55 protein-coding genes (1 of these 55 cut by a window edge) are annotated in these 54,622 nt (G+C 64.2%); 30 read left to right on the plus strand and 25 right to left on the minus strand.

The genetic code is table 11. The features are described 5' to 3' along the window. The 3 genes from GRB80_RS05710 to GRB80_RS05720 form a co-directional block, all read left to right on the plus strand. Positions 1-354: aldehyde dehydrogenase family protein (locus GRB80_RS05710; protein ID WP_161422843.1), on the plus strand; the 354-nt coding region annotated here is incomplete at its 5' end. A 154-nt stretch (positions 355-508) separates the two neighbouring features. Next, positions 509-1,900 carry an FAD-dependent oxidoreductase gene (locus tag GRB80_RS05715; protein ID WP_161422844.1) on the plus strand — a complete coding sequence of 464 codons (1,392 nt, stop codon included), beginning with the start codon at positions 509-511 and terminating at the stop codon, positions 1,898-1,900. A gap of 101 nt (positions 1,901-2,001) precedes the next feature. Next, positions 2,002-2,904 (plus strand): EamA family transporter, encoded by a 903-nt coding sequence (locus tag GRB80_RS05720; protein ID WP_161422845.1) that lies wholly within the window; start codon positions 2,002-2,004, stop codon positions 2,902-2,904. A 98-nt stretch (positions 2,905-3,002) separates the two neighbouring features. Here the strand turns inward: GRB80_RS05720 and GRB80_RS05725 are convergent, their stop codons facing one another. The 3 genes from GRB80_RS05725 to ribA all read right to left on the minus strand — a co-directional run bounded on the left by GRB80_RS05725 (position 3,003) and on the right by ribA (position 5,459). After that, positions 3,003-3,554 (minus strand): cysteine hydrolase family protein, encoded by a 552-nt coding sequence (locus tag GRB80_RS05725; RefSeq protein WP_161422846.1) that lies wholly within the window; start codon positions 3,552-3,554, stop codon positions 3,003-3,005. Positions 3,555-3,692: 138 nt separating this feature from the next. Beyond that, a complete protein-coding gene (locus tag GRB80_RS05730; RefSeq protein ID WP_161422847.1) occupies positions 3,693-4,679 on the minus strand; it encodes a GlxA family transcriptional regulator in 987 nt (328 codons plus the stop codon). 144 nt (positions 4,680-4,823) lie between these two features. Further along, positions 4,824-5,459, minus strand: a complete 636-nt coding sequence (ribA, locus tag GRB80_RS05735) for a GTP cyclohydrolase II (RefSeq protein ID WP_161422848.1) — start codon at positions 5,457-5,459, stop codon at positions 4,824-4,826. A 138-nt stretch (positions 5,460-5,597) separates the two neighbouring features. Between ribA and hemE the strand changes: the two genes are divergently transcribed. After that, positions 5,598-6,674, plus strand: coding sequence for a uroporphyrinogen decarboxylase (gene hemE, locus GRB80_RS05740; protein ID WP_132041784.1), 1,077 nt, complete (start codon positions 5,598-5,600; stop codon positions 6,672-6,674). Then, positions 6,667-7,059, plus strand: coding sequence for a VanZ family protein (locus GRB80_RS05745; RefSeq protein WP_161422849.1), 393 nt, complete (start codon positions 6,667-6,669; stop codon positions 7,057-7,059). Before hemE ends, GRB80_RS05745 begins: the two co-directional genes overlap by 8 nt. 44 nt (positions 7,060-7,103) lie before the next feature. Here GRB80_RS05745 and GRB80_RS05750 read toward each other — a convergent pair whose 3' ends face one another. Then, positions 7,104-7,589, minus strand: coding sequence for a hypothetical protein (locus GRB80_RS05750; protein WP_161422850.1), 486 nt, complete (start codon positions 7,587-7,589; stop codon positions 7,104-7,106). A gap of 200 nt (positions 7,590-7,789) precedes the next feature. Here GRB80_RS05750 and GRB80_RS05755 point away from each other — a divergent pair, with 200 nt between their 5' ends. Continuing rightward, positions 7,790-8,218: a host attachment protein gene (locus GRB80_RS05755; RefSeq protein ID WP_161422851.1), complete on the plus strand. Its 429-nt coding sequence runs from the start codon at positions 7,790-7,792 to the stop codon at positions 8,216-8,218. A 69-nt stretch (positions 8,219-8,287) separates the two neighbouring features. Here the strand turns inward: GRB80_RS05755 and GRB80_RS05760 are convergent, their stop codons facing one another. Beyond that, positions 8,288-9,214, minus strand: coding sequence for a LysR family transcriptional regulator (locus tag GRB80_RS05760; protein ID WP_161422852.1), 927 nt, complete (start codon positions 9,212-9,214; stop codon positions 8,288-8,290). Positions 9,215-9,357: 143 nt separating this feature from the next. Between GRB80_RS05760 and GRB80_RS05765 the strand changes: the two genes are divergently transcribed. After that, positions 9,358-10,134 (plus strand): ferredoxin--NADP reductase, encoded by a 777-nt coding sequence (locus tag GRB80_RS05765; RefSeq protein ID WP_161422853.1) that lies wholly within the window; start codon positions 9,358-9,360, stop codon positions 10,132-10,134. 156 nt (positions 10,135-10,290) lie between these two features. On the opposite strand, the gene glnK is transcribed toward GRB80_RS05765, so the two are convergent. The 3 genes from glnK to GRB80_RS05780 all read right to left on the minus strand — a co-directional run bounded on the left by glnK (position 10,291) and on the right by GRB80_RS05780 (position 12,440). Continuing rightward, positions 10,291-10,629, minus strand: coding sequence for a P-II family nitrogen regulator (glnK, locus tag GRB80_RS05770; RefSeq protein WP_023004277.1), 339 nt, complete (start codon positions 10,627-10,629; stop codon positions 10,291-10,293). 143 nt (positions 10,630-10,772) lie between these two features. Further along, positions 10,773-12,023: an ammonium transporter gene (locus GRB80_RS05775; protein WP_161422854.1), complete on the minus strand. Its 1,251-nt coding sequence runs from the start codon at positions 12,021-12,023 to the stop codon at positions 10,773-10,775. Positions 12,024-12,101: 78 nt separating this feature from the next. After that, positions 12,102-12,440 carry a P-II family nitrogen regulator gene (locus tag GRB80_RS05780; protein WP_132041777.1) on the minus strand — a complete coding sequence of 113 codons (339 nt, stop codon included), beginning with the start codon at positions 12,438-12,440 and terminating at the stop codon, positions 12,102-12,104. 269 nt (positions 12,441-12,709) lie between these two features. Here GRB80_RS05780 and GRB80_RS05785 point away from each other — a divergent pair, with 269 nt between their 5' ends. Together GRB80_RS05785 and GRB80_RS05790 are read left to right on the plus strand one after the other, a co-directional pair. Then, positions 12,710-13,069, plus strand: a complete 360-nt coding sequence (locus GRB80_RS05785; RefSeq protein WP_161422855.1) for an accessory factor UbiK family protein — start codon at positions 12,710-12,712, stop codon at positions 13,067-13,069. 71 nt (positions 13,070-13,140) lie between these two features. Continuing rightward, entirely contained in the window at positions 13,141-14,643 is a 1,503-nt protein-coding gene (locus tag GRB80_RS05790) for a YifB family Mg chelatase-like AAA ATPase (RefSeq protein ID WP_132041775.1), read from the plus strand. 1 nt (position 14,644) lies between these two features. On the opposite strand, the gene GRB80_RS05795 is transcribed toward GRB80_RS05790, so the two are convergent. Both GRB80_RS05795 and GRB80_RS05800 read right to left on the minus strand, forming a co-directional pair. Beyond that, on the minus strand, positions 14,645-15,133 hold the full coding sequence (locus GRB80_RS05795) for a hypothetical protein (protein ID WP_161422856.1): 489 nt from the start codon (positions 15,131-15,133) through the stop codon (positions 14,645-14,647). After that, on the minus strand, positions 15,130-16,113 hold the full coding sequence (locus tag GRB80_RS05800) for an alpha/beta hydrolase (RefSeq protein ID WP_161422857.1): 984 nt from the start codon (positions 16,111-16,113) through the stop codon (positions 15,130-15,132). Before GRB80_RS05800 ends, GRB80_RS05795 begins: the two co-directional genes overlap by 4 nt. 232 nt (positions 16,114-16,345) lie before the next feature. On the opposite strand from GRB80_RS05800, the gene GRB80_RS05805 reads away from it, so the two are divergent. Further along, positions 16,346-18,520, plus strand: coding sequence for a malate synthase G (locus tag GRB80_RS05805; RefSeq protein WP_161422858.1), 2,175 nt, complete (start codon positions 16,346-16,348; stop codon positions 18,518-18,520). 181 nt (positions 18,521-18,701) lie between these two features. Beyond that, positions 18,702-19,115: a PaaI family thioesterase gene (locus GRB80_RS05810; RefSeq protein ID WP_132041771.1), complete on the plus strand. Its 414-nt coding sequence runs from the start codon at positions 18,702-18,704 to the stop codon at positions 19,113-19,115. Positions 19,116-19,121: 6 nt separating this feature from the next. Here GRB80_RS05810 and GRB80_RS05815 read toward each other — a convergent pair whose 3' ends face one another. After that, positions 19,122-19,505 (minus strand): DUF423 domain-containing protein, encoded by a 384-nt coding sequence (locus GRB80_RS05815; protein ID WP_161422859.1) that lies wholly within the window; start codon positions 19,503-19,505, stop codon positions 19,122-19,124. A gap of 138 nt (positions 19,506-19,643) precedes the next feature. Here GRB80_RS05815 and trmB point away from each other — a divergent pair, with 138 nt between their 5' ends. The 4 genes from trmB (at position 19,644) to GRB80_RS05835 (ending at position 24,168) form a co-directional block, all read left to right on the plus strand. Then, a complete protein-coding gene (gene trmB, locus GRB80_RS05820; protein ID WP_132041769.1) occupies positions 19,644-20,384 on the plus strand; it encodes a tRNA (guanosine(46)-N7)-methyltransferase TrmB in 741 nt (246 codons plus the stop codon). A gap of 314 nt (positions 20,385-20,698) precedes the next feature. Further along, a complete protein-coding gene (ubiT, locus tag GRB80_RS05825) occupies positions 20,699-21,193 on the plus strand; it encodes a ubiquinone anaerobic biosynthesis accessory factor UbiT (protein ID WP_161422860.1) in 495 nt (164 codons plus the stop codon). A gap of 38 nt (positions 21,194-21,231) precedes the next feature. Next, a complete protein-coding gene (locus GRB80_RS05830) occupies positions 21,232-23,343 on the plus strand; it encodes an adenosylcobalamin-dependent ribonucleoside-diphosphate reductase (RefSeq protein WP_161422861.1) in 2,112 nt (703 codons plus the stop codon). A 54-nt stretch (positions 23,344-23,397) separates the two neighbouring features. After that, positions 23,398-24,168, plus strand: coding sequence for a ribonucleoside-diphosphate reductase (locus GRB80_RS05835; protein WP_161422862.1), 771 nt, complete (start codon positions 23,398-23,400; stop codon positions 24,166-24,168). Positions 24,169-24,258: 90 nt separating this feature from the next. Here the strand turns inward: GRB80_RS05835 and GRB80_RS05840 are convergent, their stop codons facing one another. The 5 genes from GRB80_RS05840 to ytfE all read right to left on the minus strand — a co-directional run bounded on the left by GRB80_RS05840 (position 24,259) and on the right by ytfE (position 28,340). Next, the gene (locus GRB80_RS05840; RefSeq protein WP_161422863.1) at positions 24,259-24,999 is read right to left on the minus strand and encodes an anaerobic ribonucleoside-triphosphate reductase activating protein; all 741 of its coding nucleotides are present in this window, start codon (positions 24,997-24,999) and stop codon (positions 24,259-24,261) included. 5 nt (positions 25,000-25,004) lie between these two features. Continuing rightward, positions 25,005-25,928 carry a U32 family peptidase gene (locus tag GRB80_RS05845; RefSeq protein WP_161422864.1) on the minus strand — a complete coding sequence of 308 codons (924 nt, stop codon included), beginning with the start codon at positions 25,926-25,928 and terminating at the stop codon, positions 25,005-25,007. Between the two features lie 9 nt (positions 25,929-25,937). Then, positions 25,938-26,933 carry a ubiquinone anaerobic biosynthesis protein UbiU gene (ubiU, locus tag GRB80_RS05850; protein ID WP_161422865.1) on the minus strand — a complete coding sequence of 332 codons (996 nt, stop codon included), beginning with the start codon at positions 26,931-26,933 and terminating at the stop codon, positions 25,938-25,940. A gap of 68 nt (positions 26,934-27,001) precedes the next feature. Further along, the gene (locus GRB80_RS05855) at positions 27,002-27,622 is read right to left on the minus strand and encodes a hemerythrin domain-containing protein (protein WP_161422866.1); all 621 of its coding nucleotides are present in this window, start codon (positions 27,620-27,622) and stop codon (positions 27,002-27,004) included. A 61-nt stretch (positions 27,623-27,683) separates the two neighbouring features. Further along, on the minus strand, positions 27,684-28,340 hold the full coding sequence (gene ytfE / locus GRB80_RS05860; protein ID WP_161422867.1) for an iron-sulfur cluster repair protein YtfE: 657 nt from the start codon (positions 28,338-28,340) through the stop codon (positions 27,684-27,686). 181 nt (positions 28,341-28,521) lie between these two features. Here ytfE and norR point away from each other — a divergent pair, with 181 nt between their 5' ends. Then, entirely contained in the window at positions 28,522-30,048 is a 1,527-nt protein-coding gene (gene norR, locus GRB80_RS05865) for a nitric oxide reductase transcriptional regulator NorR (protein ID WP_161422868.1), read from the plus strand. Positions 30,049-30,051: 3 nt separating this feature from the next. On the opposite strand, the gene GRB80_RS05870 is transcribed toward norR, so the two are convergent. From GRB80_RS05870 to GRB80_RS05885, 4 genes are read right to left on the minus strand one after another with little or no spacing between them, the layout of a single operon-like run. Further along, entirely contained in the window at positions 30,052-32,268 is a 2,217-nt protein-coding gene (locus GRB80_RS05870; protein WP_309663575.1) for a heavy metal translocating P-type ATPase, read from the minus strand. Continuing rightward, the gene (locus GRB80_RS05875) at positions 32,265-32,849 is read right to left on the minus strand and encodes a c-type cytochrome (protein ID WP_161422869.1); all 585 of its coding nucleotides are present in this window, start codon (positions 32,847-32,849) and stop codon (positions 32,265-32,267) included. Before GRB80_RS05875 ends, GRB80_RS05870 begins: the two co-directional genes overlap by 4 nt. Then, on the minus strand, positions 32,846-33,466 hold the full coding sequence (locus GRB80_RS05880) for a cbb3-type cytochrome c oxidase subunit II (RefSeq protein ID WP_161422870.1): 621 nt from the start codon (positions 33,464-33,466) through the stop codon (positions 32,846-32,848). The genes GRB80_RS05875 and GRB80_RS05880 overlap by 4 nt, the downstream gene beginning before the upstream one ends. Next, a complete protein-coding gene (locus tag GRB80_RS05885; RefSeq protein ID WP_161422871.1) occupies positions 33,463-35,097 on the minus strand; it encodes a cbb3-type cytochrome c oxidase subunit I in 1,635 nt (544 codons plus the stop codon). The genes GRB80_RS05880 and GRB80_RS05885 overlap by 4 nt, the downstream gene beginning before the upstream one ends. 176 nt (positions 35,098-35,273) lie before the next feature. Between GRB80_RS05885 and GRB80_RS05890 the strand changes: the two genes are divergently transcribed. Further along, positions 35,274-36,113 (plus strand): LysR family transcriptional regulator, encoded by an 840-nt coding sequence (locus tag GRB80_RS05890; RefSeq protein WP_161422872.1) that lies wholly within the window; start codon positions 35,274-35,276, stop codon positions 36,111-36,113. A gap of 114 nt (positions 36,114-36,227) precedes the next feature. Here GRB80_RS05890 and GRB80_RS05895 read toward each other — a convergent pair whose 3' ends face one another. Beyond that, a complete protein-coding gene (locus tag GRB80_RS05895; RefSeq protein ID WP_161422873.1) occupies positions 36,228-37,424 on the minus strand; it encodes a trans-sulfuration enzyme family protein in 1,197 nt (398 codons plus the stop codon). Positions 37,425-37,642: 218 nt separating this feature from the next. Here GRB80_RS05895 and GRB80_RS05900 point away from each other — a divergent pair, with 218 nt between their 5' ends. The 5 genes from GRB80_RS05900 (at position 37,643) to GRB80_RS05920 (ending at position 43,961) form a co-directional block, all read left to right on the plus strand. Next, a complete protein-coding gene (locus tag GRB80_RS05900) occupies positions 37,643-38,260 on the plus strand; it encodes a TetR/AcrR family transcriptional regulator (RefSeq protein WP_161422874.1) in 618 nt (205 codons plus the stop codon). Further along, on the plus strand, positions 38,257-39,639 hold the full coding sequence (locus tag GRB80_RS05905) for an efflux RND transporter periplasmic adaptor subunit (RefSeq protein WP_161422875.1): 1,383 nt from the start codon (positions 38,257-38,259) through the stop codon (positions 39,637-39,639). The genes GRB80_RS05900 and GRB80_RS05905 overlap by 4 nt, the downstream gene beginning before the upstream one ends. Beyond that, positions 39,636-42,749 (plus strand): efflux RND transporter permease subunit, encoded by a 3,114-nt coding sequence (locus GRB80_RS05910; RefSeq protein WP_161422876.1) that lies wholly within the window; start codon positions 39,636-39,638, stop codon positions 42,747-42,749. Before GRB80_RS05905 ends, GRB80_RS05910 begins: the two co-directional genes overlap by 4 nt. A 130-nt stretch (positions 42,750-42,879) precedes the next feature. Then, positions 42,880-43,227: a hexameric tyrosine-coordinated heme protein gene (locus tag GRB80_RS05915; protein WP_202597169.1), complete on the plus strand. Its 348-nt coding sequence runs from the start codon at positions 42,880-42,882 to the stop codon at positions 43,225-43,227. 26 nt (positions 43,228-43,253) lie between these two features. Continuing rightward, positions 43,254-43,961 carry a succinate dehydrogenase iron-sulfur subunit gene (locus GRB80_RS05920; protein WP_132041751.1) on the plus strand — a complete coding sequence of 236 codons (708 nt, stop codon included), beginning with the start codon at positions 43,254-43,256 and terminating at the stop codon, positions 43,959-43,961. A gap of 100 nt (positions 43,962-44,061) precedes the next feature. Here GRB80_RS05920 and hmpA read toward each other — a convergent pair whose 3' ends face one another. Then, positions 44,062-45,231: an NO-inducible flavohemoprotein gene (gene hmpA / locus GRB80_RS05925; RefSeq protein WP_132041750.1), complete on the minus strand. Its 1,170-nt coding sequence runs from the start codon at positions 45,229-45,231 to the stop codon at positions 44,062-44,064. 119 nt (positions 45,232-45,350) lie between these two features. Then, entirely contained in the window at positions 45,351-45,917 is a 567-nt protein-coding gene (locus tag GRB80_RS05930) for a YIP1 family protein (protein ID WP_161422877.1), read from the minus strand. Positions 45,918-46,037: 120 nt separating this feature from the next. On the opposite strand from GRB80_RS05930, the gene GRB80_RS05935 reads away from it, so the two are divergent. Together GRB80_RS05935 and GRB80_RS05940 are read left to right on the plus strand one after the other, a co-directional pair. Then, positions 46,038-46,451 carry a MarR family winged helix-turn-helix transcriptional regulator gene (locus GRB80_RS05935; RefSeq protein WP_132041748.1) on the plus strand — a complete coding sequence of 138 codons (414 nt, stop codon included), beginning with the start codon at positions 46,038-46,040 and terminating at the stop codon, positions 46,449-46,451. Positions 46,452-46,542: 91 nt separating this feature from the next. Continuing rightward, entirely contained in the window at positions 46,543-47,700 is a 1,158-nt protein-coding gene (locus tag GRB80_RS05940; RefSeq protein WP_161422878.1) for a cytochrome P450, read from the plus strand. 163 nt (positions 47,701-47,863) lie between these two features. Here GRB80_RS05940 and GRB80_RS05945 read toward each other — a convergent pair whose 3' ends face one another. Continuing rightward, positions 47,864-49,072, minus strand: a complete 1,209-nt coding sequence (locus GRB80_RS05945) for a cytochrome D1 domain-containing protein (RefSeq protein WP_272922879.1) — start codon at positions 49,070-49,072, stop codon at positions 47,864-47,866. Positions 49,073-49,079: 7 nt separating this feature from the next. Then, positions 49,080-49,421, minus strand: a complete 342-nt coding sequence (locus GRB80_RS05950) for a c-type cytochrome (protein WP_161422879.1) — start codon at positions 49,419-49,421, stop codon at positions 49,080-49,082. 343 nt (positions 49,422-49,764) lie between these two features. Between GRB80_RS05950 and GRB80_RS05955 the strand changes: the two genes are divergently transcribed. The 6 genes in view from GRB80_RS05955 to nirJ are tightly spaced (at most 55 nt apart) and all read left to right on the plus strand, a layout consistent with a single transcriptional unit that may run on beyond the window. Beyond that, complete coding sequence (locus tag GRB80_RS05955; protein ID WP_132041745.1) at positions 49,765-51,495, plus strand: nitrite reductase; 1,731 nt, start codon at positions 49,765-49,767, stop codon at positions 51,493-51,495. A gap of 55 nt (positions 51,496-51,550) precedes the next feature. Beyond that, the gene (locus GRB80_RS05960) at positions 51,551-52,066 is read left to right on the plus strand and encodes an Lrp/AsnC family transcriptional regulator (protein WP_161422880.1); all 516 of its coding nucleotides are present in this window, start codon (positions 51,551-51,553) and stop codon (positions 52,064-52,066) included. Then, positions 52,063-52,605, plus strand: a complete 543-nt coding sequence (gene ahbB / locus GRB80_RS05965; RefSeq protein WP_161422881.1) for a siroheme decarboxylase subunit beta — start codon at positions 52,063-52,065, stop codon at positions 52,603-52,605. The genes GRB80_RS05960 and ahbB (GRB80_RS05965) overlap by 4 nt, the downstream gene beginning before the upstream one ends. Continuing rightward, positions 52,602-53,060 (plus strand): Lrp/AsnC family transcriptional regulator, encoded by a 459-nt coding sequence (locus GRB80_RS05970; RefSeq protein ID WP_202597170.1) that lies wholly within the window; start codon positions 52,602-52,604, stop codon positions 53,058-53,060. Before ahbB (GRB80_RS05965) ends, GRB80_RS05970 begins: the two co-directional genes overlap by 4 nt. Next, a complete protein-coding gene (ahbB, locus tag GRB80_RS05975; RefSeq protein ID WP_161422882.1) occupies positions 53,035-53,619 on the plus strand; it encodes a siroheme decarboxylase subunit beta in 585 nt (194 codons plus the stop codon). The genes GRB80_RS05970 and ahbB (GRB80_RS05975) overlap by 26 nt, the downstream gene beginning before the upstream one ends. Positions 53,620-53,670: 51 nt before the next feature. Beyond that, a protein-coding gene (gene nirJ, locus GRB80_RS05980; protein ID WP_161422883.1) for a heme d1 biosynthesis radical SAM protein NirJ crosses the window boundary here: on the plus strand, positions 53,671-54,622 show its 5' portion. 281 nt of this gene lie beyond the right edge of the window; only the first 952 of its 1,233 coding nucleotides appear in the window; its start codon is at positions 53,671-53,673; the stop codon falls past the right edge of the window.

Genomic DNA, 54,622 nt, shown 5'->3' on the forward strand with positions numbered 1-54,622 from the left:
CTCAAGGGCCACAACAAGATGCGCGTCTTCCAGGAGGAGATCTTCGGGCCGGTGGTGGCGGTGACCACCTTCAAGGACGAGGAGGAGGCGCTGGCGATCGCCAACGATACCGAGTTCGGCCTTGGCGCCGGCGTCTGGAGTCGCGACATCAATGTGGCCTTCCGCATGGGGCGTGGCATCCAGGCCGGTCGCGTATGGACCAACTGCTACCACCAGTATCCGGCGCATGCCGCCTTCGGCGGCTACAAGAAGTCCGGTGTCGGTCGCGAGACCCACAAGGTGGCCCTCGAGCACTACCAGCAGACCAAGAACCTGCTGGTCAGCTACGACATCAATCCAATGGGCTTCTTCTAAGCCTTAACTTTTCTATATAAAAGCGATGATAATTGAATAAAAGTTTAGTGGGAAAGCTCAGTTATCATCGCATATTTCAATGTCAGTTATCTTGTGTTTGATCTGGTCTTTCAATTTTTTATGTCTTGATGATAAGTTATGCGGAGGGGCTTAAATGCGACCATATTGGATAAAGAAAGCTTTAGGTGAAGAAGAGGTTTTAGAGTGTCCTCCGCTAGAGAATGATGTTGAGGCTGATGTGTGTATTGTTGGTGGAGGGTACACTGGTCTATGGACGGCCATAATGATTAAAGAGCAGTCGCCAGATGTTAATGTGGTGATTGTTGAAGCCGATGTTTGTGGTGCTGGTGCTAGTGGGCGAAATGGTGGCTGTGCACTCACATGGTCTGCAAAATACTTTACTCTTGAAAAGCTGTTTGGAGAAGAAGAAGCTGTACGTCTGGTGAAAGAATCAGAAGAAAGTATTTATTCAATAGGAAGATTTTGTAAGAAATATGAAGTCGATGCTGATTTTTTGCTGGACGGGACTCTTTATACGGCAACCAATTCATCTCAGATAGGGGCTAATGACAGTGTGATCTCTGCTCTCGAGAATCAGGGAATAAACTCATTTCGCAAGCTTTCGTTTTCTGATGTTAAAAGGATGTCCGGGTCGGATAAAAATATAGAAGCATGGTACTCACCCGTTGCTGCGACTGTACAGCCAGGAAAGCTTGTCCGAGGGATGCGAAAAGTTGCCATTGAGTTAGGCGTTAAAATATATGAAAACACGCCCATGCTGAAGCTGGAAGAGGCTATGCCAGCCAAGATTGCAACACCTAATGGAAATGTAACGGCCGATAAAGTAGTTTTGGGGATTAACGCGTGGATGGCGCGTTTATTTCCCCGCTTCGAGCGCACGATCGCTATTGTCTCTAGTGATATGATTATTACTGAACCCTGCCCAGAAGTCTTGGAGAAGATTGGGTTAACGAGTGGGGTGAGTGTCCTTGATTCAAGGACATTTGTTCACTATTACCACAGGACACCAGATGGGAGGGTTATGCTAGGAAAGGGGGGGAATACTTTTTCTTATGGAGGGAAAATCTCCCCAGTGTTCGATAAACCCTCTCCCTATAGGAACTTGCTTCATAAAAGTCTTGTAAGTTTTTTTCCTGAGTTAAGTGGTGTGGAAATTGAGGCGACTTGGAATGGTGCTTCAGATCGTTCAGTAACTGGATTGCCATTTTTTGGAAAACTGAATAATAGCAGTAATGTTTTTTATGGGTTTGGATATTCTGGAAATGGAGTTGGCCCATGCCATATGGGTGGTCAAATTCTTTCATCTTTAGTTTTAGATCTTGATAATGATTGGGTGAAATCACCACTTGTTAGAGGGCCTTTAGGTTACTTCCCGCCAGAACCATTCCGTTATTTTGGTTCATTGATGATCAGAAATGCAATTAGGCGTAAAGAATACGCGGAAGACGTAGAGAAAAAGCCAAAATTCTATGATATACGATTATCAAAGCTTGCTGCGGCAGCTGGTAAGTCGGATAAAAGTTAAAAAGCTATTTATTAGAATAGGGGGCTTGGAGCCCCTTTTTTATATTTGGGAGGTTGGCTTTTTGATTTCTCATGTGAGGTCTCTTTTTCAAGGAGTGTAAGATGTCTTTAACTGCAATTCTTATTGTTGTTATTTCCGCTGCACTTCATGCTGGGTGGAACGCTGTAGGAAAGTTTTATCAAGCCTCTGGTACTGCTTTTATATTCTCTGCAACCATGGCTGCTTCAGTGTTGCTTACACCCTATGTTATATGGTTTGGAGCAAGATTTCCTGTAGGAGAAATTTCCATCCAGTTTTGGTGGATTTTGGTTGTTAGTGGACTGTGCCAAATGGTGTACTTAACAGGTCTTGTGTTCGCTTATAAAAATGCAGATGTGGGCATTGTCTATCCTTTGGCGCGAGGCTTTCCAGTTTTACTGGTTGGAGCTGTGATATTTCTTATGGGCTATTCTGTAAGCAGTAACCAGTGGTTAGGGTTTTTTATATTATTTATTGGCTGCATTTTTCTTCCTGTGACCAGTTTAAAGGAGTTAAGGTTTAGAGACTATTTACAGCCAGGGATCCTTTGGGCTAGTTTTTCAGCACTTGGCACAGCAGGATATTCAGTTCTCGATAAAGAAGCTTTGAATGTTTTAACCCATGCTATGGGTCTATATGTTTCGAATGAGTATTCTGCTATTTACTATTTGGCATTGCAGTATTGGGCCATGTCAGTTCCGATTGCTTTATGGATAATTTACACTCGTCAATACAGACAATTTGAAACAGCCTGGTCAATAAAGTGCGTCGCTTCAATAACTGGAATCATGATGTCAACTACCTATGGGCTTGTGCTAGTAGCAATGAGCTTTACTGAAAACGTTAGCTTGGTTGTTGCTCTCCGGCAAGTCAGTATTATATTTGGAGTTGTAATAGGTGTTTTTTGGCTAGGGGAGAAGTTTTATATTCCTAGGTTTTTTGGTGCTTCATTGATTATAGCTGGGCTAGTAATTGCGCTAACTTGATTTTCTGAGAAGTCGCAAGCCCCCTGGTTTTATTTTGCTATGATGGCTTAAGAGGGCTTGCAAGTTATTGGATTTAAGGCAGAGAGTGTTAGGGCTAACTATTTCGTACCCAAGTATGATTCCGTTGAAGTCACGGTGCCATAGCCGAACTCAAATGCTGCCATCATTGCCGCTTGCACCTGTGTCGCAGGTACAGTCACGCCGTTGAAATCTAGGTCCAGCGTTGTGCAAGCATCGTGCAGCACTGTGACTGGATAACCCATATCAACTGCAGCACGAACGCAGGCATCGACACACATGTGGCTCATGGCCCCCACAATAACTAGCTCTTCAACACCGTGAGCATCAAGCTGCTGCTTGAGGTCTGTGCCGCGAAATGCGTTGATGTGGTTTTTGACGATGATCGTTTCATTATCGGCTGGAAGCAGCTGGGGCTGAAATTCTACGCCCTCAGTGCCAGGTATGAATACTGGTGCCTCACCATTGGAAAACTCATGTCGGACGTGAATGATAGGAATGTTCTTTTTTCTAGCATCGACAAGAACCTTGGTTGCGTTGTCCGCTATTGTTTCGATGTTATTCAGGGGAAGCTTACCAGTTGGAAGGTACTCTTTTTGCAAGTCAATGATGATCAAGCCAAGGTTTTTCAATTTTCATCTCCATCGATGGGCCGTGAGATATTATGTTTGTCTATATGTGGCATGAGGGGAAGTGTCGGAAATGACAATTTTGGTGTCAATAATGCCACCAAGTAAATTAAAGCTTTTTTGGCTCAGCCTTTACTTTTGTTACGTACCTTGAGATTTTGCGCTAAAACGTTGTCGATATGCACTAGGTGACAAGCCTACAATGCGTGTAAAAATTTTACGGAATGCACCAGTGTCTTTATAACCGACCTGCCACGCTATTTGTTCAATAGTTGTGCTTTCGAATTGTAATAATTCCCGGGCTTGGCCTATCCGTAGCTGTTGGCAGTACTCTGTCGTTGTCATGCCTGTGGCCTTTCGGAAACGGCGCATGAAGGTGCGCTCTTCCAAGCCTGCCCGTGCTGCCAAGGAGGGTAATACCACGCTCTTGGCTTGGGTTGCCTGTAGCCAGTGTTGCACTTTGAGTATCGCACTATCTCCATGGGTCAAACGAGGCGAAAAGGCGCTATAGTAGCGCTGCTCCCGACCGGGAGGGTCTACAACTAACATACGCGACATCTCGACCATTACAGTTGGACCCAGTAAGCGATCCACCAGCTTTAACCCTAAGTCTGTCCAAGCCATAAGGCCACCAGCAGTAATGACGTCCCCGTCATCAATAAGTAACTGGTCGGCGTCTACATGTATATTGGTGTGGCGAAGCTGAAGTAAATCGGCATAAGTCCAGTGGGTTGTCATTCTGCGGCCGGCCATTATACCTGTTGCGGCTAGCGGGAAGGCACCGGCGCATACGGACCCCAGTATGACTCCGTCTGCATGTCGTTGGTGAAGCCACTTCGAAAGAGCCGAAGCTTTATCCTGTTCGAGAGGTTCGTTTAGGGTGGGGGGCAAAATTAACGCTGATAGCAAGGAGGGTACGCTTGGGGCGCTATTAAAAATGCATACAGGTGGAGTATCTGCAACACGTTGATGCCAATGTGTGACCCGCAATGGGGGGGCGGCGTTCTGAAGACGTGATGATGCCATGCGACTAGCGACACAAAAGAGGTCGGTCAGGCCTAACACAGCTGCTTGTTGCGCTCCAGGATATAGCACTAAACCTATTTCGAGCGTCTGCGCTTTATCCATTTAACTCAACGCCCCCTTTCGAAGAAGATAACGGCATTTTCTTTTTCTGGGTTGTATAAAGCCAAACTCGCAGAAGTGAATTAATAATGACTTAGTCCTCCACATCCTCAAGGCACTTATAGTAACTTCGAGGATGGAGTAGTGTCATGGTTTCTGCTTGTTACTGGTCTCCTCGACCGGGGTAAAGTCGCCCAGCACCATCATGTGCCCCAGCTTGCCGGCCTTGGTGGAGAGGTAGTGCTCGTTGTGGGGGTTGAGGCCGGTGGTAAGCGGCACCCGCTCCGCGACGTTGATGCCGGCACGGCTCAGGGCGTCTACCTTGCGCGGGTTGTTGGTCATCAGGCGCAGGGCGGCGATGCCCAGGTGCTCGAGCATCGGTACACAGAGGTCGTAGCGGCGCAGGTCGGCGGCGAAGCCCAGCCGCTCGTTGGCTTCCACGGTATCGGCCCCCTGATCCTGAAGGTGATAGGCACGGATCTTGTTGAGCAACCCGATGCCTCGCCCCTCCTGGCGCAGGTAGAACAGTACCCCGCGCCCCTCCTCGGCGATCCGCTTGAGCGCTTCCTGCAGCTGGTAGCCGCAGTCGCAGCGCATCGAGAAGAGCGCGTCCCCGGTCAGGCACTCCGAGTGCACCCGGCCCAGCACCGGCTCGCCATCGGCCACGTCACCCAGTGTCAGGGCGATATGATCCTTGCCGGTGGCCTCGTCTTCGAAACCGTGCATGGTGAAGGTCGCCCAGGGGGTGGGCAGCCGGGAGGCGGCGATAAAGCGAATCGTCACGGGTTACCTCGTTATCAGGCCGCGGGCGGCGCCGCTGGAGTAGGACGCCATTCTATCAGGAAGGCGAGCGAGGCTCACGACCGGAGCGCAGGGATCGGGTACAATGCAGAATACATTTCATCGTGGATGACCTTCTGCATGGAACTCAAGAACGATCGCTTTCTGCGCGCCCTGGCGCGTCAGCCGGTGGACCGTACTCCGGTCTGGATGATGCGTCAGGCAGGCCGCTACCTACCGGAGTACCGCGCCGCCCGCGCCGACGCCGGCAGCTTCATGGATCTGTGTCGCAATCAGGACCTGGCCTGTGAGGTCACCCTGCAGCCGCTGGAGCGCTTCCCGCTGGATGCCGCGATCCTCTTCTCGGACATTCTCACGATTCCCGATGCCATGGGGCTGGGGCTCTACTTCGAGACGGGCGAGGGGCCCAAGTTCCGCAAGCCGATACGCACCGCCGAAGAGGTGGCGGCGCTCAGCGCGCCCGACGCCGAGCGCGATCTCGACTACGTGATGCGGGCGGTCTCCACCATCCGTCGCGAGCTGAACGGGCGGGTACCGCTGATCGGCTTCTCCGGCAGTCCCTGGACGCTGGCGACCTATATGGTCGAAGGCAGCTCCAGCAAGGACTTCCGCCACGTCAAGACCATGCTCTATGACACGCCCAGCGTGATGCATGATCTGCTCGACACCCTGGCCACGGCCGTGACCGACTACCTCAACGCCCAGATCCGCGCGGGTGCACAGGCGGTGCAGATCTTCGATACCTGGGGGGGTGTCCTCACCACGCCGGCCTATCTGGAGTTTTCGCTGCGCTACATGGAGCAGATCGTCGCCGGTCTGATCCGTGAGCATGAGGGGCGTCGCGTGCCGGTGATCCTGTTTACCAAGAACGGCGGCCACTGGCTCGAGGAGATCGTGCAGGCCGGTTCCGATGCGGTGGGTCTGGACTGGAGCACCGAACTCTCCAGCGCCCGCGCTCGGGTGGGCGACAAGGTGGCCCTGCAGGGCAATCTCGACCCCAACGTGCTGTTCGCTCGCCCGTCGGCGATTCGTGCCGAAGTCGGCCGTATCCTGGAGAGCTACGGTGAAGGTCCCGGGCATGTCTTCAATCTTGGGCACGGTATCAGCCAGTTCACCAACCCGGATAACGTCACCGCCTTCATGGAGGCGTTGCACGACCTGAGCCCGGCCTATCACCGCAATATCTCCCATGGCTGAATGGGCAGGGTTGGCTGGCCTGAGACGACTGCACGACCGGCGCCGCCTATGGGCGGCGCTGGCCGTTGTGGCGGCGCTGATTATCGTCATCGGTAGTCTGACCCCGGGCAACGAGATGCCAAGGCAGTTACCCTGGGACAAGCTCAATCACTTCATCGGCTATGCCGGTCTGGCGGGGCTGCTCGGCCTTGCCGGCGTGCGTCTGCCGATCACCCTGCTGCTCGTCGTCGGCTTCGGAGGCATTATCGAGTTCGCCCAGCTTCTGGTGTCGGGGCGTAGCGGTGGCGACTGGGCTGATATTCTCGCCAATGGTCTCGGTGCCGCCACGGCCGTGCTGCTGCTGGCCGGCCTGCGCTGGCTGCTGTGCATCGCACGGCCAGATTGATGAGACAGTAAAGAGATGTTGGTCGAATTCGACGGGTCGCAGGCTCAGCGATGCGGTGTTCCGCCTGGGGGCTCGTCATAAGGGGTGTCGGTGGAGTCCTGGGTGGGCTTGCGGCCGCTGCGGGAGCGTAGCGGCTCGGCGGGCCGGGTTACCCGGGGGCTGCCTACCGCGTCGTCCGTGGCGGTCAGGGGACGCGCCTCGCTGGTCCAGGCGGACTGAGGATCATGCACCGCCGGGCGTCGCTCCCAGGAGCGGGTGATGACCGGGCCGGCCCGGAGCTGGCCGGCCAGATGGTGGGGCAGCAGCGAGAGCTCGGCCACCAGGCGCAGCAGCATGGCGGCCAGCAGCCACAGGCCGGCGCCCATTGCCAGGACGGGCCAGTTTTCCTGCCAGGTGGTGGTGGCCAGCCAAGGGGTGCGGGGGGCAAGCCACAGCCCTGCACCAATGACGAGACCGCCCTGCAGCAGCAGATGACAGGTGAGCAGGGTGCCGCGGGATAGCGGGCGGCGGGGAAACAGTAGCTGACGCATCGAGGCCTCCCGGGCCACATCGTGGCGATAGGTGCCGGCATCCTGCCGGTCAGTGGAAATGCTACCCCAGAACAGACGCCGCTGCAGTTGTCGCCATTTACCGTCGGTGCGGGTTGACCCGCATCAAGGCGCTTGCCATTGTTGATCCATAGCGGTCGGCGTGGCGCCGGCCGTCGTTCCACCGGTATCAAGGAGTGACTATGACAACTTATATCGTGGTGGCGGATGCGGCGCGGGCACGAATCTTCACCCGTGACGCGCTCAAGCTGGTCGAGCAGGAGAGCCTGGTGCATGCGGCGAACCGGCTGCATGAAGGAGACCTGGTCACGGATCGCGGTGCCGACGTGCATGAGTCGACGTCGACCAGTTCGCGCTCTTCCGGTGGTGAGAGCGCGGCGCGCACCCATGAAGAGCAGGTGTTCGCCAAGCAGGTCGCCGAACGTCTCTACCGAGCTCGCGTCGACAATAGCCTGGAGAAGTTGATTCTGGTGGCTCCGGGCCGCTTCCTCGGGCAACTACGTGACAAGCTCGACGCTCCCACCACGAAGTTGGTGATTCACTCCCTGACCAAGGATCTCACCAAGGCGAACCTGGAGGATATTCAGGAAGCGGTCAGCGACCTGCGTTGACTCTCGAGTGACCCAGGTGTATTCATCGGGCCCGGCACTGCCGGGCCCGATGTTGTTGAAATGCAGCGTTCAGGGCACCTTCGGCAGGTCAATCTGGTCGCTGCGGGTGGCGCCCTCGGTCATCTGTCGGCATAGCTTGAGAAACTCACGCATGCCGGAGGCGAGATACTTGTGGCGGTGCCAGATAAAGGTGAACTGACGGCTAAGGTCCAGCTCGGGCGTGGCGATGGGCACCAGGCTGCCGCGCCGGAAGGCATCACGCAGTGCGAGCCGGGAGACACAGCCGATGCCCAGGCCTGACTCCACCGCGCGCTTGATCCCCTCGGTGTGCTCAAGTTCCAGCAGCACATTGAAGCGACTGCGCCGATGACGGGCCGCCTGCTCCAGGGTCAGACGCGTCCCCGACCCCTCTTCGCGCATGATCCAGGCCTCGTGCAGTAGTCGCCCCAGCTCCACCTCTCCGGCCATTGCGAGAGGGTGACGGGGCGAACAGAACACCACCAGTTCATCCTCCACCCAGGGCTGGGAGATCACGTCCTCCTCTTCGCACTGGCCCTCGATTAGGCCCAGGTCCAACCGATGGTGGCGCACGCTATCGACGATGGTGCGGGTGTTGCGCACCGCCAGGCGGACCCGACTACCGGGATGGCGTTGCATGAAATCACTGATCAGCAGGGTGGCCAGGTAGTTGCCGATGGTCAGGGTGGCACCAACATCGAGCACACCAATGCCCTGCTGACCATGGAGCAGCTCCTCGACCTCCTCGGCGCGATCCAGCAGCGCTACCGCCTTGGGCAGCAGCTGAAAGCCCAGGGCGTTGAGGCGCAGGCGCTTACCGTGGCGATCCAGCAACTGGCAGTCGAATTGCTTTTCCAGCTCGGCGAGGGCGCTGCTGGCAGCAGACTGGGAGAGCGCCAGGGCACGAGCCGCTCGGGACACGCTCTCGTGCTGGGCCACCGCGACGAAGACCTCCAGCTGGCGCAGAGTAAAACGCATGGGCAAGCTCCGATGGTCTATATCAATATTGCAAATAAAGGTTATCCATACAATCCATTTAACAGATAACGCCTCCTGCCTTAGAATTCAAACCAAATCTTTATCAATCTTTTATTCTTTTTTGGAATACTAAAGGAGGCGGTATGAGCAAGTTTGCCCTCGAAGAGGTTCTCAGCGTCCATCACTGGAACGATACCCTGTTCAGCTTTCGCACCACCCGCGAGCGCAGTTTGCGTTTCAAGAATGGTCAGTTCGTGATGATTGGGCTGGAAGTGAGCGGCAAACCCCTGATGCGCGCCTACTCCATCGCCAGCCCCAATTATGAGGATCATCTGGAGTTCTTCAGCATCAAGGTGCCCGATGGCCCCCTTACCTCGCGACTCCAGCATCTCGCCGTGGGCGACCAGATCATGGTGAGCCGCAAGCCCACCGGCACCCTGGTCACCGATGACCTGCTGCCCGGACGCAATCTCTACCTGCTCTCCACCGGCACCGGCCTGGCTCCGTTCATGAGCCTGATCCAGGACCCGGAGGTCTACGAACGCTTCGAGAAGGTGGTGCTGGTGCATGGCGTGCGCTACGTCAGCGAGCTGGCCTATGCCGACTTTATCCAGCAGGAGCTGCCGGCTCATGAATATCTGGGTGAGGAGATCAGCGAAAAGCTTGTCTACTATCCGACGGTGACCCGTGAAACGTTCCATACCATGGGCCGGCTGACCGATCATATCCGCAGTGGCAAGCTCGCCGAGGATACCGGCCTGCCGGCACTGGATCCCAAGCAGGATCGCGCCATGATCTGCGGCAGCCCCTCGATGCTGGAGAGCACCAGCGAACTGCTCGACGAGCTGGGCTTCAAGATCTCACCGCGCATGGGGGAGCCCGGTGACTACGTGATCGAGCGGGCGTTTGTCGAAAAGTGACCCGCCTCGCCGGGAGCTTAAACTCTAAGCCGTAAGCTATAAGAGAACCCCATCTGGCAGGTGCCAGATGGGGTTCTTTATATCTGCCCGAAGGTCAACGTCATGCTTACGGCTTACGGCTTACGGCTTACGGCTTACGGTTTACGGCTTACGGCTTTAAACGGCATCCTTGCCGGTTTCGCCGGTGCGGATCCGGATCACCTGCTCCAGCGGTGTCACGAAGATCTTGCCGTCACCGATCTTGCCGGTATTCGCCACGCTGGTGATGGCGTCGATCACCTTCTCGGCCATCTCGTCATCCACGGCGACCTCGAGCTTGACCTTGGGCAGGAAGTCCACCACGTACTCGGCGCCACGGTAGAGTTCGGTATGACCCTTCTGACGGCCGAAGCCCTTCACCTCGGTGACGGTGATGCCCTGTACGCCGATCTCCGAGAGGGACTCCCTGACGTCATCGAGCTTGAAGGGTTTGATGATGGCGGTCACCAGTTTCATGATTGGTTCCTCGTCGGTTCCTGGGCGGACGTGCCGCCGTCGATAGGCGGGTTGCTTCTAGGATACACGCCGCCGGCGGGGAAGAAAAAAAGCCCCCATTCGGGGGCAAGTGGAGCACGCCTGCTCACTTCGGTGCATGGCCTTCACTGCTTGGCCACGCTGAACTCGGGGTAGGCCTCCATGCCGCATTCGGCCAGGTCGACACCCGCATACTCCTCCTCCTCGCTGACCCGGATGCCGATCAGCGCCTTGAGGAGGCTCCAGACCCCCAGGCTGGTCAGGAAGACCCAGGCGAAGATCCCGACGATGCCGAGCAGCTGGGCGCCGATGCTGGCCCCGCCATTGCTGAGCGGCACCGCCAGCAGGCCCCAGATGCCGACCACCCCATGCACCGAGATGGCACCGACCGGGTCATCTATCTTCAGCTTGTCGAGGGCCACGATGGCGGCGATCACGATGGCCCCACCCACGGCGCCGATCAGGGCGGCGCCCGGTGCGGTGGGAGCCAGCGGTTCGGCAGTGATGGCCACCAGGCCGGCCAGGGCACCATTGAGGGTCATGGTCAGGTCGGCCTTGCGGAACCATAGCTTGGCCACGATCAGGGCGGCGATGACCCCGCCGGCAGCGGCGGCGTTGGTGTTGACCAGCACCTGGGCGACGTTGTTGGCGGAGGCCACGTCGGAGATCTTCAGCTCCGAGCCACCGTTGAAGCCGAACCAGCCCATCCACAGGATGAAGGTACCCAGGGTGGCCAGCGGCAGGTTGGCGCCGGGAATGGCGTAGACGCTGCCGTCCCTGCCGTACTTGCCCTTGCGCGGGCCGAGCACCAGAACACCGGCCAGGGCCGCCGCCGCACCGGCCATATGCACGATGCCGGAGCCGGCGTAGTCGGAGAAGCCGGCGGCGGAGAGCCAGCCACCGCCCCAGGTCCAGTAGCCCGAGACCGGATAGATCAGGCCGGTCATCACCACGGCGAAGGCCAGGAAGGCCCATAGCTTCATGCGCTCGGCCACGGCGCCGGAGACGATCGACATGGCGGTGGCCACGAATACCACCTGGAAGAAATAGTCGGCGCGCATGGCGTAGTAGGGGGCGTCATCGCCGCCGGCTAGCACGGCATCCACGCCGTTCTCACTGCCCAGCAGTCCACCGATGCTGGGAAGAATGCCGCCATCGGGGCTTGCGTACATGATGTGATAGCCCACCAGCAGATACAGGGTGCAGGCGATGGCAAACAGGGCGATGTTCTTGGTAAGGATCTCGGCGGTGTTCTTGGCGCGCACAAGACCCGCCTCGAGCATGGCGAAACCGGCGGCCATCCACATCACCAACACGCCGCAGATCAGGAAGTAGAAGGTATCGAGCGCATAGCTCAGTTCGATCAGGTCACTCATGGGGCTTTCTCCAGACAGTTAAGCCGCAGGCGCCTCCAGGCAGGTAAGTGGCAGGCGACTTCAGGTGGGTCGCGGCGATCAGACGGCATCGGTGCCGCGTTCGCCGGTGCGGATGCGGATCACCTCCTCGAGGGCGGTGACGAACACCTTGCCGTCGCCGATCTTGCCGCTGCCGGCGGCGGTACAGATGGCGTCGAGCACGTCCTCCAGACGCTCGTCTTCCACGGCGATCTCGAGCTTCACCTTGGGCAGGAAGTCGACAACATACTCGGCGCCGCGATAGAGCTCGGTATGCCCCTTCTGGCGTCCGAAGCCCTTGACCTCGGTAACGGTAATGCCCTGCACGCCGTTGTCGGCGAGTGCTTCGCGGACGTCGTCCAGCTTGAAGGGCTTGATGATCGCGCTGATCAGCTTCATGGCCTGTCTCCTCGTTGGCGATGAGAGGCGACCCGATGGGGTGGCTGATCAGCACCATGCGCATGGCATGCCAGCGAACATTTAATCCATTCAATATCAATAGATTGTGTTACCGCTCTCGACCGCGAGCGGCACCTTGTCAGGCCGTCTAACAGGCCCATGCTCTGTGATGGTGCCGAGGCTCATGCCATATGCCCTGCAAGAGGGCATGCGTCCCGGAGGTGCCACGCGTATCCTGTAGGCCATCATTCCCAATCAGGAGAATCACCATGGTGACCCACGACAGAATCGGCCGGCTGGCCCAGCAGATCGGCGAGCGTCTGCAGGGGGCTTCCCAGGCGCCCGAAGAGGTGCAGAAAGGTGTCCAGCAGGTGGTGAGGGGCGCCTTCGACCGTCTGGAGCTGGTCTCACGCGAGGACTTCGACATCCTGATGGACGTGCTGCAGCGCACCCGAGCCAGGGTCGAGTCGCTGGAGCAGCAGGTGGCGGCCCTGGAGGCACTGGTGGAGGCCCAGGCCGGCGGTGATACCGTCTCCCGTGATGCCGGTGCCGCCGACAAGCCCCAGCCCACTGCTACGGACAAGGCGTCGACCCCTCCTGAAGAAGGCGCCGGCGAAGCGGGACGCTGAGACGCGCGTTCCCTCGCTGGCCCTCGCTGGCTAGGCTAGCCTGAAGGCATTCCATTCGCGAGGGAGCGCCCATGACGCTGGCGATCGTGCACACCCGGGCCGGCCTCGGTCTTGAGGCACCCGAGGTGCAGGTGGAAGTGCACCTCTCCAACGGCCTGCCCAGCATGACGCTGGTCGGCCTGCCGGAGACGGCGGTGAAGGAGAGCCGGGAGCGGGTGCGCAGCGCCCTGGTCAATGCCGGCTTCGAATACCCGCTGCGGCGTATCACCCTCAACCTGGCTCCCGCCGACCTGCCCAAGGAGGGTGGTCGCTTCGATCTGCCCATCGCCCTGGGGCTGCTGCTCGCCTCGGGACAGCTGCCTCCCGCCTGTCTGGAGAACACCGAGAGCGTCGGCGAGCTGGCGCTGGACGGTGCACTTCGCCGTGTGGAGGGGGTGTTGCCGCTGGCCCTGGCGGCGCGTCGTGCGGGGCGGAGGCTGATCGTGCCATGGGCCAATGCCGATGAGGCGGCGCTGGCCGGTGAGCTTGAGGTACTGCCCGCCGATCATCTGCTCGAGGTGGTGGCCCACCTGCTGGGCCAGACTCCGATCACGCCCCATCGCTTGATGCGCCCGCCCGAGGCGACACGGCCGCTGCCCGACCTGGCCGAGGTACGCGGACAGTTTCAGGCCCGCCGCGCCCTGGAGGTGGCCGCCGCCGGCGGCCACAACCTGCTCTTCGCCGGCCCGCCCGGAACCGGCAAGACCATGCTGGCCAGTCGCCTGCCGGGCATCCTGCCGCCGCTGACCGACGAGGAGGCGCTGGAGGTGGCGGCGGTACGCTCGGTCAGCGGGCTGCCGCTGCGCGCCGAGTGGGGCCGTCGGCCCTTCCGCTCGCCGCATCATACCGCCAGCGCCGTGGCGCTGGTGGGCGGCGGTACGAGGCCGCGCCCCGGCGAGATCTCCCTGGCCCACCACGGCGTGCTGTTCCTCGATGAGCTACCGGAGTTTCCGCGTCATGTGCTGGAGGTGATGCGCGAACCCATGGAGTCGGGGCGTATCCATATCGCTCGGGCCAGCCACGAGCGCCGCTATCCGGCGCGCTTCCAGCTGGTGGCGGCGATGAATCCCTGCCCCTGTGGTCACCTGGGCGATCCGCGCCAGGCCTGTCACTGCACGGCGGCACAGATCCAGCGCTACCAGTCGCGCCTCTCGGGTCCACTGCTCGATCGTATCGACCTACAGGTGGAGGTGCCGGCGCTGCCGCCGGAGCAGTTGACCGCCAACCAGGCCGGCGAGGACTCCGCGACGGTCCGCCGGCGGGTGCTGGCCGCGCGCGAATGCCAGCTGGCGCGGGGTGCGCTCAATGCTCATCTGGCCGGGCGTGAACTGGAGGCGGCCTGTGGCCTCTCGGCGGCCGATCGCGCCTGGCTGGCCGAGGTGCTGGAACGGCTACGGCTCTCGGCGCGGGCCTACCATCGTGTGTTGCGGGTGGCCCTGACCCTGGCCGACCTGGCGGGGGCGTCAGCGCCGGAGCGTGAGCAGCTGATCGAGGCTGTGGGGTATCGCCAGCTCGATCGACTGCTGAAGGGGTGAGTTATAGCGCCGTGGCGTCCAGGGCCCCCTGGAGGCTGGCTTGCCAGCGAGCCGCTTCCTCGCCGGGGCGGCGCAGTGTCAGCTTCAGGCGGTAGGGCAGAAGTTCTCGATCGGAGAGGGTGAGGCGTGGGCCGTCCGCCTCGAGGTGGCTCTCCAGCTGCCACTGATTGTCGCCGCCCTCGCTCAGGCCATCGCCCCAGTCGAGCACCTGAGGACCGTCGCTGACCGCCAGCAGGGCGCGAACCAGGCTCTCCTGGAAGCGCTCGTCCTCGATGCCGAGGCTGGCGTCGACTTCGGAGGGGGAGAGCAGCAGCACCTGGTCGCTCGGAGGGCGAGGGAGTTCCGGCGCGGCCATTACCCGCGTCGCGGCGCGCTCGCCAAGGTTGAACAGCGCCTGACGAATGCCGCTGTCGGGTCGCTCCGGGGCGCCGGCGCAGCCGGTGAGCAGCGCCAGCAGTGCCAGCAGGGTCAGGCGTGAGGAGGTGTTCATGGTGGCGTGTTCTCCGCTGCGGGGCTGGGGGCCAGGGCGTCGATGAAGCGGTCCAGGGTGTCGAAGAGCGCCTGGCGGATGGGCTCCGCCTCATTGACCAGGTGGTGGCGTGCCTCGGGGTGTAGATGGACCTCGGCATTGGGGAATTTCTCCTTGAGCACCTCCAGGTTCCATACCCAGTCCACGGTCAGGTCCTGCTCTCCCTGCAGGATCAGGGTCGGCACCGGGGTGGGGGGCAGTGCCAGCAGGCGAGGCATCCAGCGACGCATGGCGCTGACCCAGTCCACCGCCAGTCGGTCGGCCTGCAACGGATCCTGCTCACGAAGGAAGGTCGCGAATTCGGCATCGGTGGAGTTGTCGCGGAACTTGCGAGGAATGGAGCGGACGAAGGGGCCCACCAGCAGGTGAATCCAGCTCGACTGCCGCCAGCCCCAGGGCCGCACCAGGGGGGCCAGCAGGGCCAGACCGGCCCAGTGGCTGTCCGTGCCGCGGGTCAGCGCATCGGTGGCGAGTATCGCCGCCCCGGTGCTCTGGCCGATGCCCAGCCAGGGGTGAGGCGCCAGCCCTTCACGCTGCAGATGGTCCTGGAGAGCGTTCAGGCAATTGCCATAGTCGTCGAAGTCCTCGATGGAGGCGCGTCGGCCACTGGAGAGTCCGTGGCCAGGCAGATCCCACAGCACCACTCGCCAGCCTCGCTCGAGCAGTCTCTCCAGCAGGTGGCGATAGAGCCCCAGGTGGTCGAAGTAGCCGTGAACCACGAAGACCGTGCCGATAGGCTCGGCGGGACTCCATAGCGAGGCCCATAGCCGGAAGCCACCGGCGTTCAGGAAACCGAGATGCAACCCCACATGCTTGGCGAGTAGCGGTGCCAGGCCGTAGTGGCCCAGATAGCGCTCCAGGTGGTCACCGCCGGGCAGCTCGACTGCAGGGTCGACCTTGCGGAAGGGGCCTAGCGCCTGCAGAGGGGTAAAGTCACTCATCGCATTCTCCGTGGTGTTCCACCATGCTAGCGTCAAGCGTGAGGTGTCACCATGCGTGCCGAGTAGGTGGTCCTTGCAGCATTATCTTTTGGTCGAGTCTCTATGGCGGCGATGATGCCTCAGCTTTACATATGGAAGCGTTTTCCACAAAATTGTAGTTACGCAGTCACCCAACCCTGTTGATGGCAGCGCGGTGTGCACCCGCCGTCTGCCCAGTGTGAGGAGATTCACCATGACCCAGCGCGTCACACGCCACCGCCTTCAGGTGGCCGCCGAACTGGACCGCTTTATCAACGAGCAGGCGCTTCCTGGCACCGGCGTCGATGCCGAGGCATTCTGGGCCGGCGTCGATGCCCTCTTTCATGATCTGACCCCGAAGAACCGTGAACTGCTCGCCGAGCGTGACCGTCTTCAGGAGAAGCTGGACGCCTGGCATCGTGAGAACCCCGGTCCGGTCCGTGATATGGCCGCCTATCGCGGTTTCCTTGAGGAGATCGGCTACCTGGTGCCGTCTCCGGCTCAGGTTGAAGTGAATACTGCCAACGTCGATCGCGAAGTCGCCGTTCAGGCAGGTCCGCAACTGGTGGTGCCGGTCGACAATACACGCTATGCGCTGAACGCTGCCAACGCCCGCTGGGGGAGTCTCTATGACGCCCTCTATGGTACCGACGCCATCTCCGAGGAGGATGGTGCCGAGAAGGGAAGCAGCTTCAATCCCAAGCGTGGCGAGAAGGTCATCGCCTACGCCCGAGGTGTGCTCGACCGTGCCGCGCCGCTGGCGACCGGCTCTCATCGCGACGCCACTCGGTATGCCCTGCGTGATGGCCATCTGGTGGTCACCCTGGAGGGAGGCCGCGAGACCGGGCTCAAGGACGCCGGCAAGCTGGTGGGCTTCAACGGCCCGGCGGAGAGCCCCGAGGCGATCCTGCTGAGCAATCACGGCCTGCATCTGGAGATCCAGATCGACCCGACCCACCCGATCGGCAAGACCGACCCGGCCGGCGTCAAGGACGTGATGGTCGAGGCTGCCCTGACCGCGATCATGGACTGTGAAGACTCCGTGGCGGCCGTGGATGCCGAGGACAAGGTCAGCGTCTACTCCAGCTGGCTGGGCCTGATGAAGGGCGATCTGCAGCAGGAGATGGAGAAGGGCGGCAAGACCTTTACCCGTCGCCTCAATGCCGACCGCACCTGGCAGAATACCGACGGTGACAGCATCACCCTGCCGGGTCGCTCGCTGATGTTCGTGCGCAACGTCGGCCATCTGATGACGACCCCCGCGGTACTCGACGCCGAAGGCAACGAGCTGCCTGAAGGCATCCTCGATGGCATCGTCACCAGCCTGGCGGCCCTGCACGATCTCAAGAAGGGCGAGGGCGACCTGCGCAACTCGCGTGAGGGCTCGGTCTATATCGTCAAGCCCAAGATGCATGGCCCCAGGGAAGTGGCGTTCTCCAACGAGCTGTTCGGCCGTATCGAGGACCTGCTGGGCATGGAGCGCGATACCCTCAAGATGGGCATCATGGACGAGGAGCGCCGCACATCGGTCAACCTCAAGGCCTGTATTGCCGAGGCGTCCTCCCGTGTCGTGTTCATCAATACCGGCTTCCTCGACCGCACCGGCGACGAGATGCACACCGCCATGGAAGCGGGCCCGATGATCCGCAAGGGTGACATGAAGGGCGCCGCCTGGATCCAGGCCTACGAGAAGAACAACGTTCAGGTGGGTCTGGCCTGTGGCCTGCGTGGCCGTGCCCAGATCGGCAAGGGCATGTGGGCGATGCCTGACCTGATGGCCGCCATGCTCGAACAGAAGATCGGTCACCCCAAGGCGGGTGCCAACACCGCCTGGGTACCGTCGCCCACCGCTGCGGCACTGCACGCCCTGCACTACCACCAGGTGGACGTCAGCGCGATTCAGCGCGAGATGGAAGCGCAGGGCGAGGCCGACTGTCTCGATGATCTGCTCACCGTGCCGGTCGCCGAAAACACCGACTGGAGCGATGAGGAGCTGCAGCAGGAGCTCGACAACAACTGCCAGGGCATCCTCGGTTACGTGGTGCGCTGGGTCGAGCACGGTGTGGGCTGCTCCAAGGTGCCGGACATCCACGATGTGGGCTTGATGGAGGACCGTGCCACGCTGCGCATCTCCAGCCAGCACATCGCCAACTGGCTGCACCATGGTGTGGTCGACGCCGCCCGCGTTGAGGAGACCCTAAAGCGCATGGCCAAGGTGGTCGACGAGCAGAATGCCGGTGACCCGGACTACACGCCGATGAGCGCGGACTTCGAGGGCTCCAGCGCCTTCCAGGCCGCCAGCGATCTGGTCTTCAAGGGCCGCGTACAGCCCTCCGGCTACACCGAGCCGCTGCTGCACCACTGGCGCGCCGTGCACAAGGCGAAGTAAGCAATCGGGACCTTGGCGTCTTCGGTCGAGGTTTCGATCGAGCGCCCCCGCGGTCATCATACCGCGGGGGCGCTTTCGTTGATGAGTGTAGGGGGTGGCACTGTCGGCGTCGCGGCCAGTCGGCTAAGGTGGTGCCTGATGCACTCACCATCGTCACTCGCTACCGCAGGGAGGCCCCACCATGCCCGTGATGACAGCCGCCGCCATCGAAGACTTCCTCGACGAGGTTTTTCCCCAGCGAATCGGCACCATCGAGGCCGTCGATCATATGAAGGCCACCATGAGCCTGGCCATCGATGACGAGCATCTGCGTCCCGGTGCCAGCGTCTCCGGCCCTACCCTGATGGGCCTGGCCGACGTCTGCCTCTATGTGGCGATCCTCGCCGAGATCGGCCCCGAGCCCATGGCGGTGACCAGCGATCTGCATTGTCGCTTCCTGCGCCGCCCACGGGGCGATCGCGATATCATCGCCACCGCTCGCCTCCTCAAGCTGGGTCGTCGCCTGGCGGTGGGCGAGGTTCAGCTCTTCTCCGCCGGCCAGGAGGAGCCGGTGGCCCTGGTCACCGCCACCTATGCCCTGCCGGATCGTGACTGATGGGCCTCAGCCACGGGGCGGTGCGCGCAGAATCGCGGCCGCCAATGCCAGCCAACCACCGATCATCAGGGTGCCCCCGATCGGCGTGATGATCCCCAGCCGTGTCACACCGCTGAGTGCCATGGCGTAGAGCGAGCCGGAGAAGAGCGCGATGCCGGCCGCCCATAGCCCCATGGCCAGCCGTTGTCCGGGCAGGCGAGCGCTGCTGCGCCAGGCAAGCACCGCCAGCAGTGCCAGGGTATGCCACGCCTGGTAGCGCACCCCGGTCTCGAAGGCCGCCGCCAGTCGTGGGGTCAGCTGCCCCTCCAGGGCGTGGGCGGCGAAGGCGCCGGCGATCACCACCAGGGCGCCGGAGAGCGCCGCGGTCAGCCACCATCTCCTGTCCTGCATGGGGAGTCCTCATTATCCATATAGAATCGGTCGCTACCGTACCCCGGACGAGAGTTAGCCGCTACAATACGCGCCCCCGATTTATCCAAGCCCAGAAAATCCGCCCAGAAGATTCCGTTCAGAGAGCAGCCCCGCGCCATGACCGACCCCCACCATGATGACAAGACGACCGGCCCGGAGGGAGCGGATGCCCCGCTGCATCGCCGCGGCATCAAGAGCTATGTCCTGCGCGCCGGGCGCATGACCCAGGCCCAGACCCGCGGGCTCGAGGAAGTATGGCCGCGACTCGGCCTGACCCTGGCCGACGGCCGCCAGGACCTCGATGTCCTGTTCGGCCGCGAAGCCCCTCGTGTGGTGGAGATCGGCTTCGGCATGGGGGCCTCGCTGGTGGAGCAGGCCGAGACTCATCCCGATACCGACTTCATCGGTATCGAGGTGCATGCGCCGGGTGTTGGCAAGCTGCTCGACGAGGTCGACAAGCGTGGCCTCACCAACCTGCGTGTCTACCGTGAGGATGCCCTGGCGGTGCTGGAGCAGTGCCTTCCCGAGGCGAGCCTGGATACCGTGCAGCTGTTCTTCCCGGATCCCTGGCCCAAGAAGAAGCACCACAAGCGGCGCATCGTTCAGCCCGCCTTTGTCGAACTGGTACGTACGCGGCTGAAGGCCGGTGGTACCTTCCACCTCGCCACCGACTGGGAAGCCTATGCCGAGTGGATGGCCGAAGTGATGGATGCCGCCGATGGCTTCGCCAATACCGCCGATGCCGATATCTCACCCTATGTGCCACGTCCGGCGTTTCGACCGCTGACCAAGTTCGAGGCCCGCGGCGAGAAACTGGGCCACGGGGTCTGGGATCTTATCTATCGTCGAGTTGGATGAAGCTGACGCTACTTCGCGGGGCCAGGCTGTCAAATGAAAATAGGTCATGATGCACCCCAGGTTTCACCAGATATGGGGCTTGCTGACCGGATATGGACTATATATGGTAGTCTGGCCGCGGGTAAGGATGAGGCCTGCCACCGACATGATGCATGTCAGTGCAGCCCCGGGAGCAGCGGCCTAGGATGAACGGTTCGGCGGCCTGGGGGCCTGTCGGATTTGACCGATCGCAACGAGAGATTCGGATTTCGGAGTAGATCAGCGTCAAGTCCGGCAGGCTCTTGGTCGCATGGTTCCCCTTCAGGAGAGTTGTCATGTCTCTGTCGTTGCTGTCTTTACCGTTACAGGCCCTGCCGCATCCTCTCGCACCCGCCCAACTGATTCGCGCCATCGATCCGCGCGTGCCGGTTGGTATCAAGCGCCGTCTGGTGGAGCCGCTGCTCAATCGCACCTTCGCCGAGCCTCTGGCCGAGGGGGAGTTCGACGCCCTGGAGGGGCGCCGTATCACCCTGGCCATCGAGGACATCGGCATGTCGTTGACGCTCACTCAGGAGAGCGAGCGCCTGCTGGTGTGCCATGAGCCCGGCGAGGCCACCATTCGCGGGGGCTGGCGGGAGTTCCTCTGCCTGGCGACCCGGCGAGAGGATCCCGACGCGCTGTTCTTCCAGCGCCGGCTGCTGATCGAGGGCGACACCGAACTGGGCCTAATGGTCAAGAACCTGCTCGACGGACGCGAGGAGGGCTTGGCCCAGGGGCCCTTCGGCGAACTGCTGGTCCGCCTGGAGCGACTGGCAAGACGCACGAGCTGACATTTTTCGATTAACGTATTTCTTCCGGAGCCATCCGAATGAGCACTTCCACCAAGGCAGTGAAGTCATCCAACGAGGTGCCCCTGCAGGGGCCGTCCCGTGATATCTGGGACTCCAAGTATCGCCTCAAGGACCGTCACGGTAAGCCCGTGGACCAGGACGTGGCCGCCACCTGGGACCGCGTGGCCCGGGCACTCGCCGCGGTGGAAGGCAAACAGGCCGATGCCTGGCTGCCGAAGTTTCGCTGGGCGCTGGAGAATGGCGCCATCCCTGCCGGCCGCATCATGTCCAACGCCGGTGCCGAGGCCTACAAGCCGGCGGTAAGCCTGATCAACTGCACGGTATCGCGCACCATCCGCGACTCCATGCACGATATCCTCGGCTCGGTAGTGGATGCCGGCATGACCCTCAAGGCGGGCTGCGGCATCGGCTATGACTTCTCCACCCTGCGTCACAAGGGCGCCTTCGTGTTTGGCGCCGGAGCGGGCACCAACGGTCCCCTGGCGTTCATGGATATCTACGACAAGATGTGCTTCACGGTGGCCTCCGCCGGCGGTCGCCGCGGTGCCCAGATGGGCACCTTCGATGTCGGCCATCCCGATGTGCGCCAGTTCATCGAGGCCAAGCGCGAGGCGGGCCGCCTGCGTCAGTTCAACCTCAGCCTGCTGATCACCGATGAGTTCATGGAAGCGGTGAAGAACGACAGCGACTGGCCGTTGGCCTTCCCGCTGCATGCCGGCGAGAAGGATGACGTCGACGAGAGCGAGCTGATCTACCGGGACTGGCCGGTGGTGGAAGAGGGCTATACCGTCGATGCCGAGGGTCGTGTGGCCTGCCGTATCGTCGAGGTGATCAAGGCTCGCGAGCTGTGGGACACCATCATGAGCTCCACCTACGACTACGCCGAGCCGGGCTTCATCCTGATCGACCAGGTCAATCGCATGAACAACAACTGGTTCTGCGAGGAGATCCGCGCCACCAATCCCTGCGGTGAGCAGCCGCTGCCGCCGGAGGGCGCCTGCCTGCTGGGCTCGGTCAACCTGACCCGCTTCGTCATCGACCCCTTCGGCAAGAAGCCGCGCTTCGACTGGGCACGCTACCGCGAGGTGGTGGCGATCTTTACCCGCATGCTGGACAACGTGGTGGAGATCAGTGGGCTGCCGCTCGAGGGGCAGCGCCGCGAGATCGAGGCCAAGCGTCGTCACGGCATGGGCTTTCTGGGCCTGGGCTCCACCCTGACCATGCTCAAGATCCCCTATGGTTCACCGGAGTCGCTGGCGTTCACCGAGGAGGTGAGCCGCAACCTGGCCATCGAGGGCTGGAAGCAGGCACTCGAGCTCTCCCGCGAGAAGGGCATGGCACCCGCGCTCGCCGAGGATTACGAGATCACGCCGAAGATGTTGCGTGAGCGCCCCGAGCTCAAGAAGGACGGCTACGAGGTCGGCGACAAGGTCCCCGGTCGCATCCTGCATGCGCGCTACAGCCGCTACATGCAGAAGGTCGCCGAAGTGGAACCGGAACTGGTTGGCCAGCTGGCCGAGCACGGTGCACGCTTCACCCACCACAGCTCCATCGCACCGACCGGCACCATCTCGCTGTCGCTTGGCAACAATGCCTCCAACGGCATCGAGCCGTCGTTCTCGCACCGCTACTTCCGTAACGTCATCCAGGCGGGCAAGAAGACCAAGGAGCAGGTCGAGGTTGTTTCCTTCGAGCTGGCGGCCTATCGTCACTTTATTGCCGCCGATGCCGTGGAGAGTGACCTGCCGGACTACTTCATCACCGCCGATGCCGTCTCGCCGAAGCAGCACGTCGCGGTGCAGGCCGCCGCCCAGGCGTGGGTCGATTCGGCGATCTCCAAGACGGTGAACGTGCCTACCGAGTTCCCCTTCGAGGAGTTCAAGGATCTCTACCTCGACGCCTACGCCAGCAAGCTGAAGGGCTGCACCACCTTCCGCTTCAACCCGGAAGCCTTCCAGGGCGTGCTGGTGCGCGAGGACGACCTCAAGAACACCACCTATGTGTTCGAGCTGGAGAACGGCGAGAGCGTCGAGCTGGCGGGTGACGAGAAGGTCATCTATGACGGTGAGGAGCACAATGCGGCCAACCTCTATGACGCACTGAAGGAAGGCACCTATGGCAAGTGGTAAGCCGAGCCTTTCAGCTGTCGCGTGCCAACTGACAATTTATCGGAGGAGCCCCTGATGGCCGTCGAGATCAATTCCAAGATCGTTTCCTACAGCGTCAAGAAGGCGGTGGAAGAGCCGCCGCTGGCCGAGGAGAACCCGCTCACGGTCCGCATTCCCTCGCGTCCCGAGGGGACCCTGGAGGCCGTGTCGGAGAAGATCTCCTATGTCGGCGCCGAAGGCCGCAAGAAGGTCTACCTGCTGGTGTCGTTCATGCCCGTCGAGGGCGTGCTCAACGGCAAGCGCGTGGTGATCGAGCGTCCGGTGGAGTTCTTCTTCCCCTCCGGCCAGCTCTCCAGCGAGCACCAGTGGATCACCGCTACCATGCGTAGCCTGTCGCTGGCGGCCCGTGGCGGTTATGTCACCCAGGCGGTGGCCGACCTGCGCAAGGTGGCCTGGGACAAGGGCCTGGTGCGCTGCGGCATGAACCGCTGGGGCAAGCCGATGTTCCATGACTCCGAGGTCGCGGCCATCGCCTGGTCGATCCAGCAGATCCTCTATCGGCGTGGTTTCCTCGATCAGGACGGCAATCAGGTTCCGGTGGAGGAGCTGGTGACGCGCTACGCCCAGCGTCAGGCCAGCGGCCACCTCTGGGTGCCGCCTACCGCGGAGGAGATCGAACAGGCCGAACGCAAGACCCAGGAGGCCGCCAAGAGCCAGGAGTCCGGCAAGGCCAAGGGCGACGGCCCCACCGTGGTTGGCCACTGCCCCGAGTGCAATGGTGAGCTGGTGATGATGGATGGCTGCCCCACCTGTTACTCCGGTTGTGGTTGGTCCAAGTGCGGATAACAGCAGTGTAGGCAGGCTGACCGCCAGCCTCGCCCCCAAACGCACCACCCCGGGTCACGAGAGTGACCCGGGGTGGTGCGTTTGGGGGCGTCAGCCGCGTAGCTCGAGATGATCGAAGTGGCGCTTCAGCCGGCGTGCCAGACTCTCCAGCGCCTCGCGGGGCGGGGCATCCTCCACCGCACGGCGATAGGCCGGATCCAGGCAGCGCTCCAGGCGGGCGAGCTGGATGGCGTAGCGACGCACCCCGCAGTCGGCCAGGGTCATGGCCAGCTGCTCGAGGGCATCGAGGCTGAAGTCGCGCCAGTGCAGCGTGGTCCGGCACTCGAAGGGCACCCCGGCCTCCAGCAGCAGCGACAGGCTGAGCGCGTGCCGGCGCCAGATACCCGCTCGACCTGCGATGCGGTCGAAGTCGGCGCCGCGCCCCTTGGTATCCAGGGCCACCCAGTCGAGATGCGGCAGCAGCCGTTCCAGGCGCTCGGGGTAGGCGCCGGCGGTGTGCAGCCCCACCGCCAGCCCCAGTGCCCGGCAGGCCTCGGCGGCGGCGGGCAGGTCCGGGTGCAGGGTGGGCTCGCCGCCGCTGAATACCACGGCATCGAGATCGCCGACTCGGGCGGCCAGCAGCCCCTCGATGGCCTCCCACTCCCCCGCGGCGGCTCGTCGTGCCGGCCCCATGCTGCTCGCCGTCTCGCAGTAACCACACTGCAGGGGACACCCCTGCAGGTAGACCACCGCCGTCCGGCGCCCCGGGAAGGCGTGGTCATCGCGTGCCTCGAAGCCCGCGATGGGTAGCCGGACGGGGGCCTGCGGGACGGGCGCCAGGGGGATCCGCATGGCACCTACCCGAGACCGGCGGTCCGGCTGTGATCCATGCCGGGGCGGGCGTGCCAGTAGCCGTCGCAGACCTCGGCGTCGACCAGGCTGAGCGGGTCGGGCGAGGGCAGCTCGCCCCGGCGGGCCGCATCGAAGGCCGTGACCACGTCCGCCATGCCCTCCGGACGCGGGCTCAGGCGTGCCACGCCGACGCCCATCTCGACCATGCCCGACACCTCATGACGCAGGTCCTGGCAGGCCCCGGAGAGGGTCTGGATGCCGTTGAGGGTAAACACCTGATGGGACGCCTCTTGAGTGCGCAGTGCCAGCCCCTCGGGGTGTTTCTGGCAGACGAACTGGCAGCGGTCCTTGGGCTTCTGGTAGCGCCGCGCCGTGAAGCAGCGTGACGACCAGGCCAGCGGCAGATGGCCGTAGGCGAACACCTCGCAGGGGGCGTCGAGGCCCTGCTGACGGCAGTCGTCGAGCAGCCGGGTCAGGTCGTCCCGGGACATCTCCACCGGCGCCTGCCAGCGCTGCATGCCGGCGCGGGAGAGAACCGCCAGGGTCGCGGGATTGTAGAGGTTGAGGGCGGCGCCGGCCACGAAGGGCCGCTTCGCCGCCGACAGGCGTTGCAGGGCGCTCTGGTCATTGGCCTCGACCAGGAACTCGCCGTTGTCGCACAGCTTGCGCAGGTCGCGCAGGTCGGCCTCGGACTCGATCAGGGTCTGGCTCGAGAGCACCACCTGCTTGCCGCTCTGGGTGAGCTCGCGGCCTATTCCTAGCCAGTCGTCGAGCTTCATGTCGCGGCGCCGAGAGCAGACCGACTCACCGAGATGAATGATCTCCACCGGCCAGTCGGCGGCCTCACGATAGAAGTCGGCATAGTGCTCGCGGGTCCAGTAGAAGAGCACCGGGCCGAGCGACAGCTGAAGCGTGGGGGTAGCGGGCATGGGGCTCTCCTATTTCCAGCGGCGCTCGTAGGCGCCCAGGGTGGTCGTGCTGCCTTCCGAGACCTCGCCCAGGCCGGTCATCCAGGCGGGCTCGGTGTGGAAGCGTCCCGGGGCTCGTGCCAGGCGGTCCAGGGCCTGGCGCCAGATGCCGGCGACCTTCGAGACATAGGCCGGGCTGCGCTGGCGCCCCTCGATCTTCACCGCGGTGATACCGAGCTCCGCAAGCTCCGGCAGCAGCTCCAGGGTGTTGAGGCTGGTGGGCTCCTCGATGGCGTGATAGGTCTCGCCGCCCACCTCGAAGCGCCCCTTGCACAGGGTGGGGTAGCCGGCGTTCTCGCCCTCGCCGTAGCGGTCGATCAGCACGCCGTTCAGGCGCGACTCGAGGCCCTCCGGGGTCTCCTCCCAGCGCACATGGGCCGCCGGGGAGCAGACGCCACGGGTGTTGGGCGATTCGCCGGTCAGGTAGGAGGAGAGATAGCAGCGCCCCTCGGCCATGATGCACAGGCTGCCGAAGGCGAATACCTCGAGCTCCACCGGGCTCTGCTTCGCCAGGTCGCGTACCTGGGTCATGGAGAGCACCCGGGGCAGCACGGCGCGCTTGATGCCGAACTGGTCGTGGTAGAAGCGCAGCGCCTCATGGCTGGTGGCCGAGCCCTGCACCGAGAGGTGGCGGGCGAGATTCGGGTGGCGGCGGGCGGCATAGTCGAGCAGCCCCATGTCGGCCATGATCAGGGCGTCGACGCCGAGATCCGCGGCTTGGTCCACGGCACGGGTCCACATCGCCCAGCCGTCCGGCTGCGGATAGGTATTGATGGCGCAGAAGACCCGCTTGCCGCGGGCGTGGGCGTAGTCGATGCCCTCCCTGGCACGCTTGTCGGTGAAGTTGAGGCCGGCGAACTGGCGGGCGTTGGTGGTGTTCTGAAAGCCGAAATAGACGGCATCGGCCCCTTCATCCACGGCGCGCTTGAGGGCGGGCAGGTTGCCGGCGGGGCAGACGAGCTCCATGGTGAGCCTCCTGTGGTGGGAATTCCGACCATGCTAGTCGACTATCCCGCGCGGCCTTTTGACTCGGATCATAAGGAGGCGTAGTCGGGTCTGGCGTCGCAGAGCGGGCAGAAGTCGGCCTGCTCGCCGTGCCCCAGGCGCAGGCCGGTGTGATGGTCGGCAATCTGGCGGTAGAGCCGCTGGAAGCCGGTGCTGCCCTCTGCTGGGCTTGCCAGGGAGAGGTGGGGTACCAGGCTGTCGAGCTCAGCGGCAGGGATGCAGCGCTCGATCAGCGGATAGACGTGCCGCTCCTCGCTGTAGAGGTGGTGGCGGTAGAGCTCGCTGAAGGCGAGGGCGAGGTTGAGTCGGTTGAGATCGAGCTCGGCCTGAGGGGCATCGCTGGCCTGGCGATGGAAGGTCGTCTCGAGCTCCTTGCCGTTACGGGAGATCCGCCGGTGCTCCTCGGTAAGCACGGCAAGCAGCTCGGCGCTCTGCGCATCGCAGCCGGCCAGGCGCGCGAAGAGGGCATCCTCGACCGGATGGTGCCACTCCTCGGGCTGATGGGTCAGGTAGTGGCAGAGCCCGGCCAACAGGCGGTAGTCGGGGATCTCGTCGCAGGTGGCAATATGCAGCTGGCGGTCAAGGATGCACAGCAGTGCCGCATAGCGCCGATGGTCGGCATGCAGGCGTTCCAAAATGATGGCTTTCATGGTGGCCTCCCGGGTGCGTCGCCGATGCTGACGGCGACGCACCATCGCGTGTGCGGCCGGTCTAGCCGGCCCGTTCGAAGAGCAGGTTGTTCTCCAGGTGGATGTGCTGCATCAGGTCGTCGCGGAACTCCCGAAGACCGGTGTAGAGGGCGCGCCAGGTGGTACAGGCCCCCCGGGGTGGGGTGATGTCGTCGGTCAGCGCGGCCAGCTGTTCCAGGTGCTCGCCGTGGTCATCGTGCTCATGACGCATCACCGCGATAGGGCCCTGGGCCTGGGCGGCCATGCCTCGGCGCAGCATCGGGAAGAGGATCTGTTCCTCCTTCTGCATATGGCTCTCCATCTCCTGGTGGAGGGTGGTGAGCAGGTCGGCCAGGCCGTTGGGGCAGGTGTCTCGCTCGCCATGGACCTGTTCGACGCGACGGGCCATGCGCACAAGCTCGGGCAGCTGCTGGCGATGGACATCGTGGTAGCGGGTCAGGATATGCTCGACCAGCTCGTCATTGCTGGCCGACTGCCAGTCGCGTGCGTCGCTTTCGCCGGCGGGCAACGCCTCGAGCTCGCTCACCAGCGTCTCGGGTGCCAGGCCGATACGTTCGGCGGCCTCGCGCAGGCTGATGCGGCCGCCGCAGCAGAAGTCGATATTGTGGTCGCGAAACACCCGCGTGGCGCCGGGCAGGGTCAGGGCGGTGCGGCCGACGGTCTGTTCGATCAGGCTCATGGGAGAAGCTCCTGGGGCAGATGGGAAAGGGTAAAAGGGAAATAGAGCTGATTGGCATTTCTTATCAAGCAAACCTCGTGCCAGATTCCAGAGGCCGCTGCCATGGGGTTGTTGAAGTGGCAGTGGTGAAAAGTACCCGGGTCGATTAGGGTTGTTTAAACCCGTTGAGGTAATTATCACCATGCTTGACGACACCCTGCTGGCCGACCTGGTCGCCGACCTGCCCAGTGCGGTGCGCCTGCAGCGTCTGGTGCGCACCCTGCGCGAGAGCTTTCGATGCGGTGCCGTCTGCCTGCTGCGCCTGGAGGAGGGCTGCCTGGTGCCGCTGGCGCTGGACGGCCTGGTACGAGAGGCCCTGGGACGGCGCTTCGAGGTGGCCCAGCATCCCCGCCTGGCCACCATCCTTGCCAGTCGCGCTACCACCCTCTTTCCCCCCGATGCCAACCTTCCGGACCCCTATGATGGCCTGGTGGAGCAGCAGCCCGGCCAGCCCCTGCATGTCCACGACTGCATGGGCATCAGTCTGCATGTGGAGGGCGAGCCCTGGGGAGCACTGACCCTGGATGCACTGGAGGCGGGGACCTTCGATGCCGCCGACTGTGCCGCCCTGGAGCGCTATGCGCTGCTGATCGAGGCCGCGGTAAGGGTCAGTCGTCTGGAGCGCGATCTGCGCGCCCTGCGCATGGCTCAGCAGGAGAGTGGTCTGCCGCTTGCGGCGCCCGAGGCTCGGGATATCCTCGGTCATAGTGAAGTGCTTCAGCGGCTGCTGCGTGAACTCGATGTCGTGGCGGGAGCGGATCTGTCGGTACTGCTCAGCGGCGAAACCGGAGTCGGCAAGGAGCTCTTTGCCCGTCGCCTGCATCGCCGCTCGGCACGACACGCCGCACCGCTGGTGCAGGTGAACTGTGCGGCGCTGCCCGAGTCACTGGCCGAGAGTGAGCTGTTCGGCCATGTGAAGGGTGCCTTCTCCGGCGCCAGTGCCGAACGTGCCGGCCGCTTCGAGGCGGCCGACGGCGGTACCCTGTTTCTCGACGAAGTGGGCGAGCTGCCGCTGGCGGTACAGGCCAAGCTGCTGCGCGCGATTCAGGAAGGCGAAGTGCAGCGGCTGGGCGAGGATCTGCCGAGGCGTGTCGATGTGCGCATCATCGCCGCCACCAACCGTCAGCTGGCCGAGGCGGTGCGTGCCGGCAGCTTTCGTGCCGACCTCTATCACCGCCTGTCGGTCTATCCGGTGGCCATTCCGCCGCTGCGCGAGCGGGGCAGCGATGTGCTGGTGCTGGCCGGCCACTTTCTGGAGATCAACCGCACTCGGCTCGGGGTGCGCAGCCTGCGCCTCTCCCCGCAGGCGGAGGAGCTGCTGCTGGCCTATGCCTGGCCGGGTAATGTGCGTGAGCTGGAGCATGTGATCAGCCGCGCGTCGATCAAGGCCTTGAGCCACGGGGCACGACGCGACGAGATCATTACCCTGGAGCCGGCCTGGCTCGACCTGCCTATCCCCGAGGGGAGGGGCGATAGCGTGCCGCAAGGATCGGAGAGCCCGGCGCCGATCGTCGCATCGAGCCTGCGCGAACAGGTGGAGATGAGCCAGCGTCGAGCGATTCGTGAGGCCCTGGATGCCTGTGAGGGTCGCTGGGCGGCGGCGGCGCGCCGCCTGGAGCTGGATCCCAGCAACCTGCACAAGCTGGCCAGGCGGCTGGGGATGAAGTAGGTGTTAGCCGTCCGGCGGCGGGTGCCCCTTGCGTATGCGCAGGCTGTTGGCGAGCACGCACAGACTGCTGAGCGTCATCGCCACGGCGGCGATCACCGGGGCGATCCAGCCGGCGACGGCCAGCGGGATAGCCAGGGTGTTGTAACCGATCGCCCAGCCCAGGTTGCCGCGCATCAGGCGGCGCGCACGCCGGGCCAGGCGCAGGGTATCGGGAATGCGCGTCAGGCCATCCGGCAGCGTCACCGCGGCGGCCTGGCTGGCCGTCGTGGTGGCCGCCCCCACGGCGATACCCAGGCGAGCGCCGGCCAGCGCCAGCCCGTCGTTGACGCCGTCACCGATAAAGGCGACGCCCGAACGGCGCTCCAGAGCCGTGACGAAGTCTGACTTCTGCTCGGGTGAGTGGCCCGTCAGTACGCGCTCCGGCGGGATGCCCAGGGTCGCGGCAACTTCCCCGCAGGCCTGGGGAGTATCGCCACTAAGCAGGTAGATGGGGTAGCCGGCGGCCTGAAGGCGTCGCACCGTGGCCGGCGCCTCGGGGCGCAACGTCTCCCGGAACAGCAGACGCCCCAGGTAGCGGCCGTCCCGTGCCAGGTGGAGCACCATGCCGTCGTCTTCACAGGCGGGCACCGCGACGCCGTGCTCGCGCAGCCATTCGTGCCGTCCCGCCAGCGTCAGCGTTGCCCCTCGGTACCAGGCGACGCCAGCACCGGGATGGGTCTCGCGCCGGCCCTGGTCGGCGTCCGGCGATGAGAAGGCACTGGCCTCGAGTCCCTTGGCGATCGGATGGGCGACACCGTGCAGGGCATCGACCGCCAGCTGCCTCAGTGCCTCCGCCGATGTCGCCTCGGTCGGCTCGATCGACGCCAAGGAGGGTGTGCCGGTGGTCAGCGTTCCCGTCTTGTCGAAGACGACGACCTCGGTCGCCGCGGCGGCCTCCAGGGCGGCGGGGTCACGAAACAGGATGCCCAGCGTCACCAGGCGGGCGTGGCCCAGCACCACCACCAGCGGAATCGCCAGGCTAAGCGCACAGGGGCAGGCGATGATCAGCACCGACAGGCCGTTGACGACGAGTTGGTCGAGTGGCTGCCCCTGTGCAATACCCAGCCCTACGGCCAGGGTCGCGGCCGCGAATATCAGCGGCAGCAACCATCGGGCAAGGCGGTCGGCGAGCCGCTGCATGGCACTCTTGCGGCTGAGCAGGGCGCGAACCGAACGCGCGATGGCATCAAGCCGGCGCGCGCCGACCCCGGCGGTCACGCACAGCTCGAGCTCGCCGGTGACCAGGCGACAGCCCGCCTCCAGCCGATCGTTCTGGCCGACGGGACGCGGTGCGGTTTCGCCGCTGAGCGGCGAGAGATCCATCTCGCCGGTGCCGGCCACCACGCGACCGTCCAGCGCCAGCTCCTCGCCGGCCTGCAGACGCAGGCGCTGGCCGACCGTGACTTGGCCAGTCGCCATCGGCCGCCAGGCACCATCTTGCCAGATTCGCACCTCTTCCGGCGTCAAGTTCAGGTAACCACGGATGATCGCCGAGGCGCGCCGACGCACCCCGCTGTCGATCAGGCGTGCCAGCAGCTGGAAGGTGATCAGCATCACCGCGGCATCGAAGTAGACATCCGCAGAGCCGTGCAACAGGTGCCAGATCGAGACCAGACTGGCCGCCATCACCGCCGTGCCGATCAGGGTGTCGAGACCGGGCACGCCAGCCCGCAGGGTGCGCCAGCCGACGCGGTAAAAATGGCTGCCCGAATAGAGAATCACCGGCGTGGCCATCGCTCCCGCGGCAACGGCCAGGGGCCAGGTGACGCCAGGTTCCACCAGGCCCAGGGGAGCGAGATAGATCAGCAGCGACGGCATCATGCTCCACATGCCGAAGAAGACGGCGACCGCCAGTCGCCACTGAAGCGAGCGCCGCAGGGGGTCAACGTCGGCGTCCGCGCCTTCTGCCGCGTTGGGGTCGCGTAGCCGATAGCCGAGCCTGGCCACGACGCGTTGCAGTCGGGCGAAGGAGGTCGAGGAGGCCTCCCAGCGCAGCACGGCGGAGTCGGCGGTGAAGTTGACGACCGCCTCGATCACGCCGGGCTGGCGGCGGAGTCGCGCCTCTACCGCGGCGGCGCAGCCGGCGCAATGCATGCCCTCGACCGCCAGCACCCGCTCGACTTCGGTGGGCGGCGCTGCGTGAACCCCGCCGGCGGCGGTGTTCGGTACGGTGACGTTCACTCTGGCAGGGTGAAGCTATCGCCGAGTGCCTCCACGCTCCAGGCGTCGTGATGGCCGTAGCGCTCCCGGTGCTCCTTCACCAGCGCCGGTTCGATCGCCGCGGCGTCGTTGTCCCAGGCGCCGCGGACATAGCTCAGCACCGCGGCCAGCTCCTCGGCGGAGAGCTTGTCACCGAAGGCCGGCATGTTGCCCTGGTACTCCTCGCCGTCCACCGTGATCGGTCCACTCAGGCCATCGTTGACGATCGCTATCGGCAGGGTGGGGTCGTTCAGCAGCCAGCGGCTGCCGACCAGCGGGGGAAAGGTGCCGGCCACGCCCTGGCCGGTCGGTTGATGGCAGGCGGCACAGTGGGCGGTGAAGAGCTTCTCGCCGTTCACGCCACTGCCGGCCGGTTCCTGCACCACGGCGGTGCGGCTGTCGCCGCCCGTCAGCGGGGCACCGATGTTCCAGGCGTAGTAGCCGACGCCCCACAGCAGGAGCACGCCGATCCACAGCACTACCAGGCGTGGAACCGGACGCTGTCCCTCGCTGGGCTCGGGGTTTTCGCGCCGCTGGGCGCGCTGGGTATCGCGGGAACTCATTGGCCTTCTCCTTGCGCCTGCGCCGTCTCCGCCTGGGGCAGAGTCGAGGCGGGGTAGGTGCGGTCCAGGGCCAGCAGATAGGAGGTCAGCTCCAGCGCCTCGCGGGTCGCCACCACGGTGCCCGACTCGGGACCGTAGGGTCCGGGAATCTTGACCACGCGATCGCCCTCCGCGGGCGTATCGACCACGCGGAACAGGAAGCGATAGGCGGGCATGATGCTGCCTTCGACCACCGCGCGCGGGTTGTAGAGGTGCAGCAGGTGCCAGTCCACGCTGGGCTGGCGCGCCCCGATATTGAACAGGTCGGGCCCGGTACGCATGGTGCCCATCAGGTGGGGTTGGTCGAAGGCGTAGTCGCCGGGCACCGAGGGCCGTCCCCAACCGCGCTCGCCGTCGGCGCTGGAGAAGCCGGGGTCGCGGGGCTGCTGGCTGTGGCAGTAGACGCAGCCGTTGGCGATGTAGAGATCCCGGCCGCGCTGCTGAGCCGTGGTGTAGGGCTCGAGCTGTTCGGGGACGGCCTCGGAAGAGAGCTGCACATAGGGCATGGCCACCAGGGTGAGCATGGCCAGCAGCAGGATGAGTGCCGCCCCGACCATGATCGCTAAGGCACGCTTCATTGCTGGGCCTCCACGCTGCTGTGCTTGTGCTGGCGCTCACCGGCGCGGAACAGCGTCGGCTGGCGCCGGTCCTTGCCGCGACGGGTCAGCATGGCCACGAAGTGTATGGCGAATATCAGATGACCCAGGGCCATCATGGCGCCGCCCAGGGTGCGCGTCTCCAGGTAGGGCAGGGTGAGGCGCACGATCTCCATGAACGGCGTGTCGGCGTCGAGCAGCGCCAGGCCCTGTAGCCAGCCGCCGACGGAGAGCGCCACGACGTAGATCAGGATGCCGATCGAGACCAGCCAGAAGTGCAGGGTGATAAGCGGACGCCAGGGCCACTCCCAGTTCAGCAGGCGGGGCATGATGAAGTAGATGGCGCCGAACAGGATCATGCTGAGGAAGGCGTACATCCCCAGATGGGCGTGACCCACGGTGTAGTGGGTGAAGTGGGTGATGACATTGACGCTACGCAGCGCCTCCATGGAGCCCTGCAGCGACGACACGGTGTACATCAGCGCCCCGATCCAGACGAAGCGCAGGGTGGGCGAGCGCCGCAGCATGCCGAAGTGGCCCCACATGGTGCCGTGGTGGTTGATGGCGACGGTGATCACCGGTATCGACATCATCACGCTGTGCACGATGGAGAGCGTGACCAGCCAGGTCGGCACCGGCCCGCCCACCAGATGATGGATGCCCACCTGGCTGTAGAACAGCGCCAGCGACCAGAAGCCGATCAGCGACAGCTGATAGGAGATGATCGGCCGGCCCAGGATCTTGGGAATCATGTAGTAGGCGATGCCGACCCCGATGGGGGTCACCCAGAGCCCCAGCACGTTATGGGCGAACCACCAGTTGACGGTGGCACCGGAGGCGCCGGGGAAGAGGCCGGGCAGGTTGGCCAGCAGGAAGAGGATGGGAAACCATACCAGGGCGGCCAGCAGGTACCAGCTGGTGACATAGAGGTGCGAGACACGCCGATTGGCGGCCGTCAGCACCAGAGGAATGGCACACAGGCCGCCGCCGATCACGAACAGGATGTCGACCTGCCAGGGGAATTCCAGCCACTCCTCTCCGTCGGAAAGCCCCAGGTTGATCGCCACCAGACCCAGAATCATGCCGAGGTTCCAGAGGCCGGCCCCCGACAAGGCGTATCTGCCGCCCACCAGTGCCGTCTTGAACAGACGTGGAATCAAAAAGATCGCGACCCCCACGCCGGCCATGGACGCCCAGCCGTAGGCAACGGCATTGAGATGCATGGGGCGAACCCGACCGAAGGTGAGCCATTCGCTGTCGGCCAGCAGCTCGGGCCAATGGAACTTCCCGGAGGTCAGCAGGCCGTAGGCGGAGCCTACCAGGAGCCAGAAGACCGCCGAGCCCAGCCAGGCGAGTGCCGCCTGGCGGGATGACTGGTCGGCAACCTCACGAGTCTGGAGCTCCTCGTGGCTGATGTCGGCATCGGCCTGTTCTGACCCTGCGTCGCGGGCGGGGTCCTCGCCGTGCCCCTCCTCGCCCTCGAGGAAGATGGTGCGGGCGGCGAGGCGGCCGTGACCGAACTGATTGGTGGCGATGGACCAGATCAGCAGGAGCAGGCCCACTGCCGACACCACAAACGTGATGATAAGCAGGATAGCAATGGTGGGGGTCATGGAGTGCCTTCGATACTGTCCGGCCCTGCCGCCGCCTTGCATGGGCCGGGCAGGGCTGGTTTTTGTCAGGGGGAGGCGGTGCGGTGCGTCACACCCTCAATCTAGAGCGATCATATATTGATGTATAATGAATAGTTTTCCGATTTTATATCAAAAATATTGATCCAGGAGGGCGTATGGATATCGAGCTTGCCAGGACATTTCTGGGAATCCTGCGCTACGGCAGCTTCAGTGAGGCGGCCGAGTCGCTGCATGTCACGCAGACCACGGTCACCATGCGGATGCGCAAGCTGGAAGAGCGTCTCGGTTGCCGGTTGCTGGAGCGCAATCGCGGTGGAGTGGCGATGACTGCCGATGGCGAGCGCTTTGCCGAGCATGCCGCACGACTGGTGCAGGTATGGGAGGCCGCGCAGCGCGAATTGCCCCTGCCCCAGGGCATTCGGCGAGTGCTCTCACTGGGAGGCGAAACCAGCCTGTGGGACCCGCTGCTGACAGGCTGGCTGAATGCCCTTCGGGAGTCACAGCCTCAACTGGCGGTACGCATCGAGGTGGGTGCCCGCCGCGAGCTTCAGGAGAAGCTCACCCAGGGCATGCTGGATGCGGCTCTGGTGCATCAGGTGGACTACTGGCCCAGCATGCAGGTCGAGCTTCTTCAGGAAGAGAGACTGGTGATGGTGCGCAAGCCGGGAGCCGATGCTACCAGCCCCTATCTTTACGTGGATTGGGGAGAGCTTTTTCGCCGTGAGCATGATGCGGCGCTGCCTCAGTTTGCCAGCCCGGTGATCGAGGTGAACCTGGGCCCGCTGGCCCTGCACTACCTGCTCAGCCATTCAGGGGCGGGCTACTTCCGGCTGGGCGTCGTTCAACCCTACCTCGACCAGGGAGTCCTGGAGCGAGTCCCTGGCATGCCGGAGTTCTCCTATCCCGTCTATCTACTCCATCCGCGCGAGCGCAGGCCGGCGGGACTCGATGACGCTCTCACGCTTCTGTATCGACAAGTGGGCAGGGTGGAATGACGGGCGACCGATGCAGGATGTCGCCAGTCGCCATCGTGATGGCGAAGTATCCCGGAAAGAGCCCGGCCGCGGCGCGGTCGAGCAGCATGGCATTGCGTCTGAGCAGGGCCGGCATCAGCTCCCCGGCTCCGGGTCCAGCGCCTGGTGCAGGTCGGCAAGCAGGTCCTCGACATCCTCCAGGCCGACAGAGAGGCGCAGCATGCCGTCGCTGATGCCGCGTCGTGTGCGCTCCTCGGTCGAGAGATCCGCATGGGAGGTGGTGCAGGGCTGGGTCACCAGGCTCTCGGCACCCCCGAGGCTCGGGGCCAGGGCAAAGAGTGTCAGCCGGTCGGCCACGGCGGTGGCCGCATCGCGCCCGCCTGCTATCTCCAGGGTGACCATGCCGCCGAAGCCACGCATCTGTCGCCTTGCCAGCGAATGCCCGGGGTGTGAGGGCAGGCCGGGATAGAGCACCCGGTCGATGGCGGGATGATCCAGCAGTGCCTCGGCGATGGCCTGGGCGGAAGCCTCATGGCGCTGCATGCGCAGCGGCAGGGTACGCAGGCTTCTCGACAGCAGCGAGGCTATCTGGGGGGAAAGGGCGCTGCCCAGGTTCTGACGCCATCGCCACATCGGCTCGAGCAGTCTGACCGGCCCCATGACGGCACCGGCGGTCAGGTCGCTGTGCCCGCCCAGGTACTTGGTGGCGCTGTGCACCACGATATCGGCGCCCAGCGCCAGCGACTGCTGGTTGATGGGGGTAGCGAAGGTGGCATCCACCGCCACCAGGGCGCCGTGGCGGTGGGCCTGCTCGGCCACCGCCGCGATATCGATCAGTTGCAGCGTCGGATTGGTCGGTGTTTCCAGGTAGACCAGCCCCGTACCCGACGCCAGCAGACGTTCCAGCGTATCGGGGTCATGCCCTTCCGGCATGAAGTGCGTCTCGATGCCCAGTTCGGGAAGCTGCTGCTCGAGCAGGCCCAGGGTGCCGCCATACACCTCGCCCAGGCAGACGATGCCGCGCCGACCATGACTCAGGAACAGGGTGCTGATGGCGGCCATGCCGGATGAGAAGGCCCATGCCGCCTCGGCTCCCTCCAGCGCGGCCAGTGTCTCCTCCAGGGCAAAGAGAGTGGGGTTGAGGCCATAGCGGGAGTAGAGAGGGCCGCGGCGGCGGCCTTCGGTCACCTCCAGCAGCGCGGCGGTGTCCGGATAGGCGAAGGTGGTGGTGTCGTAGATCGGCATGTGCGGGCTGCCGAAGGCATCACGCTGCCGTTGGCCATGGATGGCCCGGGTGGCGGGCCCGAGGTGGGACGAGCGAGTCTGTGGCATCCTGATTCTCCGACGAGTCTTTCCTGAATCTAGCCCTGTTTTCCCATGCTATCCATTTGCTTTCAATAAGTTAGGTTTGTTTTGAAAGGCAGGATCCATGGGATTCAGGGACTTTCCCGGATAAATTGACCGTGGTCAGAGGTGTGACAACGAGGCCTGGCAGAGCGACAGGCGATCGCTTAAGTTAGTAATCGGTTACTATCTTTGGAGGCTCCAACATGCCTCAACGTCAGCACCTCCCCGCCGACGAGCGACGGGAGCGCACCGTGGAAGCGGTGATCGAGCTATGCGGCCATGAGGAGCCCGCCACCCTGACGACCGGGTGCATCGCTCGGCACATGGGCGTGACCCAGGGGGCCCTGTTTCGCCACTTTCCCAACAAGGAGGCGATCTGGGAGGCCGCCGTGGCCTGGATCGCCGAGCGAGTCATGGCACGGGTCGCCGCCGCTGCCGAGGGCATCGAGGACCCCCTGGCGGCCCTCGAGGCAATGTTTCTGGCTCATGTGGCCTTTATCGGTGAGCACCCCGGGGTTCCGCGACTGCTGATGAGTCAGTTGCAGTACCCGCGGCCTACCGCTGCCAGCCGCCTGGTGCGTGGCCTGATGGAACGCTATCGCTCCCGCCTGCTGCACCTGCTCGAGCAGGCCGGGCGGCAGGGTCAGCTGCGCCCCGAGCTCGATCTGGACGCCGCGGCTGGCCAGTTTATCGGCTGCGTCCAGGGGCTGGTGTTGCAGTCGCTGATCGCCGATGACGTGGCCGGTATCGTCGATCGAGCACCGGCGGCCTTCGATCTCTATCGACACGGCATTCTCGCCGAGGCGGGAGGTGGTGCATGAGGTCCTGGGTACGGCGATTGGGAAGGGGGTTGACGGTGCTGATCGGCGTCGCCGTGGGAGTGGCGCTGCTGATGTTCTTCGTGGTCAATCGCCAGGCTCCCGAGCGCCAGGAAACGGCGGTATCCGCCACCCCGGTCAGGACCATCGAGGTCCGGCCCCTGGAGTTTCGCCTGGAGGCACGTGGCCACGGCGTGGCGCGCCCCGCCGAGATTTGGCAGGCGATTGCCAACGTGGCGGGGCGCGTGGTGGAGCGACACCCTGGGCTTGCGAGCGGTACCCTGCTGCCCGAGGGCACGCTGCTGGTGGCGCTGGATCCCAGTCGCTATGAGCTGGCCATCGCCGAGGCGGAGGCGGAGCTTTCACGCCTGGACGGCGAGCTGTCGCAGATCGAGGCCGAGGAGGAGAACACCGGGCGCCTGCTGGCGCTGGAGCAGCAGGCGCTTGCCCTGGCCGAGCAGGAGCTGTCGCGCATCGAGCGACTCGCAGCCAGCGGCTCGGTCTCCACCTCGCGGCGTGACGAGCAGCGGCGCAGCACCGTGGGGCAGCGTCGGGCGGTGGCCTCACTGGAGAACACGCTGGCACTGATGCCCGCGCGGCGCGAGGTGCTCCAGGCCCAGCGTGAGCAGGCCGAGGTGCGCCTGGCCCAGGCCCGGGAGGACCTGTCGGATACCCGCTTCGAGGCGCCCTATGATCTGCGCCTGAGCGACGTCGAGGTGGAGCTGCACCAGTTCGTGGGCAGCGGGCAGCGACTGTTCCAGGCCGAGAGCCTGGCCGCCGCCGAGGTGGAGGCGCATATTCCCATCGGCATGATGCGTCGCCTGCTGGGCGCGGTACTGCCCGATGAACCCTTCGGCCAGGGGTTGGATCTGGGCGAACGACTGGATTTCTCAGCGGTCGATGCCGAGCTGTTGCTGGTCGGTGCCGAGGGCATTGGCTGGTCGGGCGAGCTGGTACGAGTGGCCAGCGGGCTGGACCCCGCCACTCGAACGGTGCGTGCCGTGGTGCGGGTCGATCACCCCTACCGAGGTGCCCGGCCGCCGGATCGCCCACCGCTGCAGCGTGATATGTACGTACGTACGCGGCTTACCGCGTCGAGCCCCGAACCTCGGCTGGCGATACCGGCCGGTGCGGTGCATCAGGGCGAGGTGTGGCTGGTGGATGCCGATCAACGCCTCGAGCGGCGGGCGGTGAGCGTGGCCTTCGAGCAGGGGGACCTGGCGGTGATCTCGGCCGGCCTGGCCCCCGGCGAGAGGGTGGTGGTCGATGACCTCTCCACGGCGATCGCCGAGATGGCCGTTGCCGGGCAGCGTGACCGGAACCTGGAGGCGCGGATTGCCGACCAGGCGCTGGGCGAAGAGCAGGAGGAGGCGCAGCCATGATCCGCTGGTTTGCCGCTCACCCCACCGCCGCCAATCTGCTGCTGGTGCTGCTGCTCGCCGCCGGGCTCTTTACGGCCCCAACGCTCAAGCGCGAGACATTCCCCGATTATCGCCCGGTGGAGGTGAGCGTCGAGGTGGTCTACCGCGGAGCCAGCGCAGCCGATGTGGAGGATGCCGTGTGTCGGCGCCTGCATGAGGCGGTCAAGGGGGTGGAGTACCTCGACGAGTTCGTCTGCGTGGCCCAGGACAACCTGGCCAGTGCCACCGCCACCATGCAGGCCGGTGGCGATTCACTGCGTTTTCTCGGCGAGATCGATACCGAAGTCGGGGCCATCAGCGAGTTTCCGGTCCGGGCCGACCCGCCGGTGGTGCGCGAGCTGCACCGCAGCGACCTGGTGGCGGCAGTCGCGGTCTCTTCCGATATGCCAACCTCCCGGCTCGAGGAGTACGCCCTGCGGCTGGAGGAGCGCATCATGGCCCTGCCCGGTGTGGCCAAGGTGGCGATTCACGGGATGTCCCAGCGCCAGTGGCAGGTGGAGGTGCCCGGTGAGGTGCTGGGTCAGCACGGACTCTCGGCCCGCGACCTGGCGCGCCGGGTCTCCGCCCAGAGCCAGGATCTGCCGCTGGGCACCCTGGAGACCCCCGGGCGCGATATCCTGCTGCGCTTTACCGACCAGCGCCGCTCGCTTGCCGAGCTTGCGCGCCTGGTGGTGGTCTCCGACCCGGCCGGCGGTGAGCTGACGCTGGGCGATATCGCCACCCTTACCGAAGCCGGTGAGCGCGATGAGGAGAAGATTGTCTTCAACGGCGAGCCGTCGCTGGTGCTGGAGGTAAGCAAGAGCCTGCGCGATGACGCCCTGACGGTAAAGGAGGAGCTCGAGGCGCTGGTCGAAGCGGAGCGTCGCCGCTTCGAGGGTGGCGTAACGCTGACCCTGACCCAGGACATGACCGGCATCGTCCGCGACCGTCTGCAGATGCTGGTGGCCAACGGCCTGATGGGGCTTGCGCTGGTGGTGCTGGTGATGAGCCTGTTCTTTCGGCCACGCCTGGCACTGTGGGCGGTGCTGGGGTTGCCCGCCGCCTTCATGGGCGCCTTCCTGGTGATGGGACTGACCGGGCTCACCCTGAACATGATCACCCTGGTGGGACTGCTGATGGCGATCGGTATCGTCATGGACGACGCCATCGTTATCACCGACAGCATCGCCGCCCACGTGGGGGAGAGTGCCTCGCCGCTGGCAGCGGTGGTCTCGGGGACTCGCCAGGTGCTGCCCGGGGTGCTGTCGTCGTTTCTGACCACCGCCTCGGTCTTCGTTCCGCTCTCCTTCCTGGCCGGCGAGATGGGCGCGGTGCTCGAGGTGCTGCCGGTGGTGTTGATCGCCGCCCTGGCGGCGAGCCTGGTCGAGGCGTTCTGGATTCTGCCTCATCACCTCAAGGGGAGCGTAACGCATCTGCAGCAGGGCCATGATTCTCGCTTTCGCCGCGCCTTCGATCGCGGCTTCGAGCGCTTTCGCGAGGGAGTGGGAAGGCTGGCCGACCGGGCGATCCGTTTCCGCCATGGGGTGCTCGGCGCGATGTTTGCCGTGATTCTGGGGTCGGTCGGCTTCATGGCCGGTGGTCATCTTGGCAGCGAGGCGATGCCCGATATCGACGGCGACGTGCTGGAGGCGCGTATCCTGATGCCCCAGGGCACGCCGCTCGAGCGCACCGAGGCGGTGGCCGAGCGGGTGGCAGCGGCCATGAAGGAGCTCGATGCCCGCTATTCGCCCGAGCAGCCGGAAGGCGCGGCGCTGGTCGAGGCGATGCAGGTGCGCTTCAATCATAACCTCAGCGCGCGTGAGGCAGGCCCCCATGTGGCGACGGTGAGCGTCGATCTGCTCACCGCCGAGACACGCTCGGTGACGCTGGACACCCTGACAGCGGAGTGGCGCAAGGCGATCGGCGAGATTGCGGGGTTGCAGCGCCTGATCATCCAGGAGCCGGGCTTCGGCCCCGCCGGGGTGCCGATAGAGGTGCGCCTGACCGGCGAGGATCTCGATGCCATGAAGGCGGCGGCGCTGGAGCTGGCCGCGCATCTCGAGGGCTACTCGGCGGTCTACAACGTCATGGATGATCAGCGTCTGGGCAAGCCCCAGCGCGCCTACTCCATGGCGCCCGGGGCTCACGGGCTCGGGTTGACCGCCGAGGAGGTGGCCAGCCAGCTGCGCACGGCCCTGCTCGGCGAGATCGCCGATACCCAGCGTATCGGCGAACAGGAGATAGAGGTGCTGGTGCGCCAGGCCAAGGCCGACCGCGATGGCCTCGATGACCTGGCCGACCAGACCCTGCTGCTGCCCGGCGGCAGCCGGGTGCCCCTCTCGGTGGTCACCGACGTGGCCGAGCGTCGCGAGTGGGCACGCATCACCCGTATCGATGGTCGTCGCACGGTCACCGTGGAGGCCAATGTCGATGCCCGCCGGGCCAGCGCCCAGGCGATCGTCGATGACCTGGTGGATAGTGGCTGGCTGGCCGACTTCGAGGCGCGCCACCCCGAGGTAGCCGTCACCTTCGAGGGGCAAGTGGCCAGCTCCGCGGAGACCGGCGGCTCCATCGCGCGTGGCCTGCTGATCGGCCTGGTGGGAATCTTCGTGATCCTCTCCTTTCAGTTTCGCAGCTATATGGAGCCGCTGATCGTCATGCTCTCCATTCCACTGGCCTTTATCGGAGCCCTCTGGGGGCATGTGCTGATGGGCTACTACCTCTCCATGCCCTCGCTGATCGGTGCCGCCTCGCTGGCCGGAATCGTGGTCAACAATGCCATCCTGCTGATCCACTTTATCAAGACGCACCGTGAGCGCGGCCTGGACGCGGTGGCGGCCGCCGGCCAGGCCAGCCGCGATCGGCTGCGTGCCATCCTGATCTCCTCCACGACCACCATCGCCGGACTGGCGCCGCTGCTGGCCGAGACCAGCACCCAGGCGGATGCCATCAAGCCGCTGGTGATCGCCGTGGTGTTCGGTCTGCTCAGCGCGACCCTGCTGGTGCTGCTGGTGATCCCGGCACTCTATGTGCTGCTCGATGACTGGGGCTGGACCCGCGGAGGGGCGAGACAGGGGGGAGCCAGGAGGTAAGCGAAACAGAGTGACCCGCCCGGGCAACCGCCTTGACGGTCGCGCATCCTCGACTAGCTTTAAAGGTGTATTTGCATAGCACCTTTGCCTGGCAAACGCGCCAGCACCGGTGGACAAACAGGAGACCAACATGCTTCTTTTCCATCACGCACGACGCTCAGGAATCCATTCCGCCGCTGGCCTGTTGCTGGCGACACTGCTGGTGGTGGGCGGCACTGCCGCCGCGGACAGTCACGAGACGATGTCGGGCGGCGACACCTGGCTGCCGAGCCTGATCACCGAGACGCCTCAGGAGGGCTTTGCCCTGGCGATAACGCTCTCCCAGAAAGGGGTGGCGACTACCCAGCCGGATGCCGAGGTGCGCAAGGCCGAGCGACCGGAGTATGCCGAGGAGGCGGATAGCCTGATCGCGGTCTCCCACGTCATCGCCACCCACTTCCAGACCGTTGCCGCGGCCAACGATTACTGGCGGGAGTAAATACGTCCCGCCAGGGGAGAGCGACCATGCTTAGTGTGCGTCTCTATCGCTATCACCCGGAGCAGGATGCGCTGCCGAGAATGGAAACTCGCGAGGTGGATGAGCGCTTCCGCAAGACCATGGTGCTCGACGTGCTCGAGGAGCTGAAGCAGCAGGACGCTACCCTGACCTATCGGCGCTCCTGTCGGGAGGGGGTGTGCGGCTCCGATGGCATGAACATCAACGGCAAGAATGGCCTGGCCTGCATCACGTCGGTGGAGGAGGTGCTGGGCAGGGGGGATACCCTGATCCTGCGTCCGCTTCCCGGAATGCCGGTGATTCGTGACCTGGTCGTCGACCAGACACTGTTCTTCCGCCAGTTCGAGAAGATCCGCCCCTGGCTGATCAACGATACGCCGCCGACCGCCCGGGAGCGCCTGCAGAGCCCCGAAGAGCGCGAGAAGCTAGATGGCCTCTATGAATGCATCCTGTGTGCCTGCTGCAGTTCGGCCTGTCCCTCCTGGTGGTGGAATCCGGACAAGTATATCGGCCCGGCTGGCCTGATTCAGGCCTATCGCTTCCTGATCGACAGCCGTGATACCGCCACCGAGGAGCGCCTGGCCGAACTCGACGATCCCTTCAGCGTGTTTCGCTGCCGACAGATCGCCAATTGCACCTGGGTGTGTCCCAAGGGACTCAATCCGATGCGCGCCATCGGTCATATCAAGGCGATGCTGATGACCCGTGGCAGTTGATGGCTGGCCTGCTACCACACAGTGCTTGAACAGCGTGCCTGCGACGACACCCCGGCCAGAACGGGGCGTCGCTGTTATGTGTATACAGGTGTGAGCGGCTTCAGGCGGCGCCGAGGGGCTGCGAGGGGCCGAAGTGCTCGTAATGGCGGCGCTCATCGGGCACTCCCAGCTCGGCCAGCGCCCTGTCCACGGCGGTCATGAAGCCCTGGGGGCCGACGAAGTAGCAGCGGCCGCCTTTCGGCAGGTAGCTTGCCAGCAGGTCACGATCGATTCGCCCGCTATGGTCGGCGGCACTGCCCGACTCGTGGATGCTGATGGCGTGTAGTCGCTCGGGGTGCTCCGCGGCCAGGGCTGCGACCTCGTCACGGAAGGCGTGGTGCTCGGCGTCCAGGGCGGCGTGCAGATAAACCACCTGGCGACCCTTGGCCAGTGCCTGGTGCGCCATGGGCAGCAGTGGAGTCTGGCCGACCCCGCCGCTGGCCAGAAGAAGAGGCTCGTCACCCTCGGCCAGGGTCAGGTCACCGGCCGGTGGCAGCAGCGCCAGGGTATCACCCACCCCCATGACGTCATGCAGATGGCGGCTGGCTCGGCCCTTTGGCTCGCGCTTGACCGAGATCCGGTAGCTCTGGCCGTTGGGCAGGGCCGACAGGCTGTAGTGTCGATAGACCGGCTCACCGTCGAGGGTCAGGCGTACGCCGATGTACTGGCCTGGCACATGGTCGGCGACGGGGCCAGCGTCCACCGGCTCGAGCACGAAGGAGCGGATCACCGCACTCTCCTGGCGAACGGCGGCGATGCGGAACTCACGAGGCCCGCGCCAGCCGCCGGGGCACTGCTCGAATTCGCGATAGCGGTACTCCTCCAGCTCGATAAGCAGGCCGGCCAGCTCCTCGTAGACGCCCTGCCAGGCGGCCGCGACCTCCGGCGTCACGGCGTCGCCCAGCACCTCGCCGATGGCGGCCATCAGGCATTCGCCGACCAGGGGGTAGTGCTCGGGTCGGATATCCAGGGAGACGTGCTTGCCGACGACGGTGGCCAGGGTCGCGCGTACCTTTTCACGATCATGGCGCAGCTGCACATAGGCGAGCACGGCGGCGGCCAGGGCCCGTGGCTGGCCGCCATCGGCCTGATGAGCCTGGTTGAACAGCGGCTTCACTTGTGGGTAGCGCTGGAACAGCAGCGGGTAGAAGCGTTGGGTGATGGCGTCGAGGTGTTCGGCGACCACCGGGGCGGTGGCGGCGATCAGGTGTTCCTGCTCCTGGGTCAGCATCGAGGGGGCTCCGTCGTGGGGGATGTTTTTAAGATGCGTGCAAAATACATCTTTCTTCCCCTCGACACCACCCCGCGACATTGCGCCGCAGCAAGGCTCCTGGCTCAAACGCTCCTGGCTCAGTAGGCCCAGACGATGGCCATCAGCAGGCCCCAGGCCAGTACACCGGCGGCCATGATGGTGTAGGTGGCCGACATGGTGTTGATATCGTTATCGCGGCGCTCGCACAGTGCCTGAAGCCCGTGATAGACGAGGCTGCAGGAGATGCCCAGGGCCACCAGCACCGCCAGGGCATTGAGCAGCAGGCTGGGAATCAGCAGCACGATCGCCGATGACCACAGCGGCAGTGGTGCAAGGGCCGCCAGCAGGTAGGCATCGTGATAGTCGATCGAGAGTTCGCGGGTGCCATTGACGACGGCGTGGATGAGCCAGCCCATCACGAAGAAGGTCAGCAGCTCGGCCAGAAACAGGATGGTGGTGATAAAGCGCCACTCCCTGTCGGCAAAGCCCATGACGAAGTCATCCCCATAGTGGGTACCGGCGTAGTAGAGCAACACCGGTGGCAGCAGCGACATGGGCAGCACCAGGCACCAGCCCAGGGCAGGAATCGACGGCTTGCGACCCTGCAGCGTCTTCCAGCCTGCCTGGCGGGTAAAGGGCAGTCGAATCACGGTCAGCGGGTTCATTGCGGTATCCTCGGCGGTGGAAAAATATCATTATATGATATTATTGATTAACACTTAGGCAGCAACCCTGTTGCTGTCAAGCGGCTGAGACATTGACCATGCCCATGCTGGATGCCCCTTATGAGCGATGACGCCCTGACCAAGCAGGACTTTCAGCGTCTTTCTCACTTTCGCTACCAGCTGCGCTGCTTTCTGCGCCAGAGCGAGGATATCTGCCGCGAGCACGGCCTGACGCCGCTGCAATACCAGCTGCTGCTTCATCTGTTGGGGTTCGAGAGGCGGGAGTGGGCGTCCATCGGCGAGCTGGCAGAGCGGCTCCAGGCCAAGCACCACGGTACGGTGGCGCTGGTCGACCGTTGCGAGCAGCTGGGCCTGGTGGAGCGCCGCGCGAGTCGTGGCGACCGCCGGCGTATCGAGGTGCACCTGCTGGACCGTGGCGCCGAACTGGCTCGGCGAATTGCCGAGCTGCATCAGCCGGAACTGCGTCACCTGCATGAGGAGTTCCACCTTCCCGGCTGGCCCGAGCTGCCCTGAGTGGCGAAGGGGCCGGCTGACCTGAATCAATGCGCATCGGGCCGTCTTCTGGTCTCCTTGCTGCGTTTCTCACCCGATTCGAGGAGATGACATGAGCGATACACGCCAGCAGGACTGGGACCCGCGCGCCGAGGATGTCCTCAACGACCAGATTGCCGCCTATGACAAGATGCGCGGCCGCTGCCCGGTGGCCTTCAGTGACTACCTGCAGTGGTCCTTGTTTCGCCATGCAGACGTGAGGCGCGTTCTCGAGGATCACGAGACCTTCAGCAATGCGGCCAGCCGTCACCTCTCGGTGCCCAATGCCATGGATCCGCCCGAACACACGCACTTCCGGCGCATCATCGAGCCCTACTTCGGGCCCGAGGCCATGGCCGAGTTTGCCCCGCAGTGCCGTGCCATCGCCGAGGAGGTGGTGGCCCGGCTTCCCGCCGACGGAGAGGTGGAGGCGATGGCCGAGATGGGGCAGGACTTCGCCCTGGAGATCCAGTGTGCCTTCATGGGCTGGCCGACCACGCTTCACGAGCCGCTGCGGACCTGGGTGAAGCGTCAGCAGGCCGCTACCCTGGCCCAGGATCGCGAGGCGTTGGGGGAGCTGGCGCTGGAGTTCGACGGCGTGATCCGCGAGCAGCTGGCCAGTCGACGCGCGGCCGGCGATGATGCCCCGGATGACGTCACCACTCGCATCATGAACGAGACCGTCGAAGGCCGTGCGCTGACCGACGAGGAGATCGTCAGCATCCTGCGCAACTGGACGGTGGGAGAGCTCGGCACCATCTCGGCGAGCATCGGTATCCTGATGCGCTACCTGGCCGCCGACCCCGAGCTGCAGGGGCGGTTGCGTGCCGATCGGAGACTGCTACCGGCGGCCATCGACGAGATCCTGCGCCTCGACGCGCCGCTGATGTCCAATCGCCGCATCGCCACCCGTGCGGTGGAGATCGGCGGCCGCCGCCTCGAGGCCGGCGAACGCCTGACGATCCTGTGGGGCTCGGCCAATCGCGACGAGACGGTATTCGAGGCTCCCGACGAGGTCCGCCTTGATCGTGACCCCGCAGACAATCTGCTCTACGGGGCGGGAATCCATGTTTGTCCCGGAGCGCCGCTGGCGCGCATGGAACTCGAGGACTTCATGGACGCCTTGCTCGACGCCACGGTCGATATCGCCCCGCTGCCGGGTCGCCCTGCGATGCGTGCCCTCTATCCTGCCGGCGGCTACTCCAAGGTGCCCCTGCACGTGCGTCGCTGAGGGTCATTTTGCCCATGCCATAATGAGGGAAGGCGCCGACCAGGCGCCTTCCCTCTTTCACTTACCATCAGGGGCTGCCCCCGGCCGAGCCATCGGGTCAGTGTTTATGCTCTTTGCCAGCATCGGCACCACTGCCGGGAACAGTCCCTTCTCGCTACTCTCTTCAGAGCCCAATACGGTGCGCCCGGTCGGTAAAGAAGATACCGCTGGGCGACTCGCTGTCGAGCCTGGCGACCTCCTCCAGTGTATGGGTGTCGTAGACCACCACCCGGTCGCTGTCGCGGGCCGAGACCCAGGCGTGCTCCCCCTTGGGGGTGAACTCCATATGCAGCACCGCTTCGCCGGGCGCCAGGGTGGCGACTACCTCGCGGCTCTCGGTGTCGATGACCTGTACCACGTCGTTGTCGGGATGGGCGAAGTTGACCCAGACCTGGCGCTCGTCGGGGCGACGCATCACGAAGATCGGCTGACCGTGGACCGGAATACGATCGACCAGTGTCCAGTCGTCGCCGTCGGCGACCAGTACCTCGTGGCGGCCCACCGCCGGCAGCCACGCCTCGTCGCCGGCCAGGGTCCAGCCCTCCAGGTGGGGCATCTTGTAGACCGGCAGGCGCTCCTCGCCGCGGCCGTAGTCGGGCAGGATGCGGCGAACACCCTGCTCCGGGTGCCACAGATCGAGCAGCGCCAGGCCATCCTCGCCGAATAGCCCGGCGATGTAGTAGCGGCCACTGGGGCCGATCAGGGCGTCGTAGGGCTGCTTGCCGATATCGGTGAAGCGCGTCACCTCGGGGGTGTCGCCATGCATGTCGACCAGATGAATCTCCCCGGCCTCGAACAGGCTATAGACGAAGCGATTGCCGGGGGCATCCACCAGGCCCACCACCTTGGAGCGCTGCTGTTCACCGCTGTCATCGACCCAGGTCGCCGGGATATCGGCGACCTCCTTCAGGCTCTCGCTATCGAAGATCTTCACGCCACCCGGCTCGTAGTTGGCGACCGCCACCAGTGAGCCATCCTGGGAGACGGCGCCGCCGATGCTGTTGCCGGACTGGATCACCCGGTGGGTGATCTCGCCGGTCAGCAGATCGACGCGACTCAGCCCACCGTCACGCCCGAACACGAAGGCATGGCGGGCATCGCGGGAGAACTTCACCGAGGCGTGGGAGAGATCCCCGAGCCCCTCCACGCGCTCGAGGATGCGTCGCTCGCTGGTGTCGACCACCGCCAGGCTGCCTGTCGCGCGCTCCACGACCACACCGAGATCACCGGTGCCGCGTAGCTCGGCGGTGGGCGTGGTCTGACAGCCGGCCAGCAGGGCAAGCAGTGAGAGGGCGGCGAGGGGCTTGCGAAGTGATGGGGGCATCGTGGGCATGAAGGGGTCACTCATCCAGGGGGTTGTCATTCTGCAGGTGATCGGCGATCCACAAGGCCTCCTGCTCGGTCAGCAGATCGGCCCAGCCGGGCATGGCGGTGCCCTTCACGCCGTGGAGGATCAGCGCGGCCAGGCCCTCGCGGCTATAGGCGTTCATGCGTGACGCGGGCAGCGCCGGTCCCAGTCCACCGCGCAGGGTCATGCCGTGGCAGGAGCCGCAATCCTGATAGAGCAGTGTCTCGAGCTCGGCCTCGCGCTCGACGGTGAGCGATGGCTCGGCATGTCCGACAAGTGGTAGCGCACAGGCCACGGCCAGCAGCGTCAGGCGAAGAAAAGGATGCGGCGACATGGCGACTCCTGATATGAGGACTGACACGAGTGTCTCTGCCCGGGCGTCGGTGCGCATTGACTGGCGTCAACCAAAGCCTCCTGCCCCAAGGCATATCAGCAAAATCCGAGCGGCTCAATTTCCCTTTGGGGGTAGCCCTCACGTGCTTTGATATACGTCAAGGTCTTTCCTAAAAGAGGACGGTGAGCCGTTAAGAAGCATGAAGTATACGCGTTATTGAGCCACTCTCTTCCCAGGAAGGTCATCGGCCCATTGATACCGGCTGGCCATCCGTCGAATGACAATAACGACACGTCCATGTCCTGGCGACAGCGCATTCAAGGATCATGACAGAGGTGGATCGATGATGAAGAAAGACTGGTATCTCAAGCCACTGGCGGTGGCGGTCACTACCGTCGCACTGGGCATCACCGCGGCTTACGCCCAGGATGACAAGAAGGAGCTCGACGAGACTCAGGCGGCCTATCAGGGCACCGAGTCCGCGGTGGATCCAGGCTCGGCCAGGGTGGTGCGCACCCCCGGGGCGCCGGATCTGACCGATGCGGAGTTCGAGCAGGCCAAGGAGATCTACTTCCAGCGCTGCGCCGGTTGCCATGGCGTGCTTCGCAAGGGGGCCACCGGCAAGCCGTTGACCACCGAGATCACCCAGGAGCGCGGCCTGGAGTATCTCAAGGCCTTCATCCACTACGGCTCTCCGGCCGGCATGCCCAACTGGGGGACCTCGGGCGATCTGACCGAGAGTGAAGTGGAGTTGATGGCCAAGTACATCATGCATGAGCCGCCGCAGCCTCCCGAATTCGGCATGGCCGACATGAAGGAGACCTGGGAGGTGCTGGTCGCCCCTGAGGACCGTCCGACCGAACAGATGAACGACCTGGATATCGAGAATCTGTTCTCGGTCACCCTGCGTGACGCCGGTCAGATCGCTCTGATCGACGGCGAGTCCAAGGAGATCGTCAAGGTTCTCGACACCGGCTATGCGGTGCATATCTCGCGCATGTCCGCCTCCGGTCGCTACCTGTTCGTTATCGGTCGCGACGCCAAGATCGACATGATCGATCTGTGGATGGAAGACCCGAGCATCGTCGCCACCATCAAGATCGGCATGGAGGCCCGCTCCGTCGAGACCTCCAAGTTCGAGGGCTACGAGGATGACCTGGCCATCGCCGGGGCCTACTGGCCGCCACAGTACGTGATCATGGATGGTGAGACCCTGGAGCCCAAGAAGATCGTGGCGACCCGGGGGATGACTGTGGGTGAGCAGGAGTATCATCCGGAGCCCCGGGTGGCGGCTATCGTGGCCTCCCACCAGCACCCGGAGTTCATCGTCAACATCAAGGAGACCGGCAAGGTCCGCCTGGTCAACTACGAGAACCTGGATGCGCTCTCCACCGTCGAGATCGATACCTCGCGCTTCCTGCACGATGGTGGCTGGGACGCCTCGGGTCGCTACTTCCTGACGGCGGCCAACGAGTCCAACCAGATCGTGGTCATCGATGCTCAGGAGCGTGAGCTCGAGGCCATCGTCGACGTGGGCAAGATCCCGCACCCGGGCCGTGGCGCCAACTTCGAGGACCCTGAGCATGGTCCGGTGTGGGGTACCAGCCACCTGGGCGATGCCACCATCCAGCTGATCGGCACCGACCCGGAAGGGCATCCGGACAGCGCCTGGCAGGTAGTGCGCACCCTGGAAGGGCAGGGCGGCGGCTCGCTGTTCATCAAGACCCACCCGGAGTCCGATAACCTCTACGTCGACACCGCCCTCAACCCCAATGAGGCCATCAGCCAGAGTGTGGCGGTCTACGACATCAATGACCTGGAGGCGGGCTTCGAGGTCCTGCCGATCGCCGAGTGGGCCGATGTCGGCGAGGGACCCAAGCGCGTGGTGCAGCCCGAGTACAACCAGGCCGGTGACGAGGTGTGGTTCTCGGTGTGGAACACCATGGACGATACCTCCGCGATCGTGGTCGTCGATGACAAGACCCGCGAGTTGAAGCACGTGATCAAGGATGAACGTCTGGTCACCCCGACCGGCAAGTTCAACGTGATCAACACTCAGAAAGATATCTACTGATCGGGATCGGCGGCGGGCCCTGCCCGCCGCCACCCGCCGCAAGTGAGCTGTGCCGATGCATTGCCAAGCCCCGTCTATTAAAGCCGAAGACCTCGATGCGCTGGACCGTCGCCTGATCGACAGCTACCAGCGTGGCCTGCCGGTCTGTACCCGCCCCTTCCACACCATCGCCGAGCGCCTGGGCAGCAGTGAGGAGGAGGTTCTCGCACGACTCGAGCGCCTTCAGGCCATGGGGGTGCTGAGCCGAGTGGGGCCAGTGTTCGACCACGCCCGAGCCGGCGCCAGCCTGCTCGCCGCGGTGGCCGTGCCCGAGGCCGAACGCGATGCCTTCGCAGAGCTCATCAACGCCGCTCCCGGCGTCAATCACAACTATGCTCGTGAAGAGCCGGCTCGTGAACACGGCTACAACCTCTGGTTCGTGATGACCGCACCGGACGAGCCCGAGCTCGAGGCGCGTCTCGATGACCTGGAGAGGCGCCTGGGGGTGCCGATCCTGCGTCTGCCGATGCTGGAGGGGTACCACATCGATCTCTCCTTCCCCATTCCCTGGGCCGAGCTGGAGCGCGCATGAAGACGACCGACGACCTGAGCCTCGCCGCCACCGGCGCTACCCTCTCCACACCCTCGAGCGAAGCCGAACGCCGCCTGCGCGGCCTGCTTGAACAGGGGCTGCCGATCACGTCGCGCCCCTGGCGAACCCTGGCGGAGCAGGCTGGGATGGCCGAGGGGCAGGTAATGGCCTGCGTACGCCGCTGGCAGGCCGATGGCATGATCAAGCGCCTGGGACTGGTGGTGAAGCATCGCCGGCTTGGCATCCAGGCCAATGCCATGGTGGTCTGGGATGTGCCCGACGAACGCGTCGCCGAGGTGGGGCGCCGTCTGGCTCGCGAGATGGCGGTAACGCTCTGCTATCGCCGCCCGCGCCGCCTGCCAGACTGGCCCTACAATCTGTTCAGCATGATTCATGGTACCCACCGCCAGCGGGTGCTGAGCGAGCTCGATGCCATCGTCCAGCGCCAGGGGCTGGAGGCGCTGGAGCATCGGGCGCTGTTCAGCACCCATGCCTATCGCCAGTGCGGCGGCCGCTATGTGCGCGAGGAGGCGTCATGACCCTCGAGGATCTGGATGCCGTCGACCGACGTCTGATCAATCACCTGCAGGATGGCCTGCCGCTGGTGGCACGCCCCTATGCGGTCGTTGCCACGCAGCTGGGCATCGGCGAGGGAGAGCTGCTGTATCGTCTGGAGCGGCTGCGCGATGGTGGGGTGCTGAGTCGCTTCGGCCCCATGTACCACGCCGAACGGCTGGGAGGCGGTCTGACCCTGGCCGCGCTCGCGGTACCCGAGGCGGACTATGACGAGGTCGCCGGGAGGGTCAATGCCTTCCCCGAGGTGGCCCATAACTATCGTCGTGAGCATGCGCTCAACATGTGGTTCGTACTCGCCACCGAGACCCCGGCACGCATCGCCGAGACCGTGGCCGAGATCGAGGCGGCCACCGGTCTGCCGGTCTTCAACATGCCCAAGGAGGAGGAGTTCCATGTCCGTCTCCACCTGTCCGTCTAGCACGCCCATCGTCGATGATGCCCAGCGGTGCGATGCCCGGGGGCTCGATGCCGTCGATCGAGCCATCGTGCTGGCGACCCAGGCCGGCCTGCCACTGGTTCCCGACCCCTGGGGGGCGGTGGGCCGCGAGGTAGGCATCAGCGGTGCGGAGGTGCTCGAGCGCATGCAGGCCATGCAGGCGAACGGGGTGATCCGCCGGGTCGCGGCGGTGCCCAATCACTACCGGCTCGGCTATGTGGCCAACGGCATGACGGTGTGGGACGTCGACGATATGCAGATCGAGCGTCTGGGCCGCGAGGTGGCCGCCATCGAGGGTGTCAGCCACTGCTACCGCCGCCCGCGGCACCTGCCGCACTGGCCCTACAATCTATTCGCCATGCTGCATGGTCGCAGCCGGGAGGAGGTCGAGCGCCAGGCAGAGGTGCTGCGCAGGCGCCTGGGTGATGCCTGCCGCGACCACCGCATCCTCTACAGCTCGCGCATCCTCAAGAAGACCGGGTTGCGCCTGGCCGGCAAGCGGCCGAACGATGCCGCCACGAACGCCGGTCGTCGAAGCTGAGTCGCGCCTGTCACGGCGACCCGGCACAGCATTTCTCAGCAGGAGAACGCCATGTTCCGCGTCACCCGCTATATCAAGAGCCTGATGGAACCGGGTTCCCCGGGTCATGAAACGAGAGGACCGGCGCGCAAGCCGCCCGGCCCGGTGGTGATCTGGAACCTGATTCGTCGCTGCAACCTGACCTGCAAGCACTGCTATACCACCTCGGCGGATATCGACTTCGCCGGTGAGCTCTCCACCGCCGAGGCCCATGCGGTGCTCGACGACCTGAGCGCCTTCCGGGTGCCGGCGCTGATCCTCTCCGGCGGTGAGCCGCTGATGCGCCCCGACATCTTCGAGCTGTCGCGTCGCTCCCGGGAGCTGGGAATCTACACCGGGCTCTCCACCAACGGCACCCTGATCACCGAGGAGAATATCGACACCATTGCCGAGGTGGGCTACGACTACGTGGGCATCAGCATCGACGGGCTGGAGGCGACTCACGACGTCATCCGCCAGCGCCAGGGCGCCTTCCGCGAATCCATGCATGCGGTCAGGCTGTGCAAGGCGCGGGGTATCAAGGTCGGTCTGCGCTTTACCCTGACCCGCGAGAACTACGAGCAGCTCGGCGATATCCTGGCGCTGCTCGACGAGCACGATGTCGACAAGTTCTACCTCTCGCACCTCAACTATGGCGGGCGTGGCCGGCGCCACAGCAAGCAGGACGCCTGGTATCGCATGACCCGCGACGCCATGACCCGACTGTTCGACCACTGCCGCGATGAACTCGAGCGCGGCGTCGAGCGCGAGTATGTCACCGGCAATAACGATGCCGATGGCCCCTTCCTGCTGATGTGGGCCCGGGAACACTTCCCCGACCAGGCCGCGGCCCTGGAGCAGCGGCTGCTCAACTGGGGAGGCAACGCCTCCGGCGAGAATATCGCCAATATCGATAACCTGGGGCATGTGCACCCCGATACCTTCTGGTGGGACCACGACCTGGGTAGTGTCCGGGAGCGCCCCT

It is taken from the genome of Halomonas icarae (genome assembly GCF_009901955.1).
GTDB lineage: Bacteria > Pseudomonadota > Gammaproteobacteria > Pseudomonadales > Halomonadaceae > Halomonas > Halomonas icarae.

What these genes read in the sequence shown, in the direction of transcription:
- norR (WP_161422868.1), top strand. Translation starts at nt 28,522, where the DNA reads ATGCTTGACGACACCCTGCTGGCCGACCTGGTCGCCGACCTGCCCAGT.
- GRB80_RS05920 (WP_132041751.1), top strand. Translation starts at nt 43,254, where the DNA reads ATGCTTAGTGTGCGTCTCTATCGCTATCACCCGGAGCAGGATGCGCTG.
- ytfE (WP_161422867.1), bottom strand. Translation starts at nt 28,340, where the DNA reads ATGAGCCTGATCGAACAGACCGTCGGCCGCACCGCCCTGACCCTGCCC.
- GRB80_RS05755 (WP_161422851.1), top strand. Translation starts at nt 7,790, where the DNA reads ATGACAACTTATATCGTGGTGGCGGATGCGGCGCGGGCACGAATCTTC.
- hmpA (WP_132041750.1), bottom strand. Translation starts at nt 45,231, where the DNA reads ATGCTGACCCAGGAGCAGGAACACCTGATCGCCGCCACCGCCCCGGTG.
- GRB80_RS05930 (WP_161422877.1), bottom strand. Translation starts at nt 45,917, where the DNA reads ATGAACCCGCTGACCGTGATTCGACTGCCCTTTACCCGCCAGGCAGGC.
- GRB80_RS05785 (WP_161422855.1), top strand. Translation starts at nt 12,710, where the DNA reads ATGGTGACCCACGACAGAATCGGCCGGCTGGCCCAGCAGATCGGCGAG.
- GRB80_RS05760 (WP_161422852.1), bottom strand. Translation starts at nt 9,214, where the DNA reads ATGCGTTTTACTCTGCGCCAGCTGGAGGTCTTCGTCGCGGTGGCCCAG.
- GRB80_RS05805 (WP_161422858.1), top strand. Translation starts at nt 16,346, where the DNA reads ATGACCCAGCGCGTCACACGCCACCGCCTTCAGGTGGCCGCCGAACTG.
- GRB80_RS05955 (WP_132041745.1), top strand. Translation starts at nt 49,765, where the DNA reads ATGATGAAGAAAGACTGGTATCTCAAGCCACTGGCGGTGGCGGTCACT.
- glnK (WP_023004277.1), bottom strand. Translation starts at nt 10,629, where the DNA reads ATGAAACTGGTGACCGCCATCATCAAACCCTTCAAGCTCGATGACGTC.
- GRB80_RS05880 (WP_161422870.1), bottom strand. Translation starts at nt 33,466, where the DNA reads ATGAAGCGTGCCTTAGCGATCATGGTCGGGGCGGCACTCATCCTGCTG.
- GRB80_RS05855 (WP_161422866.1), bottom strand. Translation starts at nt 27,622, where the DNA reads ATGAAAGCCATCATTTTGGAACGCCTGCATGCCGACCATCGGCGCTAT.
- GRB80_RS05765 (WP_161422853.1), top strand. Translation starts at nt 9,358, where the DNA reads ATGAGCAAGTTTGCCCTCGAAGAGGTTCTCAGCGTCCATCACTGGAAC.
- GRB80_RS05815 (WP_161422859.1), bottom strand. Translation starts at nt 19,505, where the DNA reads ATGCAGGACAGGAGATGGTGGCTGACCGCGGCGCTCTCCGGCGCCCTG.
- GRB80_RS05950 (WP_161422879.1), bottom strand. Translation starts at nt 49,421, where the DNA reads ATGTCGCCGCATCCTTTTCTTCGCCTGACGCTGCTGGCCGTGGCCTGT.
- GRB80_RS05890 (WP_161422872.1), top strand. Translation starts at nt 35,274, where the DNA reads ATGGATATCGAGCTTGCCAGGACATTTCTGGGAATCCTGCGCTACGGC.
- GRB80_RS05775 (WP_161422854.1), bottom strand. Translation starts at nt 12,023, where the DNA reads ATGAGTGACCTGATCGAACTGAGCTATGCGCTCGATACCTTCTACTTC.
- GRB80_RS05810 (WP_132041771.1), top strand. Translation starts at nt 18,702, where the DNA reads ATGCCCGTGATGACAGCCGCCGCCATCGAAGACTTCCTCGACGAGGTT.
- GRB80_RS05830 (WP_161422861.1), top strand. Translation starts at nt 21,232, where the DNA reads ATGAGCACTTCCACCAAGGCAGTGAAGTCATCCAACGAGGTGCCCCTG.
- ahbB (WP_161422882.1), top strand. Translation starts at nt 53,035, where the DNA reads ATGTCCGTCTCCACCTGTCCGTCTAGCACGCCCATCGTCGATGATGCC.
- GRB80_RS05915 (WP_202597169.1), top strand. Translation starts at nt 42,880, where the DNA reads ATGCTTCTTTTCCATCACGCACGACGCTCAGGAATCCATTCCGCCGCT.
- GRB80_RS05895 (WP_161422873.1), bottom strand. Translation starts at nt 37,424, where the DNA reads ATGCCACAGACTCGCTCGTCCCACCTCGGGCCCGCCACCCGGGCCATC.
- GRB80_RS05750 (WP_161422850.1), bottom strand. Translation starts at nt 7,589, where the DNA reads ATGCGTCAGCTACTGTTTCCCCGCCGCCCGCTATCCCGCGGCACCCTG.
- GRB80_RS05885 (WP_161422871.1), bottom strand. Translation starts at nt 35,097, where the DNA reads ATGACCCCCACCATTGCTATCCTGCTTATCATCACGTTTGTGGTGTCG.
- GRB80_RS05900 (WP_161422874.1), top strand. Translation starts at nt 37,643, where the DNA reads ATGCCTCAACGTCAGCACCTCCCCGCCGACGAGCGACGGGAGCGCACC.
- GRB80_RS05800 (WP_161422857.1), bottom strand. Translation starts at nt 16,113, where the DNA reads ATGAGTGACTTTACCCCTCTGCAGGCGCTAGGCCCCTTCCGCAAGGTC.
- GRB80_RS05905 (WP_161422875.1), top strand. Translation starts at nt 38,257, where the DNA reads ATGAGGTCCTGGGTACGGCGATTGGGAAGGGGGTTGACGGTGCTGATC.
- ubiT (WP_161422860.1), top strand. Translation starts at nt 20,699, where the DNA reads ATGTCTCTGTCGTTGCTGTCTTTACCGTTACAGGCCCTGCCGCATCCT.
- GRB80_RS05730 (WP_161422847.1), bottom strand. Translation starts at nt 4,679, where the DNA reads ATGGATAAAGCGCAGACGCTCGAAATAGGTTTAGTGCTATATCCTGGA.
- GRB80_RS05910 (WP_161422876.1), top strand. Translation starts at nt 39,636, where the DNA reads ATGATCCGCTGGTTTGCCGCTCACCCCACCGCCGCCAATCTGCTGCTG.
- GRB80_RS05840 (WP_161422863.1), bottom strand. Translation starts at nt 24,999, where the DNA reads ATGCGGATCCCCCTGGCGCCCGTCCCGCAGGCCCCCGTCCGGCTACCC.
- ahbB (WP_161422881.1), top strand. Translation starts at nt 52,063, where the DNA reads ATGAAGACGACCGACGACCTGAGCCTCGCCGCCACCGGCGCTACCCTC.
- GRB80_RS05715 (WP_161422844.1), top strand. Translation starts at nt 509, where the DNA reads ATGCGACCATATTGGATAAAGAAAGCTTTAGGTGAAGAAGAGGTTTTA.
- GRB80_RS05960 (WP_161422880.1), top strand. Translation starts at nt 51,551, where the DNA reads ATGCATTGCCAAGCCCCGTCTATTAAAGCCGAAGACCTCGATGCGCTG.
- GRB80_RS05780 (WP_132041777.1), bottom strand. Translation starts at nt 12,440, where the DNA reads ATGAAGCTGATCAGCGCGATCATCAAGCCCTTCAAGCTGGACGACGTC.
- GRB80_RS05940 (WP_161422878.1), top strand. Translation starts at nt 46,543, where the DNA reads ATGAGCGATACACGCCAGCAGGACTGGGACCCGCGCGCCGAGGATGTC.
- trmB (WP_132041769.1), top strand. Translation starts at nt 19,644, where the DNA reads ATGACCGACCCCCACCATGATGACAAGACGACCGGCCCGGAGGGAGCG.
- GRB80_RS05790 (WP_132041775.1), top strand. Translation starts at nt 13,141, where the DNA reads ATGACGCTGGCGATCGTGCACACCCGGGCCGGCCTCGGTCTTGAGGCA.
- GRB80_RS05835 (WP_161422862.1), top strand. Translation starts at nt 23,398, where the DNA reads ATGGCCGTCGAGATCAATTCCAAGATCGTTTCCTACAGCGTCAAGAAG.
- GRB80_RS05720 (WP_161422845.1), top strand. Translation starts at nt 2,002, where the DNA reads ATGTCTTTAACTGCAATTCTTATTGTTGTTATTTCCGCTGCACTTCAT.
- GRB80_RS05875 (WP_161422869.1), bottom strand. Translation starts at nt 32,849, where the DNA reads ATGAGTTCCCGCGATACCCAGCGCGCCCAGCGGCGCGAAAACCCCGAG.
- GRB80_RS05945 (WP_272922879.1), bottom strand. Translation starts at nt 49,072, where the DNA reads ATGCCCACGATGCCCCCATCACTTCGCAAGCCCCTCGCCGCCCTCTCA.
- GRB80_RS05795 (WP_161422856.1), bottom strand. Translation starts at nt 15,133, where the DNA reads ATGAACACCTCCTCACGCCTGACCCTGCTGGCACTGCTGGCGCTGCTC.
- hemE (WP_132041784.1), top strand. Translation starts at nt 5,598, where the DNA reads ATGGAACTCAAGAACGATCGCTTTCTGCGCGCCCTGGCGCGTCAGCCG.
- GRB80_RS05935 (WP_132041748.1), top strand. Translation starts at nt 46,038, where the DNA reads ATGAGCGATGACGCCCTGACCAAGCAGGACTTTCAGCGTCTTTCTCAC.
- ubiU (WP_161422865.1), bottom strand. Translation starts at nt 26,933, where the DNA reads ATGGAGCTCGTCTGCCCCGCCGGCAACCTGCCCGCCCTCAAGCGCGCC.
- GRB80_RS05745 (WP_161422849.1), top strand. Translation starts at nt 6,667, where the DNA reads ATGGCTGAATGGGCAGGGTTGGCTGGCCTGAGACGACTGCACGACCGG.
- GRB80_RS05845 (WP_161422864.1), bottom strand. Translation starts at nt 25,928, where the DNA reads ATGCCCGCTACCCCCACGCTTCAGCTGTCGCTCGGCCCGGTGCTCTTC.
- GRB80_RS05970 (WP_202597170.1), top strand. Translation starts at nt 52,602, where the DNA reads ATGACCCTCGAGGATCTGGATGCCGTCGACCGACGTCTGATCAATCAC.